Source organism: Tomitella cavernea, from assembly GCF_016599145.1.
GTDB lineage: Bacteria > Actinomycetota > Actinomycetes > Mycobacteriales > Mycobacteriaceae > Tomitella > Tomitella cavernae.
The window spans coordinates 1-56,041 of sequence record NZ_JAENKO010000024.1 but is presented as its reverse complement, the minus strand read 5'-3'; the positions used below and the strand labels follow the sequence as shown (position 1 = coordinate 56,041).

Here is a 56,041-nt window from a genome sequence, read left to right as displayed (position 1 = left end):
CGCGGAACAACCCGCGCGCCCGGCCCAGCGTGGAGAAGATGTGCGCGTCCGGCACCCCCGTCACCAGCGACGCGGTACGGCAGAAGGCCCAGTTGAGCACGCCGAGCTCACGGAACCCGCCGGGGCCGATGCGCGGCGGCTCCGGTACGACGTGCGGGCGGGACGGGCCGTCCACGGTCGACGGGTCGGTGCGGGGGGATTGAGCAGGCATCACAGTCACTCCGGTTGCGGCGTGGTCAGGTCGGGGTGCTCGTCACGGGCGATCTCCAGCGCCTGGGCCAGACCCTTCTGCGAGCGCCGGTCCAGCACGGGCTGCACGGCCATCCGCACCGGCAGCAGGCCCGCCACCCACCAGGGGGCGACGATGCGGCGAGCGCGGCCCGCCACGCCGCGCTCGATCCGGTCGATGGCCGGTTCCAGGGCGGTGGCGCCGGTGAACGAGCCGGCCGCGTTCATCGACGCGGCGGCTTTGGTACTGAATCCGCGCGAGGTCATGTCGGTATCCAGCTCAGCGAAGTAGGCCACCCCCACGCGGGCGCCGGAGCCGCGCAGCTCGGTGCGCAGCGTGTTGCCCAGCGCCTCGACGCCCGCCTTGGACGCGGAGTACGCGCCCATCAGCGGCAGGTGTGCCGCGGCGGCCGCCGATGAGACGGCCAGCGCGTAGCCGGACGGGTGCGCGATGTGCGGGCCGGCGGCGCGCAACGTGTAGAACGAGCCCAGCAGGTTCACCGCGACGGTGCGCTCCATCACCGCCGGATCGCCGCCGATGATCGGCATCTGCGCCGCGATGCCCGCGTTGGCGATCACCACGTCCAGGCCGCCCAGCTCGCCCACGAGGGCCGCCACCGCATCGTCGACCTGCTCGCGGTGCGCCACGTTGCACTCGCGCCACGGCGCATTGCCGGCCTCGGCCGCGGAGGTCGCCAGCAGGTCCGGTTCGAGGCCCGCCAAGGCGACGTGCGCCCCGTGTGCGGCGAACCGCCGGGCCAACGCGGCGCCGATCCCGCGCGCCGCGCCCGTGATGAGGATCCTGCGCCCCGCGATCGACGGCGGTGGCGATCCGAATCGTAAGGCCATGCGCAATGCTCCTGACGTGGCGGTGTCCCGTTTCACGGTACGTTCCGGCGTGCTCATCGGCACGGGTTGAACTCCCGGGTAAGGTACCGGCCCCACGCCCCGTCGTGCGCGATCGTGGCGAGCGTCACAACGAGGCCCGGCCTCACTGCACCGTATACGGGGAGACCGTGCTGCGGTGTTCGTCGATCTCGAGCGGTTTGCCGATCTGCGGGAACGCGCGCTGCGGGCACTCGAGGCGCTCGCACACCCGGCAACCCGAACCGATCGGCGTGGCCGCGGCCCCGGTCAGGTCCAGCCCGTCGCCGTAGACGGTGCGGTGCGCGTGGCGCAGCTCGCAGCCCAGTCCGATCGCGAACGTCTTGCCCGGCTGCCCGTAGCGCGAGGCGCGGCGCGTGGCGGTGCGCGCCACCCACAGGTAGTTGCGCCCGTCGGGCATCTGCGCCACCTGGCGGACGATCTTGCCCGGCTCGGCGAACGTCTCGTACACGCTCCACAACGGGCACGTGCCGCCCGACGCGTTGAAGTGGAAACCCGTGGCCGACTGGCGCTTGGACATGTTTCCCGCGCGGTCCACCCGCACGAACGAGTACGGCACCCCGCGCAGGTTCGGGCGCTGCAGGGTGGACAGCCGGTGGCAGACCGTCTCGAACCCCGCGGAGAAGAACGTGGACAGCCGCTCGATGTCGTACCGGAACTCCTCCGCGGCATCGTGGAACTGGCGATACGGCAGCACCGTGGCGGCGGCGAAATAGTTGGCGAGCCCCTTGATGCCCAGCGAACGGGCCTCCGCGGTGGAGAAGTTTCCCTCGTCGGCGAGGCGCTCGAGCAGATCGCCGAATTCCAGGAACGCCAGCTCGGTGGCCATCCGGAAGGCGCGCTGGCCCGGCAGCAGCTGCGCGGCGAACTCCATGGTGCGGGAGTCCCGGTCGTACCGGTGCAGCACGTTGTCGCCCAGGTCGATGCGCTTGACGATGTGCACGTCATGCTGGTGCTCCAGCCGCTGCGCGATCTCGCGGAGGATGTCCCCTCGGTGCAGCCGCAGCCGCTGCGTCATGTCCTCGGCAGCGGCGTCGAGCTCGTCGAGGTAGTTCTGGCGTTGATAGAAGTAGTCGCGGACCTCCTCATGCGGCATCGAGATGATGCCCGGCGCGTTGGCGTCGCCGCTGCGGCCCTCGGTGAGGGCGCCCAGCTGGTCGGTGGCGTTCCGGTACCGCTGATGCAGCGACACCAGGGCGCGCGCGATCTGCGGGTGCGCGGTGGCCAGCTGCGCGAGCTCCGAGGCGTCGGGTGCGGGGCCGGCGTCGGAGCCCACGTGCTCGTCCAGCAGAACCTCGCGCATCTCTGCGATCAGGCGCGTCGAATCCTGCGGCGAGAAGAAGGTGGCGTCCACCCCGAACACCTCGGTGATCCGGAGCAGCACGGGCACGGTGAGCGGACGGACGTCGTGCTCGATCTGGTTGAGATAGCTCGGCGAGATCTCCAGGGTCTTGGCCAGCGCCACCTGGGACAGGCCCCGCTCGGTGCGGAGCTGCCGCAGCCGCGACCCCACGAACGTTTTCGTCATCACTCCAGGCTACGAGCGCCTGCGAAGGGTCGCAATAGTGGGTTCGCAGAGTTGGCAAGCGGGGTGCGGGTAGTGGTGGCGCTCAGTTCGGGGGCCGGGCCGGGGCGCCGGGGGCCTGCGGGGCGGGGGTCGCGGAATCCTGCTGCGCGGTGCCGGTCGTCGCGCCGATCGAATCGAGCGTGTCGGTGAACACGGACATCGCGTCCGCGAGCGTCGCGTCGTCGCCCTCGACGGTGCAGTACCCGGAGAGCGAGCCCTGGGCGGCCGCGAGCAGCATCGCGGACGGGTTGTCGTTGCCGCCTTCTTTCAGCAGATCCCGTGTGGTGGACTTCTGGTCGTTCGAACTCTTGGCCAGGAAATCGCCGCAAGACATCTCCGACGCACTGGAGCAGCCGGCGAGCAGTGCCGCGGCCGCGACGAGCGACAGCCCGGCCGTCGCGGCCATCCGGGCGCGGCGCGGGGCAGGGGAGTGCCGTGCGGGGGGCGGGGCGGCGGGGATGGGGCCGACTCCGGCGGGGGAGTGGCGGGGCGACGCTGTCATGGCGACAGGCTAGTCGGTGGACGGCGTGCGCCCGGGAGGCGGAACCGGTGACGGTGGGGCGAGCTGTGGCGTGTGGAGTGCTGTGGCGTGTGGAGTGCTGTGGCGCCGGGACTGCGGGGGGCACCGTACCGCCCGGAGCCCCGCCGGAACCGTGTGAAGCCACTCACAATCCCGGAGCGGTGGCGTCAGCACGTGGGCCGGGATTCGCATCCGGGTTGCCGCTGAGTGGGACCCGCGCGATGGTGGGCGCCGTTTCGTCACGCCCGCGCGCTTCCCCCTGGCCAGGGCCCCAATCGGCTTACCCGGCGGTAACTTTTGGTGAAGGTGACTATTGACGGCGTCGCGGCAGGCGCGCAAGCGTAACTTCGCTGGATTTGCAAAGCTGACGTGAAAGCTGGCGAAAGTTGGCAACAGTGAGCCCTGGACCTGCAGGTTTGAAGTGTGCCATTGTCGGTGACGTACAGGTCAGTGCCGGTACGGAATCGCGAGCATCAATGCGAACTCCGTGCTTCCCCGAGCCGCTCGGGGTGGCAACGCCGAGCCGGCCCGGACAGCCGGGGCGCCGCCCCGCGATGCCCCGCCCCGCAGCGGGGGCGTCACGGACGGCAGCGCCGGCGGGGCCGAGCACGGAAGCGCACAACAGTGAAGATTCGAAGAGCAGGAGCCTCGATGTCGAACGTCGGAAAAGCACGTACCGCCGCGGAGATCCAGAAGGACTGGGACGAGAACCCCCGCTGGAAGGGTGTCACGCGCAACTTCACGGCCGAGCAGGTCGCCGAGCTTCAGGGCACCGTCGTCGAGGAGCACACGCTCGCCCGCCGCGGCTCCGAGATCCTGTGGGACCTCATCCACAAGGAGGACTTCGTCAACGCGCTCGGTGCGCTGACCGGCAACCAGGCCGTCCAGCAGATCCGCGCGGGCCTCAAGGCCGTGTACCTGTCCGGCTGGCAGGTCGCCGGCGACGCCAACCTGTCGGGCCACACCTACCCGGACCAGAGCCTCTACCCGGCCAACTCGGTCCCCACCGTGGTGCGCCGCATCAACAACGCCCTGCTGCGCGCCGACGAGGTCGCCCGTGTCGAGGGTGACACCTCCGTCGAGAACTGGCTGGCCCCCATCGTCGCCGACGCCGAGGCCGGCTTCGGCGGTGCGCTCAACGCCTACGAATTGCAGAAGGCCATGATCGGCGCCGGCGCGGCGGGCGTGCACTGGGAGGACCAGTTGGCCTCCGAGAAGAAGTGCGGCCACCTGGGCGGCAAGGTTCTCATCCCCACCCAGCAGCACATCCGCACGCTGACGTCGGCCCGCCTGGCGTCGGACGTCGCGAACGTGCCCAGCGTCATCGTCGCCCGCACGGACGCCGAAGCCGCCACGCTCATCACCTCCGACGTGGACGAGCGCGACCGCCAGTTCATCACCGGCGAGCGCACGGCCGAGGGCTTCTACCACGTCAAGAACGGCATCGAGCCCTGCATCGAGCGTGCCAAGGCGTACGCCCCCTTCGCGGACCTCATCTGGATGGAGACGGGCACGCCGGACCTCGAGTACGCCCGCAAGTTCGCCGAGGGCGTCAAGTCGGAGTTCCCCGACCAGCTGCTGGCGTACAACTGCTCGCCGTCGTTCAACTGGTCGGCCAACCTGGACGACGCCACCATCGCCAAGTTCCAGCGCGAGCTGGGCGCGATGGGCTTCAAGTTCCAGTTCATCACCCTGGCCGGCTTCCACGCGCTCAACTACTCGATGTTCGACCTGGCCTACGGCTACGCCCGCAACCAGATGACGTCGTTCGTCGAACTGCAGAACCGCGAGTTCAAGGCGGCCGAGGAGCGCGGCTTCACCGCCGTCAAGCACCAGCGCGAGGTCGGCGCCGGCTACTTCGACCGCATCGCCACCACCGTCGATCCGACCAGTTCCACCACGGCCCTGAGCGGTTCGACCGAAGAGGCGCAGTTCCACGGGTAAGTTCCCCGTAGGGCCTGAAGAAGAACCACTCACGCTGGGTACCACCTACTCACACTTGAGGAGCTGACGTGACAAGCGAGAAGATCCAGAGGGTCGGCGTCATCGGCGCCGGACAGATGGGTGCGGGCATCGCCGAGGTGTGCGCACGTGCACATGTCGACGTCCTCGTATGCGAGCCTTCCCGCGAGCTGGCGGCGGCCGGCCGCGCGCGGATCCTGCGGTCGCTCGACCGTGGCGTCAGCAGCGGCAAGATCACCGACCGCGAGCGTGAGCAGGCCGCCTGGCGGCTCCGGTTCACCTCGGACCTGGGCGACTTCGCGGACCGCCAGCTGGTGGTCGAGGCCGTCACCGAGGACGAGAAGGTCAAGACCGCGGTCTTCGCCGAACTCGACTCGGTGGTCACCGACCCGCACGCGGTCCTCGCGTCCAACACTTCGTCCATCCCGATCATGAAGCTCGCGATGGCCACGGAGAACGCCTCCCGCGTCGTCGGGATGCACTTCTTCAACCCCGTGCCCGTGCTGCCGCTGGTCGAGCTCGTGACCACGCTGACCACGAGCGCGGAGGTGGGGGCGCGTGCCGAGCACTTCGCCCACGAGGTGCTGGGCAAGGAGGTGGTGCGCTCGGCGGACCGGTCCGGCTTCATCGCCAACGCGCTGCTGGTGCCGTACCTGCTGTCGGCCATCCGCATGGTCGAGTCCGGCTTCGCCACCGTCGAGGACGTCGACAAGACGATCTCGCTGGGCCTCGCCCACCCGATGGGCCCGCTCAAGCTGAGCGACCTCATCGGGCTGGACACGGTCAAGGCGATCGCCGACTCGATGTACGAGGAGTTCAAGGAGCCGCTGTACTCGGCGCCGCCGCTGCTGCTGCGCATGGTCGAGGCCGGCCGGCTGGGCAAGAAGTCCGGCCACGGCTTCTACCAATACGCCGAGAACGGGGCGTCGGCGCAATAGCCGGCCGCCGGGCGGATGCACGGTGCGGACGGAGCGGATCCCCGGAATCCTTCCCGTGGCCGGCACCGGACACCGTCTGGCGCAAGACGCAGTGTGAAAGCCGTCGTCGAGGGGCGTGACCGAGAAAGGTCGCGCCCCTCGGCGCATCCCGTCCGCCACGCGGCCGGGCGGGAATCTTCCAGACCGTAAACAGCGGGTACCCGGTGCGGCTGGTCGGTACATTCGGCACGATGAGAAGTGCCGGCGAGGCCGCCGGGGCAGGACCCACCGCGCAGTGCGGGGCGCACGCCGCCCGGCCCGCCTGCATCAGTGCAGCGACTGTGCGAGCAGACAGGAAAGGTCGACATCGCAATGAGTACCGCAGTTCCGGCAGGAATCGGTTCCAGCGTCCTCGGCTACCCGAGGATCGGGCCGCGTCGAGAGCTCAAGCGTGCCCTGGAGTCGTATTGGCACCGCCACTCCAGCCGCGAAGAGCTGCTGGCCGTGGGCCGCGAGCTCCAGGAGTCCACGTGGCTCGAGCTCGCCGCGACGGGGCTCAGCCAGGTACCCGGCAACACCTTCTCCTTCTACGACCATGTGCTGGACAACGCGCTGCTGTTCGGCGCTGTGCCTGCCCGCTTCCGCGACCTGCAGGAGTCGATGCATCCGCTCGACTTCTACTTCGCGATGGCGCGCGGGGTGCCCGGGCACCCGCCGCTGGAGCTGGCCAAGTTCATCAGCAGCAACTACTACTACCGCGCGCCCGAGCTGGACCAGAACACGGTCTTCGAGCTGAACTCCGAGGCACTGCTCGACGAGGTGCACCGGGCCAAGCAGCACGACGTGGAACTGCGCCCGGTGGTGCTGGGGCCGCTGTCGCTGCTGCTGCTGAGCCGGGTGAGCGCCGACGCGTCCGAGGGTTTCCACCAGCTGGATCTGCTGGAGCCGCTGCTGGCCGCCTACGAGCAGCTGTTCGAGCAGCTCGCCCGCGCGGGGATCACCTGCGTGCAACTCGACGAACCGTGGTTCACCCTGGAACGCTCCGAACGCGAGCTGGAGGCGTTCGGCCACGCCTACCGTGAACTGTCCGAGGCCCCGCTGCGCCCCCGCCTGCTCGTCACCGGGCCCTACGGCGATTTCGGCCCGGCGCTGCCGCTGCTGGCGTCCACCAACGTCGAGGCCATCGGGCTGGACCTCGTCGACGCGCCCAAGACCGCAGAGGAGCTTGCCGCCATCCCGGGGATGAAGCGCAAGCGCCTGTACGCCGGGGTCGTCGACGGCCGCAACGTGTGGCGGCTGCACAAGCAGCAGACTCTCGACTACCTCAAGGAGCTGTACGCGGCGATCCCCGACATCGTCGTGTCCACCTCCTGCTCCCTCATGCACGTCCCGTACGACGTGCTCATGGAGTACGACCTGAACGAGAACGTCGCCGACCACCTGGCCTTCGCCAAGCAGAAGGTGGGCGAGTCGGTGGCGCTGGCCCGCGCGCTGCGCAACGGTCCGCCCGGCAAGTGGGCCGACGAGGCGGAACGCCCGGCCGCCGTCACCAACGACGCCGTGCGCAAGCGTGTCGCCGCCGTCACCGACGCCGACCGCGCGCGCATGCCGTTCGCCGAGCGCCGGAACATCCAGCGCGAAGCCATGCCGCTGCCCGACGTGCCTGCCACCACGCTGGGCTCGTTCCCGCAGACCGAGCACATCCGCAAGGCCCGGTACGACCTGGGCCAGGGCCGGCTCACGTGGGACGAGTACGTGGCCGAGGTGCACGCGGAGATCGAGCGCGTCATCCGGCTGCAGGAGGACATCGGCCTGGACGTGCTCGTCAACGGCGAGGTCGAGCGCAACGACATGGTGCAATTCTTCGCCGAACAGCTCGACGGTTACGCCATCACCCGCAGCGGCTGGGTCCAGGTGTACGGCTCGCGGACGGTGCGCCCGCCCGTGCTCTACGGCGACGTGTCCCGGCCGGGCCCCATGTCGGTGCGCTGGACGGAGTACGCGCAGTCGCTGACCGACAAGCCGGTCAAGGCGGTCCTCACCGGGCCGGTCACGCTGCTCGCGCTGTCGTACGTGCGCGACGACCAGCCCATGGCCGAAACCGCCGAACAACTGGCGCTGGCGGTGCGCGACGAAGTGGCCGACCTGGAAGCCGCGGGGATCCGGATCATCCAGGTGGACGAGCCGGCCATCCGCACCCTGCTGCCCCGCCAGGACGTGGGCCGCGAGGAATACCTCGAATGGGCGGTGGGCGCGTTCCGGCTGGCCACGGCCGGCGCAGCACCGGAGACGCAGATCCACACGCACATCGGGCTCTCCCGGGTGCGGTCGGTGGTCGAGGCCGTCGAGAACCTCGACTGCGACGTCACCTACCTGATCCAGACGCGCACCGTCGACTGGGTGCTCGACGCCCTCGGCGGCGCCGGCTTCACCCGTGGGGTGGGACCCGGCGTGTACGAGACGCGCTCGGCCGTGGTGCCCGACATCGACGAGCTCGACGACCGCCTCACCCGCGCCGCCGAAGCCATCGACGTCGACCGGCTGTGGGCCAACCCCGACGGCGGCCTCAAGACGCGGCACTTCTCGCAGCTCGAGCCGTCACTGCGCAACCTGGTGGCGGCGGCGCGGAGGCTGCGGCGGCGGGCCGACCGGCTCGAAGCGGAATCGGCGGTGGACACCGGGCCGGCGTGAGCCGGCCGGGGCGGTGGGAACGGGGCGGTGAGTGCGCGGCGCTTACCGCCCCGGCGGCGGTCAGGACCCTGCCGGGCCGGCGGCTCCGCAGGCGCCCTCTGGCCTCCTCCCCACGCCGCGCGCCGGTAGTCATGACGAGCGCGCAGTGTCTCGGCGTGTCGCGTCAGGGGGCGCGCGTGGCGTCAGGGGGCGCGCGGGGAGGTGGAGCCGGCCCGGCACCGGTGGGCGCAGGACTCTGTCACATGGTTCGGGGGCGAACCCGTCGCCGGGGAACGTAGGCGTCGCACGGGTCGGCGGCGTCGATGATGGGAGCCGGCCGAGCGGAGGCGCGTGTGCGCGCGCTGCCGAAAAGGCCCTGCAGGCGGCACGGGGCGTCCAAGTCTGCCCAGGTCCAGCGCATCACCTCGAGCCCGGCGTCGCGCAGACGGTCCTCGCGCTTCTTCTCATCCCAGGCGATCTGGCCCGGATCACGTGGATCGTCGATCTGGCGCGAGTACTTGACGCGACCGTCGAACTCGCCCACGATGCCGTGCTCGTCGAAGAAATAGTCCGCCCGGCCCAGCAGGTCGCCGTTCACCCGGATGACCCGTTGCAGCTCGCGGGGTGGAAGCCCGGCACGGTCCATGACGATGCGGCTCCAGCTTTCGCCGATGCTCTCGCTGCGCGGATCCATTGCGAGGACGGCGGCTCGTGCGCGCGTCGCTCCGCTTCTGCCGGGCAGCCGTGTGATCTCTTCCAACAGCTCGTCGACAGTGGTCATCGCGTTGTTCAGCGCCGCATCGCCCACCGCCACCGCACGATCGAACTGCTCCGTCCGGGCCAGGTCGACGATGGTGCGTGCCACGGTGCTCACCGGGAGCCCGTCGACTTCGGTCACCTGGACAGGCGACAGATGGGCCGTATGCTGGTGCCGGCGCCGGGTCGTGTGTCCGCCTGCGGTGCCCGGCTGCGTCAGGTGGACTCGGGCGAGGCTCAAGTCCCACAACGGCAACCCGTGGATCGCGGCCGCGGACGCATGGCTGACCACAGCGGTCGTCCGCTGCTTGGCTATTGCGGCGTGGACGGCGATGACGTGACGCGTGGTGATATCGGTCGCCGCGTCGCCGGGCGTCGCGTAGACACCCGGCCGCACCCGCGCGAGATCCCCCTGTTTGCACATCCGCTGGAGTGCGTGGTCGTCGAATCCATTGCCGACGGCGTTGGTCCTGAACAGAAGCCTATTCCTCCCCATGCGACCCATCATGGCCGTACCGGACGACAGCGGGCGTCATGGTCGGTGGTGAAACCCCAGGATAGCGCCGCGCCTGTGGATAACTTCCGCGGCAGTGTGCGGCGCCGCCCGCCCACGACGCGCGCCGATAGTCCTGGCGCGCGCACATTGCCTCGGCGCGTCGCGGCAGGGGGCGCGCGTGGCGGCAGGGGGCGCGCGTGGCGGCAGGGGGCGCGCGTGGCGGCAGGAGGCGGGCGGCGCGGGGCCTCAGGCCTTGGGCACGGGCAGCTCGTGCCGCTCGGACATGAACACGCGGCGGTCGCCCTGGGCGTTGGCGATCGCGGTGATCCCGCCCCAGGCCAGCATCAACAGGTGCTCGATCAGCTCCTCAACGGGCGTGGAGCGGTCCATCATCCAGCGGTGCGTGGCCAGCTGGACGGCGCCGACCACCCCGTACGACCACGTCAGTGATCCGTCGATGAGGAAGCCCAGCCGCTGGAGCCGGTCGCTGAGCACGCCCGCGAGGAGTTCCGCGACGATCCGCTCGCTGTTCTCGAGCGCCGCGCGCACGCCCGCGCCGCCGGAGGTCATGCCCATGATGAACGGGTAGATCTCCGGTTCGTCGGCCACCGTGCGCACATACACCGAGATGGCGGCCTCGGCCAGGCCGAACTCGTCGAGGTCCTCCTGGCCCAGCGCGGCGGCGAGCGCGGGGGCCAGGCGCGTCTCCATGAACCGCATCGTCGCGGCGCTGGTCAGATCGGCCTTGTCGTCGAAGTAGCGGTAGAGCACCGTTTTGGACACGCCGATCTCCGCGGCGATCTCGTCCATACCGGTGTTGCTGCCGCGGGCCCGGATGGCGGCGAGTGCGCCGTCGGACAGCTCGGCGCGCCGCGCGAGCTTGTGCTCTTGCCAGCGCAGCTTGCGGCCGTCGATCTCGGAGTTGTCCTTGCGCTTTGCCACGTGCGTCCCTCGGTGCTGCGCCCGATCACCCCGTTCGAGGGATCGGGCGCGTCGTCTGTCGTTCGCGTATGCCGTCCGCTGAACGGAGTGTCGCCGCCCGTCCCGCGTGCACCCCACTCTAAGGCGTCCGCCGGTATCGGAGGACGGGACTCCCGGCCATCGTGGGCGCGGAATGCGCAGGACGGCATCGCCCACGGCGGTGGCAGCGCCGCGTCAGGCACGCCCGGCCGGCGCCGAGCGTGAACAATGGCGGTGTGCTGATGACTACCGACGACCCGGCCAAGGTGCGTGACCTGCGGCGGATGAAGTTCGTCGCCACGGGGTTCCTGCTTGCGGCCGTCGTCGTCTACGTGCTCTGCCTGGTGCTGGGCGGCGACGATGCGCCCACCTGGGTCGGCTACGTGCAGACGGCCTCGGAGGCGGGGATGGTCGGCGGACTGGCCGACTGGTTCGCGGTGACGGCCCTGTTCCGGCATCCGCTGGGCATCCCCATCCCGCACACCGCGATCATCCGGCGCAAGAAGGACCAGCTGGGCGAGGGGCTCGGCGAGTTCGTCGGCGAGAACTTCCTGGCGCGCGACGTGGTGCTGGGCAAGCTGGACTCGGCGCAGGTGCCGGCGCGCCTGGGCGAGTGGCTGGCGCAGCCGCGCAACGCCGAGCGGGCGGCTGCGGAGGCGGCGACCCTGGCGGGCGGCGTCCTCACCGTGCTGCGGGATGAGGACGTGCAGCAGATCATCGACGCGACGATCGTGCGCAGGCTCGCCGAGCCCAAATGGGGCCCGCCGATCGGGCGGGTCCTCGAACAGCTCCTGGAGGAGGAGCGGCACCTGCCGGTGATCGAGCTGCTGTGCGAGCGGGCGTACCAGTGGTCGGTGAACTCGCAGCAGACCATCGACCGGATCGTGCTCAAGGACTCGCCGACGTGGTCGCCGCGGTTCGTCGACCTGCTCGTGGGCGAGAAGATCCACAGCGAGCTCGTGGAGTTCGCCCGGAAGGTGCGCGCGGATCCGCAGCACGAAGTGCGTCAGGCGGTCAACCGGTTCCTCGTCGAGTTCGCCCACGACCTGCAGACGGACCCCGAGACGATGGCCAAGGCCGAGCGGGTCAAGACAGAGTTGATGGACCGCGAGGAGATCACCTCGGCGGCGGAGGCGGCCTGGCGGATCGCCAAGAGGCTCATCGAGGAGGCCGTTGCGGACCCTGGCAGCGCGCTGCGGCGCAAGCTGGTCGAATACTTCCGCGACATCGGGGTGCGGCTGCGCGATGACGCCGACGTGCGGGCCACGCTCGACCGCTGGCTGGCCGGCGGCGTCGCCTTCGTGGTCGACAACTACGCGAGTGAGCTCACAGGCGTGATCACCGACACCGTCGCGCGCTGGGACGGCGACGTCGCGAGCCGCAAGATCGAGTTGGCCGCGGGGCGCGATCTCCAATTCATCCGCATCAACGGCACGGTGGTGGGCGCGGTCGCCGGCCTGGTGATCCACGCGGCGTCGCAGCTGATCACGGGGTGACGGTCGGAATGAAACCGAGTGTTGGTGATCCGTGACACGAAGCGCGGCCGTGTGTGATCAAACGCACTATGTCGCGTGTCATCTGCGCAAAAGCAGCGCTTGCAATTGTTAGCAGGTCTGTTAGCGTGGGTGGTGCAGCACGAGGAGGTGCCACATGGTAGATGGCCATGATCCCGCGAAAGGGGAGCGGGGCGAGGGCGGCTCCGGTGCGCCGGAAGGCCACGCCCATCCCGCACAGAGCGGGTCCGGATCTGCTGCACCGTTCGCCGATCAACTCGGCGACGGGGCCGGGGAGATCGCCGAGAAAGTGGTCAACACGGCCCAGGACATCGGGGAGTTCATCCGGTCGCAGCGCGAATCCGCGCAGGTTTCGCTGCGGCAGCTGGCCGAGCGGGCGGGCGTGTCCAACCCGTACCTCAGCCAGATCGAGCGGGGCCTGCGCCGACCGTCGGCCGAGGTTCTGGGACAGATCGCCAAGGGGCTCAGGGTCTCCGCGGAGGCGCTCTACATCCGCGCCGGGATCCTCGAGCAGCGCGACCCCAGCCCGGTGCGCGACGCCGTGCTGTCCGATCCCGCCCTGAACGAACGGCAGAGGCAAGTGATCCTCGAGATCTACGACTCCTTCTGCCGCGAGAACGTCGGGGCCGCCGCACGGGTGGCGGACTCCGCACAATAGGCGCCCCGCGCGGGGCCGGTGCGACGCAACGAGGGGTGTGTCGCATGCACGGTCCGCGCGGACTCCGCCGACACCGACCGAAACGACGGCGCCACGTCGTCACACCGTAAGGAGCACCACATGTCGAACCCCATCGAGAACGTCAAGACCCCGCTGTACGCCGCCGTCGGCGCCGGCGACTATGCGCTGCAGGCCGTGGCCGACGTGGCCGGCAAGCTGCGCGAGCGCGCCGAGGAGCGTCAGAGCGAGTGGCGCACCAAGTCCGACGAGTGGCAGGTGCGCGCCGACGAGACCCGCGAGCGTATCCAGCACCTCCCCGATGAGCTTCCGGCGCAGATCGACGACCTGCGCGAGAAGTTCACCTCGGAGGAGCTGCGCAAGGTGGCCGAGGCCTACATCCAGGTCGCGACCGACCTCTACAACTCGCTGGCCGAGCGCGGCGAGGGCGCCGTCGACCGCCTGCGCAAGCAGCCGCTGGTGGGCGAGAACCTCGATCGCGCCGAGGCCGCCGTCAGTGACGCGCGCGAGCTCACCGAGGAGGCGCTCGGCACCGTCGCCGCCCGCACCCGCGAGGTCGGCGAGCGCGCCGCCAAGCTGACGGGTCGCGCGTCGAGCGGCACCGTGGAGGCCGGCGCCGAGGCCGCCGCCACCACCGAGAAGGCTGCCACCGCGGCCGCGGAGAAGGTCGAGTCGGCCGGCGACGCGGCGGCGAGCAAGGCCACGAGCGCCGCCAAGAAGACCGAGTCGGCCGCCAAGAAGGCTGAGCCCGCCAAGAAGACCGAGCCCGCCAAGCCGGCTGCGGCGAAGAAGGCCCCCGCCAAGAAGGCGCCGGGCAAGAACGCGCAGAGCAAGTGACGGTGCGCTGAGTGCCCCGCCCCGCCCCGCCCCGGGCGCCGGAAACGGCGCCCGGGGCGGGGCGCGTTGCGGGGTCGTCTTTTCGAGGGGCCGGGCCGCCGGGGAGCGGGTGACGCGCAGCGTATCCGTACAATCAACAGCGTGGGAGTAATCGGACTGATCTTCATGGTCACGCGGTGGGCCGCGATCATCTTCGGGGCCGTGGCGTTGATCCATGCGATCCGCCAGCGCTCGGACGCGTTCCCGGCCGTCGGGCGCCTCACCAAGCCGGTGTGGATCGGCATCATCGCCGTCGCGATCGTGCTGTTCTTCATCATGGGCGCCCTGAGCTTCCTGGGCATCATCGGCGTCGTCGCAGTGGGCATTTACATGGCGGACGTGCGGCCCAAAGTGGACGAGATCCAGGGACGCTGAGGCGCGGGGGTGCTGAGTCTCCGGGATTACTGAGTCTCCGGGGGTGCTGAGCCTGCGGGAGTATTGAGGCGCGGGGGCGATGCCGCGCCGCGCGGCGGTTGCCGCGACACGCCGGGGCGACACGCGCGCGGGAGGGAGATCGGCGCGCGCGGCGCGAGAATGCGCGCGGCACGGTCTCCGGTCTACTCCTCGGCTGCGTCCCGACCTTGCCAGGTGCCGTCGGCGACGAGCACAATGGTATGTGTAACCGGAAGTTCCGGGGCGGCGGGCAGGGCCCGGTCACGGGCGGTTCCCTTGCACCAGGCCGCCTGCCGCTACGCAGAGATTGCGGGGTGGATCATGGCGATCACCACCGAACGCACCCGGATACCCGCGGGGATGCGCCCGTCCAAGCACGGCACCCGCGAGCAGACGGCGGCGAGGCTGCTCCGGTCGGCGGAGCGCAAGTCGTACGACCCCACCGTGGACATCGACTGGGACGCGCCACTGGTCCCGGACGCCTACGGGATGACCCCGGAGTGGTGCAGCCTTTACGGCACGGAACTGTGGGAGTCGATGCCGGAGCGTCGGCGCATCGCGCTGACGAACCACGAGGCGGCGTCGATCAGCTCGACGGGCATCTGGTTCGAGATGATCCTCATGCAGATGATCCTCCGCGACGTGTACTGGCAGGACTTTGCCTCCGAGCACGTGCAGTTCGGGCTCACCGAGATCGGCGACGAGTGCCGGCATTCGACCATGTTCGCCCGCGCTGCGCAGCGCATGGGCATCCCCAGTTACAAGCCGAACCGCGTGATCATGTGGCTGGGATCGTTCTTCAAGTCCACGTCCACGGGCTCGCTGGCCTACGGTGGCACGCTGTTCGCCGAGGAGATCCTCGACATGATGCAGCGTGATTTCCGCCGCGACCCGCGCGTGCAGCCGCTCACCCGCCGGGTCAGCGAGATCCATGTGACGGAGGAGTCGCGGCACATCCGCTTCGCCCGTGAGGAGACCATCCGCAAGGCGGCGACGCTGGGCCGGGTGCAGCGCTGGTATGCCCAGTTGCTCATGGGACTGACCGCGTACCAGATCATCACCAACCTGGTGAGCCCCGAGGCGTACCGCGCGGTGGGGCTCGACCCCAGGGAGGCGCGCAGGGCCGCCGCGGCCAACCCGCACTACGCGTCGATGGTGCACGAGGGCTGCGCGAAGACGGTGGAGTTCCTTGACTCCGTGGGCCTCATCGGCGGGCCGTCGACGGTGCTGCTGCGCCGGGCGCACATACTCTGACCTGGGGGCCGTCCGTCGCAGGGCGATAGGATCGGCGGCGATGAACGAGTACCGGATCGACGGGCTCGCCCAGGCCGCCGGCGTCAGCGCCCGCAACGTGCGCGTGTATCAGGAGCGCGGACTGTTGCCGGCGCCGCGGCGTGAGGGGCGTGCCGCCTGGTACGACGACGGCCACCTGGCCCGGTTGAAGCCCACCGCGCGGATGTTCGAGCGCGGTTGCACCTTCGCCACCATCGGCGAGCTGCTCACCGCGGCGCAGGAGGCGCTGCGTGGACCTGGACGCGGCCGGGGTGGCAGAGGTGGCCGACCCGATCAACCGGTTGCGCCCGCGCGCCCATCAGGTGCTGCAGGTGCTGTTGGCGCAGAGCATGGACGTGGAGATCGGCAAAGCACTGCAGCGCGCCGCGGACAAACTGGGCGCCGGTACAGGAAAGCGCGGTGCTGCGGCCCCTGTGGCCGATGATGCACAAGTGTGACCTGTGAAACTTCACGGTTCGGGACTGCCGTGCGCGTAGCTGCGCTGTAATGTACGTAGCCGTGACGAGCGGTGCGGGGTATCCCGGCCTTGCGTGCGGCACCCCGGAAGGTGCGGCACGGTCGTGGCACTCTGCGCGTGAGTGAGAGGACGAGGCGATGGCGCTGCGGAACACGGGGGCGGAAGGGCGGCGCTCCGCCGTGCGCTCGCTTGTCGATGCGTCCGCGCGGCTCGCCCCAGCGCGGTTGTTGCCCGGCGGGGCGCAGACGCAGGGCGGTGGCATCACCCGCACGGACGCCGCACGGCTGGCCGCGCGGCGCGCGGCCATGGATGCGTTGCTCGTGGAACCGGCCGAGGATCCGCGCGTGCTGCCGGTCACCGCCGACGACGGCAACCCCGTGCACGTGGTGGAGCGCGGCCCGGCCGACGGCGTCCCCATCGTCTTCATCCACGGTTGGGCGTGCAGCAACCGCGTGTGGAACGCGCAGGTCAACGAGCTGTCGCGGGAGCACCGCGTGGTCTGTTACGACCAGCGCGGCCATGGCCGCACCCCCAGCGGGACGGCCCCGGCGTCGTTGGACACGCTGGCCGACGACCTCGACGCCGTTCTGCGGGCGACGGTGTCGCCGGACGCGCCGGCCGTCATCGTCGGGCACAGCATGGGCGGGATGACGGTCAACGCCTGGGCGTCGCGGCACCCGGAGCAGGTCCCCGTCCACGGCCGCGCCGCGATGCTCGTCAGCACGGCCGCCGACAGGCTCCTGAACGATTTCGGCGTGCTGCCGTTCCCCGAACGCCTGCCCGGGGCCCTCGCGCTGGGCCGCGCCGCGATGGGCGCGCCGCTCTCGGCCGTCCTGCTGCCGGAATGGGGGTTCCATTACGTCACGATGGGCGGCCATGCCACCGCCGCGCAGGTGGCGTTCTGCCGCGAGATCGTCAACGCCTGTCCGGCACGCAACCGGGGCCGGTGGGGCACCGCGATGAGCGACCTGGACCTGCGCGCCGGGCTGGAGTCGCTCACCGTGCCCACGACAGTGGTCGTGGGCACCGACGACCGCCTGACGCCGCCGGTTCACGCGCGGCGCATGGCCGAGGTGCTGCGCGAGACCGGCCGGCTGGAGCGGCTCGTGGAGCTGGCGGAGGTGGGGCACATGGTGCCGGTGGAGGCGCCGTTCGAGGTCGATGCGGAGATCCGCCGGCTCGCCGCGCTCTGAACCACCCCCGGGCCCGGCCCCGGGGCCATCCGGTCGGCAAGCCAGGCGGTCAGCTGAACACCACCGTCTTGTGGTCGTGCACCAGAACCCTGTCCTCGAGGTGCCAGCGCAGCCCGCGTGCCAGCACGAGCTTCTCGATGTCGCGGCCCTGCCGGACCATGTCGCGGGTGGTGTAGGTGTGGTCGATGCGGGTGACGTCCTGCTCGATGATGGGCCCGGCGTCCAGATCGGCCGTCACGTAGTGGCATGTGGCTCCGATCAGCTTGACGCCGCGGTCGAACGCCTGGTGGTAAGGCCGAGCGCCCGCGAACGACGGCAGGAAGCTGTGGTGGATGTTGATGGCCCGCCCGGCCCAATGCTCGCACAGCTCGGCCGGCAGCACCTGCATGAACCGGGCCAGCACCACCGCGTGCGGGTCGTGGGCGTCGACCAGGTCGCGGACCTCGGCGAAGGCGGCCGCGCGCGCCTCCGGGTCGGTGCCCGCCTGAGGGAACGGCACATGGTGGAAGGCGATGCCGTGCGCGCGCACCACCGGTTCCAGGTTGCGATGATTGCCGATCACCGCGGTGATCTGCGCGGGCAGTTCGCCCTGGGCGGCGCGGCCCAGCAGGTCGTGCAGGCAGTGGCCGTCCTTGCTCACCACCAGCACCACGCGCTTGGGCGTGCCCGAATCGTGCAGCGACCACTCCGTCTCCGGTCCCAGCTCGGCCGCCACCGCGGCGAATCGCTCGCGCAGCTCGTATGCGCTGAGCTCCACCGACGATGCGCGGATGGCCTGGCGGGTGAAGAACCAGCCGGAGTTCGGGTCCGCGTGGTACGCGGCCTCCACGATCCAGCCGCCCAGGCCGGAAAGGAACTCCGAGATCCGCGCGACGATGCCCGTGCGGTCGGGGCAGCCGAGGCTGAGGACGTAGCGGCGGTCGTCGACCGCGGAGGCGGTGTTTCCAGCGGGGATCATGCTCCCATTTTGGCCCAGGGGGTCCGGCCGGGGCGCGGCGGGCGGTGTGCCAGGCTCGCAGGCATGAACGCACAGGCCGGCACCGGATCATTTCGCAGCACCGTCGCGTCGATCGTCGACCACACGCTGCTCAAGCCGGAGGCCACGGCGGCCGACGTGCGCGCATTGATCGCCGAGGGCCGTGAATTGGGCGTCGGGGCGGTGTGCGTGTCGCCGAGCATGCTTCCCGTGCACGCCGACGGACTCGTGGTCGCCGCGGTGGCGGGCTTCCCGTCGGGCAAACACCATTCGCTGGTCAAGTCCGCGGAGTCGGCGTTCGCGGTGGAGTCCGGTGCCCAGGAGATCGACATGGTCATCGACGTGGGCGCCGCCGTGGCCGGGGACTACGGCGCCGTCCTGGCCGACGTCCTGGCCGTGCGCGAGGCGATCGGCCCGGACATCGTGCTCAAGGTGATCCTGGAGACGGCGGTGCTCGGCGACGATGCGATCGTCGAGTGCTGCCGCTCGGCCGAGCGCGCGGGCGCCGACTATGTCAAGACTTCCACCGGGTTCCACCCGGCCGGCGGTGCGAGCACGCACGCCGTAGGCCTGATGGCCGAAACCGTGGGCGACCGGCTGGGCGTCAAGGCCAGCGGCGGGATCCGCACGGCCGAGGCCGCGATGGCGATGATCGACGCGGGCGCCACCCGGCTGGGGCTCTCCGGTACGCGGGCCGTGCTCGACGGGCTCCCGGAGGGCTGACGGCCGGCCCGTTCAGGCCCGGCCCGCCCCGTCGGGCGTTCCCGTCCGGTCAGAAGATGCTGCAGTCGATCTGCGGCCCGTCGGTCGTGGTCAGCGGCGCCTGGACGCCGGTAGTGGTCAGCGGCGCCTGGCCGCCGGTGAGTCGCACCTGCAACCCCTTGTCGGTGACGTCCACCGACTGCGGCGTCATCTCCAGCGGATAGTCGGCCAGGTTGCGGGTGAGCAGGTCGATGATCTGCTGGGCCCCGCCGGTGGGCAGGCCGATGCCGAAGGCGGTGATGTCGGAGGCCTCCATAGTCACCGCGTTGCCGCTGATCCGCGGGGTCAGCGATATCCGGCCCAGCCCGCCGGCCACGGCCACGTCGATGGTCCCCGCGGTGGAATCGCTGGTGACCCCGGTGATGAGCATGCCGAACGGGAGCGTCTGCAGGCTGGCGAGCATGTCGTCGTTGCCCCAGGTCACCGTGGCCTCCGACGAGCCGACCGTGCCGGTGCCGTCGCCCTCCGGCAGACGGATGTCGTGGATGGTCGAGCTCAGCTGCAGCCCGCGCATGGCGGCCTCGCCGGGGCCGGCGAGGTTGATGCCGTCGCTGTTGATGCTGATCGACGACACCGTGCCGGTGACGGCCGTCAGTAGCAGTGGGGTGGCGCCCAGGCTGACGTCGACGTCGCCGTCGACCTGCTGTTCCAGCGCGGTCGCAACGCAGTTCCCGACGCGGTCACGGGCGTAGAACTCGCCGCCCACGGCCACCGCCACCAGCGCGACGACCAAACCGATCGTGACGAAGAGGGCGGTGTGCCGGCGACGGCGCGGGGTGCGGGAAGGCGCTCGAGTACTCATCGGGACAGATTGTCCACGATCAACCTGAAAGAAGTATGAGAAGTGTTCTGGAGCCGTGGCTTAGTTGCGCGAACGCAGCCAGTGGTTGGTGAAGTCCTTCTCGATGCCGAACAGGTTCACTAGGTTCTCCAGGATCACGTCCTCGAGCTTGCCGCCGACGAACGGGATGTTCACCCTGGCCGCGGGGGTGTAGTGCAGCACCGACCCGCCGGCGTCGTCGGTGAGGGTGACGTCGCCGCCCAGGCTGCCCGGCGCGGCGGGGATCGTCGCGGAGAAGCTGCCCGTGGTGACGCCGCCCGGCGTATATCGCCCGAACGTCGCTCTGCGGGTGATGACGAGGTCGGTCTGCAGCACGGTCTGCGCCACGGCGGGCATCATCTCGCGGGCGATCACCTGCGTCATCTCCACCCGGATGCCGCCGTCGCCCGACTCGAAGGACTCGACCACCGACACCGGCGTGAACTCGCGGAGCTGTTCCATCAGTCCGTCCCAATACGCCCTGTCGGACAGAGCGGCGTACGTGCGTGCTGCGTCCCCGGACAGGCGGGCCGAGTACTCGATGCGTCGTGGCATGGGGGCAGGTTACCGTGGACTGCTGTGCACACTCTCGATCTCCCCGGGCTCGCGGCCGACGCCGGTGCCGAGCATGCCGCCGGCGCCGCACTGGCGGGCCTGACCACACTGCGACTCGGCGGCCGCTGCACCCATCTTGTGACCTGTGCAGATACCGGATCGCTGGTGGCCGTGGTGCGCGCGCTCGACGCGGCCGGGGTGCGCACCCTGATCCTCGGCGGCGGATCGAACCTGGTCATCGCCGACGAAGGTTTCGACGGCGCGGTGGTGCGCGTGGCGACGGCGGGCATCGACGTCGACGGGACGCTCGTGCGCGCCGACGCGGGTGCGCTGTGGGACGACGTGGTGGCGCGGACGGTGTCGGCGGGACTCGGCGGCATCGAATGCCTTTCGGGGATTCCCGGCTCCGCGGGGGCCACCCCCGTGCAGAACGTGGGCGCCTACGGGGCCGAGGTGGCCGACGTTCTCGAACGCGTGGAGCTGCTCGACCGTCGCACCGGTGAACGGCACTGGGTGACGCCGGACGCGCTCCGGTTGGGGTACCGGACGTCCGTGCTCAAGCACCGCGATGACGCGCTGGTCCTCGCCGTGGAGATGCGCCTGCGCGGCGACGGGCTCAGCGCGCCGCTGCGCTACGGCGAACTGGCGACTGCGATGGGCGGTGAGCCGGGTGCGCGGCTGCCCGTCGACGAGGTCCGCCGCACGGTCTTGGGCCTGCGCGCCGGCAAGGGCATGGTGGCGGATCTGACGCTCGACGACGATACGCCCGACCACGATTCGTGGAGTGCCGGCTCGTTCTTCACCAACCCGGTGATCGAGCACGCCGACCTGGCCGGCGTGCTCGGCGCGATCGCGGCGCGCGTCGGCGGGGATGCCCGGGTTCCGCAGTACCCGGCCGACGGGGGGCGCGCCAAGCTGTCAGCCGGCTGGCTCATCGAGCGCTCCGGCTTCGGCAAGGGATACCCCGGCGAGGGGTCACCGGCGCGGCTGTCGACCAAACACACGCTGGCGCTCACGAACCGCGGGGCGGCGCGCACCGCCGAGCTGCTGGCATTGGCCAGGGAGGTGCGCGACGGAGTGCACGAGGCTTTCGGGGTGCGGCTGGTGCCGGAGCCGGTGCTGGTCGGGTGCGAGATCTGATCTGTGGCGCGGTCCGCCGCCCGTCGCGTTCGAAGTTCGAACGCGACGTGGCTTTCGCGCCCCAACTTCGAACGCGACGTGGCGTGGCGTTCGAAGTTGTCGCATCTGGTCCGTAACTGGAGACCCAATGGGGCAACTACGGGCGTGACGCGTGTTCGCGTCTGAACTTCGAACGCGACGACGAGGCGACGCCCGAACTTCGGGCGCGACGTGCGGTCGTGCGGTGTGACGCCCGAACTTCGGGCGCGGCACGCCGCCGACCGCGGCTCAGATCCGCCGGTTGACCCGCCCGTCGTGCGCCTGGTCCCGCGGCCGCACCACGATCTGGTCGAGGTCCACGTGCGACGGGCGGGTGGCGGTGAACGCGACGATGTCGGCGATGTCGGCGGCCACCAGCGGGGTGACCCCGGCGTAGACGTTGTCGGCGCGTTCGGCGTCGCCCTTGAACCGGACCAGTGAGAACTCGGTTTCGACCATGCCCGGGCAGATCTCGGTGAACCGCACCGGCTTGCCCAGCAGTTCGCCGCGCATGGTGCGGTGCAGCAGGGCCTGCGCGTGTTTTGCGGAGGTGTACCCGGCGCCGCCGTCGTAGGAGCTCAGCGCGGCCACCGAGGTGACGGTGATGACGAGCCCGTCGCCCGAGTCGATGAGTCCGGGCAGCAGCGCCTTGGTGACGCGCAGGGTGCCCAGGACGTTGGTCTCCCACATCCAGCGCCAATCGTCCAGGTCGGCCTCCGCTACGGGGGCCAGGCCCTTGGCGCCGCCGGCGTTGTTCACCAGCACGTCCACCGGACCGGCGGCCGCGGCGAACGCTTCGACGGAGTCCTGGTCGGTGATGTCGAGCCGGTGCGCGCGGCCGCCGATCTCCGCGGCGATCGTGTCGATGCGGTCCGCGCGGCGGGCGCCGAGGACCACGTCGAACCCCTGTGCGGCGAGGGCGCGGGCGGTGGCTTCGCCGATGCCGGAGCTCGCGCCGGTGACGACCGCGGTCCTGCGGCGCCCGGCCGCCTCGTCCGGCCGCTGCTGCCCGGCTGTCGCGTCGACGCCCCGGGCGAGCTCTTCGTGCGCGGCGGGGCCGCCGGTGCGTGAAGCAGGTTGATCTGATGCCATGCCCCGACCCTAATCGCCGGGCCACCGCTGCGGGGCGGGTGCGATGCCTCACCCGCGGGCGGCCGGGGTTGCCTCGCGGGCATACTCTGGGGGCCATGGCAGAGCACAGTGCTGCGGTCCGGCAGGTGGTTGCGTCGGACGGGACGCGCATCGTCTACAGAGCCGACGGGCGGGTCGGCGCGCGCCCGCTGATCCTGGTGCACGGGTGGGCCCAGTCGTCCGCCTGTTGGGGGCCCAACGTTCTCGCGGCGCTCACCCGCCAGTACCGGGTGATCGCGGTGGATCTGCGCGGCCACGGTTATTCCGACGCCCCCGAGGACGCGTACGACGATCCATCGCTGTGGGCGGGCGATCTGCGTGCCGTCCTGGACGCGGAGGGGATCGGCGCGGGGGCCGGCGCGGTGCTGCTGGGCTGGTCCTACGGAGGGCTGGTGTGCTGCGACTTCCTGGACAACGAGCGCGGAGCCGCTGCGGACGGCACCGTAGGCGGGCTGATCCTGGTGGGCGCGCTCACGGGGATCGGCCGCGGGCAGAAGGGCGGCCGCGTGGGCAAGGCCATGCGCGCCGCGATGCCCTCCGTGCTGGCCACGGACGCCGCGGTGGCCGTTCCCGCGATGATCGAGCTGACGTCCGCCTTCCACGGCGAGGTGCACGGCAAGGGCGAACGCGAACAGGCGCTGCTGGCACTGGCACTGGGCACGCCCCCGCGGGTGCGCACGGCGCTGTTCAACCGCAACTCGGGGCACGACGAGATGCTCGCCTCCCTGGAGATCCCCGTGCTCGTGATGCACGGCACGGACGACCGCATCGTCGATCCGAGCGCGGCCGAGCACGCGCTGGCGACGATCCCGCACGTGCGGCCGTCGTTCTGGGACGGCGGCGGGCATGCGCCGTTCATCGAGAACGAGGGCCGGTTCATCAGCGAGATCGACGAGTTCATCGACGTTCTCGACGGCGACCGGGCCACGGCCGGCTGGGGAGCAGGTTCCGCGGACGGGGGCGGCCGATGACGGGGGGCGGGGTCCTTCCGATCGCCGGCGGCGCGGCGGGGCGCCGGGAGCTGCGCCGGGTGGCCGTGCTCTCGTTGCACACCTCGCCGCTCAACCAGCCGGGCACGGGCGACGCCGGCGGCATGAACGTCTACGTGCTCGAGACGGCCCGCGAGCTGGCACGCCACGGCGTGGAGGTGGAGATCTTCACGCGCGCCACGCGTTCGGACCTCCCTCCGGTGGAGGAGGCCGCGCCGGGCGTCCTGGTGCGCAACGTCGTGGCGGGGCCCTTCGAGGGACTGGACAAGCGCGATCTGCCGACGCAGCTGTGCGCGTTCACCGCCGGGGTGCTGCGGGCGGAGGCCCAGCATGCCCCCGGCTATTACGACCTGGTGCACTCGCACTACTGGCTGTCCGGTCAGGTGGGCTGGCTGGCCCGCGACCGGTGGGCGGTTCCGCTGGTGCACACGGCGCACACCCTCGCCGCGGTGAAGAACGCGGCGCTGGCGGCGGGCGACGTGCCGGAGCCTCTCTCGCGCAGGATCGGCGAGCAGCAGGTGGTGGCCGAGGCCGACCGTCTGGTCGCCAACACTGCGGAGGAACGTCGCCAGCTCATCGCGATCCACGACGCCGACCCGGACCGCGTCGATGTCATCGCGCCCGGCGCGGACCTGCGCCGGTACCGGCCGGGGGGCGCCGTCGCCGCGCGCGCCGAGCTGGGCCTGGACCCGGCTGAGACGCTGGTGACCTTCGTGGGGCGTATACAGCCGCTCAAGGCGCCGGACGTCCTGGTGCGGGCCGCGGCGCGCGTCCTCGCACAGGATCCGGACGCGAATCTGCGCGTGCTGGTCGTCGGTGGGCCGTCGGGCAGTGGGCTGCGCCGGCCGGAGTCGCTGATGGCGCTGGCTGCGGAGCTGGGTATCGCCCATCGGGTCACGTTCATGCCGCCGCAGCCGCCGGACCGGCTCGCCCAGGTGTACCGCGCGTCGGACGTGGTGGCGGTGCCGAGCCACTCGGAGTCGTTCGGGCTGGTGGCGATCGAGGCGCAGGCGTGCGGGGTGCCGGTGGTCGCGGCGCGCGTCGGCGGGCTCGGTGTGGCGGTGCGCGACGGCGAGACCGGCGTCCTGGTCGACGGCCATGGCATCGACCGGTGGGCGTCGGCGCTGGGAATGCTGATCCGGCAGCCGGCCCTGCGTGCGCGGATGGCGGCCGCGGCGCCCCGGCATGCGGCGGCGTTCTCCTGGAGTCACACCGCGGAGGGGCTGCGCAGCACTTACCGGCGTGCCATGCTCGACTGGGACGCGCAGATCGCCGGTCAGGTGGTGGGACAGGTCGGCCGGGGATCTGACGGCCGGGGATCTGACGGACGGGGACCTGACGGCCATGTTCACGACGGCCGGGAACGGCCCGCCCGCGCGGGCGGGCGGCGATTGCGGGAGGCGACGGCATGAGCAGGCACGGTATGGACGGCGAGGCCGGGGCGCGGACGGTCGACGACGCCATCGCGCTGATCGGCGGGGCGCTCGACGCTTCCGGCATCGACTACACCTGCCCGGAGGGGCCGCATTTCGTCCTCACCCTGCCCGGCGAGCGCAAGCTGAAGACCACCTGTCTGCTCACCGTCGGGGTGCACGGGGTGCGGGTGGAGGCGTTCGTAGCCCGGCATCCGGACGAGGACCATGGGGCCGTGTACAAGTGGCTGCTGCGGCGCAACCGGCACCTGTTCGGCGTGCACTACACGATCGACAAGATCGGCGACATCTACCTGGTGGGCCGCATCTCGATGGACGCATTGGGCAGCGACGAGCTCGACCGCGTGCTGGGCCAGGTGCTCGAGGCGGCGGACGGCGACTTCAACACCATCCTCGAGCTCGGGTTCCACACGTCGATCCGGCGTGAATGGCGCTGGCGCACGGTGCGCGGCGAGTCGCTGCGCAACCTTGCCGCGTTCGAGCATCTGGTCACCGACGACGACCGGGCGGCGGCGGCGCGCGGCGAGATCGGCCGGGCCGGCGAACCGCCGCGGAGCGTGGTGACCGAAGCCGGGTCCGCGCCGGCGTCGGGTCCTGGTGCGGGCGACGGGCAGGACCTGGGATAATCGTCGCCATGACTATGGGAACCCTGGTGCTGCTCCGCCACGGCGAGAGCGATTGGAACGCAAAGAACCTGTTCACCGGCTGGGTGGACGTCGCGCTCACCGACAAGGGCACCGCCGAGGCGCGCCGCGGTGGTGCGCTGCTGGTGGAGCACGACCTGCTCCCGGATGTGCTCTACACATCGCTGCTGCGCCGCGCCATCACCACCGCCAACCTGGCGCTGGACGCCGCGGACCGGCATTGGATCCCCGTCAAGCGCGACTGGCGCCTGAACGAGCGGCACTACGGCGCGCTGCAGGGCAAGAACAAGGCGGAGACCAAAGCGGAGTTCGGCGAGGACCAGTTCATGCTGTGGCGCCGCAGCTACGACACCCCGCCGCCGCAGATCGCCGTCGGCAGCGAGTTCAGCCAGGACGTCGACCCCCGCTACGCCGACCTGGACTCCGTCCCCATGACCGAGTGCCTCAAGGACGTCGTCGAGCGGCTGATCCCCTACTTCGAAACGGAGATCGCAGCGGACCTGCGCGCCGGCCGTACGGTGCTGGTCGCGGCGCACGGCAACTCGATCCGCGCGCTGGTCAAGCATCTCGACGGGATCTCCGACGAGGCCATCGCGGGCGTGAACATCCCCACCGGCATCCCGCTGCGCTACGACCTGACCGATGACGGCGGCGTACTGCGCCCGGTCACCGTCGGCGGCGAGTACCTGGACCCGGAGGCGGCCGCGGCGGGTGCCGCCGCCGTGGCCGGCCAGGGCAAGTAGGGCGCGGCCGTGACGCGGGAACAGCCGGTGCGCACGGCGCACGTGCGCCGCGCGGGGAACCGGGGGTGACGGCGCCGATGCTGGTGGCCGGGATCGCGATCGGCGCCGCGGCCGGGGTGGCGGCGGGGCCGCGCGTGCGCGAGTGGATCGACCGCCGCCGCTACCTCACCCACGGGCCGTCGCCGTCGAAGCTGCTTGAGCTGGTGGTGGACGATTCACCCACGGGCATCGCAGTGGTCGACGGCAAGCGCGACATCGTCCTGTTCAACCGGCGGGCCACCGAGCTGGGCCTGGTGGAGGACGACGAGCTCGACGACCGAGCCTGGGCGGCGGCGCGCAAAGTGCTCTCCGAGCGGCACCCGGTGGACTTCGACCTGATGGGCGACCAGCGCAGCCAGGGCAGGTCCATGTCGGTGCGCGGGCAGGCGCGCGTGCTCGACGACAGAGTGGGCCGCTACGCGCTGCTGTTCGCGGACGACGACTCCGAGATCGTCCGCATGGAGTCCGCTCGCAGGGACTTCGTCGCCAACGTCAGCCACGAACTCAAGACGCCCGTCGGCGCCATGGGGCTACTGGCGGAGGCGCTGCTCGAGTCGGCGGACGACCCGGAGACGGTCCGGCACTTCGGGCAGAAGGTGCAGGGCGAGGCGACCCGCCTGGGCGCGATGGTCTCCGAGCTGATCGCGCTCTCGCGGCTGCAGGGCGCCGAGAAGCTGCCCAACCTCGAAGAGGTCGACGTCGACTCGATCATCGCGGCCGCGATGGACAACGCGGCGCTCACCGCGGATGCCGCGGAGATCGAGATCACCACGGACGCGCCGAGCGGCCTGCGGGTGCTCGGCGACGAGATGCTGTTGACGACGGCGCTGACCAACCTCATCTCCAACGCGGTCAACTACTCGCCCAAGGGCTCCCCGGTGGCCGTGAGCCGCGCCCTGCGGCGGGGCCAGGTGCAGATCAGCGTCACCGACCACGGCATCGGCATCGCCCCCAAGTACCAGGAGCGCGTGTTCGAGCGGTTCTTCCGCGTCGACAAGGCGCGCTCGCGTGAGACGGGCGGCACAGGCCTGGGCTTGGCCATCGTCAAGCATGTGGCCATCAATCACAATGGCCGCATCCGGTTGTGGAGCAAACCCGGCACGGGGTCCACCTTCACGCTGGAGCTGCCCGCCCACATCCCGGACCGCACGGGCGAGCCGTCCGCGCTGCAGACTCCGCCGGGGCCGTCACGGCCCGACCCCGACCATAGAGAGGACATCCGTCGGTGAACCGAGTGCTGATCGTGGAGGACGAGCCATCGCTTGCCGAGCCGCTCGCCTTCCTCCTCCGCAAGGAGGGCTTCGAGGTTACCGTGTCCGTGGACGGGCCGTCCGCGCTGGAATCGTTCGACCGTGAGGGCGCGGACATCGTCCTGCTGGACCTGATGCTGCCGGGCATGAGCGGCAACGACGTGTGCAAGCAGCTGCGGGCGAAGTCGTCGGTGCCGGTGATCATGGTGACGGCGCGCGACAGCGAAATCGACAAGGTGGTGGGCCTGGAGATCGGGGCCGACGACTACGTCACCAAGCCGTACTCGGCGCGCGAGCTGATCGCACGCATCCGCGCCGTCCTGCGCCGCGGCACCGAGCCTGCGGTGGAGGACGACGGCTACGACGACGCGATGCTCACGTGCGGGCCGGTGGCCATGGACGTGGAGCGGCACGTGGTGACGGTGAGCGGCGAGGAGATCGCGCCGCCGCTCAAGGAGTTCGAGCTGCTCGAGTTCCTGCTGCGCAACTCCGGCCGTGTGCTCACCCGCCAGCAGCTCATCGAGCGTGTGTGGGGCGCGGACTACGTGGGCGACACCAAGACGCTCGACGTGCACGTCAAGCGGCTGCGCGCCAAGATCGAGCAGGACCCGGGCAAGCCCCGGCACCTGGTGACGGTGCGGGGGCTGGGCTACAAGCTGGAGGAGTGAGCACTCGGGCCCGGACGCCCGGGTCGGCACGGCACAGGTGCACACGGTGAAAGAGGACCCCGCAGCCGTACCGCTGCGGGGTCCACTCTCGTGCAGGGAGGCGGCCTAGGAGCTGCCGAGCCCGCCCTGCAGGCCGATGCCGATGTTGCCGAGGCTGCCGCCGATGTCGACGTTCAGGCCGCCCTGAGCGCCGCCGCCGCCCGAGCCGGTGGAACCGGCGCCGAGGCCGCCCATGATGTTGACGAGGCTGCCCGAAACGCTTCCGGCCGGCAGTTCAATGACCGGGAGCTGCGGAACGCTGGAGCCCTGCGGGAGGTCGACAGTAGCCCACGTGGCGTGGCCGTTCACGTTGGCAATGTAGTGGACCTGGTGCGGCTCGTGATTCCGGCCCTCCTGGTAGCAGTTGCGCCATGCGCCATTGTCGATCTGGCAGAAGATGGGCGTCTGAGTACCGAAGGCAGGGCTGATGAGAACGTTCGAAGTGCCAGGGTTGAACGCGCCGGGCGCGTCGTACGGAATGAACGTGTCGCTGACGTTCGTGTACTCCGGCGCGGCGCTGGCGGCGGGCGCAATGGCCAGGGCCATTCCGCCTGCGGCGGCGGTGGCTGCTGCGGCCGTCACGACCTTCTTCATTGTCTTCTTCATAGTCAGTGGCCCTTCTGTCCGAGGAACGGTCACTCGCGTGCAATCGGTGATTCGCTGCTGGCGCAAAGTGCGCGGAGAGCCGTTCAAGCTGTCACTCATACGGGTCATCGCGGCCATTCGCTTGAGTGTTAACAAACTTTGAGAACTCGCTGAAATCCGCCGACCGGACGGGCGCTGTGACCCATTCCTTCGAGGCGGAATCAAAGAAACCATGACGGTCAGTCAATATAATTAAGACGTTCGTCCATATCGACTGCTTTCAGTCATCCCGGCCACTGTCCGCTGCTGCGGCCGTCGCAGGGTGGACGGCCACCAGGCCCAGCTCGGCCCGCCGAGCGCACAGCCGCGCCAGCTCCGTGTAGGCGGCCGCGCCGAGCAGCTCCGTCAGCTCCGGCGCGTACGACTGCCACACCGCTCGCGAGCCGACGTGTGCCGCGGGGTCGCCGGTGCAGTACCAGTCGAGGTCGGCGCCGCCGGGGCCCCAGCCGCGGCGGTCGTATTCGCCGATCGTCGAGACCAGCACCTGTTCGCCGTCGGCGCGCTCCGTCCAGTCCTGGGTGCGGCGGACGGGCAGCTGCCAGCACACGTCCGGCTTGACCTCCATGGGCAGCCGCCCGGTACGCAGCGCCATCCGGTGAAGTGCGCACCCGGTGCCGCCCGCGAAGCCGGGCCGGTTCAGGAAGATGCAGGCGCCGTCGTGCCGCCGCGTGCGTAGGGCGGGCTCGTCGTCCACCTCGTCCTCCACCAGGTATCCGTCCGGCCCCAGGCCGCGCTCGCGCAACTGCCAGTCCTCGGCGGTGAGATCCGCGACCCCGGCGTCGAGGCGGGCGCGGTCGTCGTCGTCGCTGAGGAACGCGCCGTGCGAGCAGCAGCCGTCGTCCGGCCGGTCCGCGAGGATGCCGCGGCAGGCGGGAGTGCCGAACACGCACGTCCACCGCGACAACAGCCAGGTCATGTCGGCACGCACCAGGTGGTCCGGGTCTGCCGGGTCGACGAACTCGACCCACTCGCGCGGGAAGTCCGGCTCCACTTCCACCGCGGGCGGCAGGTGGTCACTGCGGGATAGGGGTCCGTGCGTCACAGGTCCCCACCGTAGACCCGCTAGGTTGGTCGGTGTGCGACTCGGAGTGCTCGACGTAGGAAGCAACACCGTCCACCTGGTGGTGGTGGACGCGCATCGCGGTGGGCACCCCACGCCGATGAGCTCGTCCAAGGTGGCGCTGCGTCTGTCCGAGCGGATGACCGGGGACGGCCGCCTGCAGCCGGACGTCACCGACGACCTGATCGCCGCGGTCTCGGAGTTCTCCGCCATCGCCCGCTCGTCGGGGTGCGGCGAGATGATGGCCTTCGCCACCTCCGCCGTCCGCGACGCGGTCAACTCGGAGGATGTCCTGGGCCGCGTCCTCGCGGAGACCGGCGTGGAGCTGAGCGTCCTCGGCGGCGTCGACGAGGCCCGCCTCACGTTCCTGGCGGTGCGCCGCTGGTACGGGTGGAGCGCCGGGCGGATCATGAACTTCGACATCGGCGGGGGATCGCTGGAACTGTGCAACGGCGTCGACGAGGACCCGGACCTGGCGTACTCGCTGCAGTTGGGTGCGGGACGTCTCACCCGCGACTGGTTCGAGTCCGATCCGCCCGGGAAACGGCGCGTCGCGGCGCTGCGCGACTGGCTCGACGCGGAGATGTCGGACCCGGCGAAACAGCTGCGCAAGGCGGGTGCGCCGGACCTGTGCGTGGGCACCTCCAAGACCTTCCGGACGCTGGCGCGGCTCACCGGCGCCGCGCCGTCGAGCGCCGGCCCGCGTGCGACACGGACGCTGACGGCCAGCGGTCTTCGGCAACTGATCGCGTTTATTTCTAGGATGACTGCAGCGGACCGTGCGGAGCTCGAAGGCGTCAGCGCCGACCGGTCGCCGCAACTGGTTGCCGGGGCGCTCGTCGCGGAGGCGAGCATGCGTGCCCTGTCGGTGGACCAGCTGCAGATATGTCCGTGGGCGTTGCGTGAGGGGCTGATCTTGCGCCGGCTCGATACCGAGATGGGTGGCGAACTGTTGGTGGGTGCACGATGAGCGAACAGCCGGGGCCGAGCAGCCGGCCGGTGACCGTTGCCGAACTGCTCGCCCGTAACGCCTCCGACAGCGGGGGCTCCAGCAACGGCGGACGGACACGCAGGCATCACCGCGGCGAGCGTGCGGGCGGCATCTCGGTCGCCGAGCTGACCGGGGAGATTCCGGTGATCCGCGAACCCGTCGCCGAGGACCGCGTCGACCGCGAACGCCAGGAAGCGCGCGACGACGCCGAGCGCGCCACGGAGGACTCGGGCGGCCCTGAAGCGGATCCAGGCGCCGCCGAAGCGGCCCCGGACGCCGTCGACGACGGCGTGGACGGCGCAGAGCTGGAGGCCAACCCTGAGGCTGAGGCTGAGGCGGACCCTGAGGCTGAGGCGGAGGCGGGAAGCGGCGCAGATCCGGATGCCGACGCGGACGCGGAGTACGACGCGGACGCGGATGCCGACGCGGAGCCGGACGTCGGCGAGGAGTCCGTCGGAGGCGCGTCCGATCAGGAAGCCGAGCCGGAATCGGGGCAGGACGCCGGGCCGGACCAGGAACCGGAGGCGGGCGCCGCGCCGGCACCCACCGGCGGCACGCCGACAGTCGGGGAGATGCTCGCGCGTAGCGACGCTCCGGTCGCATCGATCAGCGGCGATCCCGGGGCGACGGCCACTGCGGTGATCCCGGTGGCCGAGCCCGCCCCGGAGGACGCCGAGGCGGAACCGGCGGCGGCGCAGACCACCGTCTTCGAATCGGGCGTCGCCGATCCCGCCGTCACCGAAGACGCAGGCGCTGACGCCGAAGACGCAGGCGCTGGCCCCGAAGATGCGGACGCTGCGGAACAGGGCGGGAACCGCGGCGCAGTGCGCCAGTGGGCCGGCCTGGCGCTGCAGGTCATCGTCGGCGTCGCGGTGGGCGCCGCGGTGTTCAAGGGGTTCGAGAAACTGTGGGACTCGCTGCCGTACGTGGCACTGGTCCTGTCGGTGCTCGTGATCCTGGGCCTGGTGGCGGTGGTCCGCATCCTGCGCAAGACCGACGACATCATCAGCCTGCTGCTCGCGATGGTGGTGGGCGTGGTGGTGACGTTGGGGCCGCTCGCGTTCGTGTTGAGCACGCAATGACCCGCGCCGCCGGGCCGCGCCCCCGCGTCGGGTGGGCATGTGGTCGCTCTTCCGGCGGAATCCGGCCGGACGTCCACCGAACGGGGCGGCCCGGCGCGAAGCCGGTGGGGGAGGCGCGGTGGTGAAGGGCCGTGGAATTCCGGTGGGATTGTCGACCGCGTCGGTATACCCGCAGACCAGCGAGAGCGCGTTCCAATACGCCGCGCAGCTGGGTTTCGACGGCATCGAGCTCATGGTGTGGGCAGAGGCCGCCAGCCAGGACCCGTACGCGGTGTCGGCGCTGATCGACCGCCACCAGGTCCCGGTGCTGGCACTGCACGCGCCGTGCCTGCTCATCTCGCAGCGGGTGTGGGGCTCGGACCCCATCCCGCGGCTCGACCGGGCGGTGCAGGTGGCGCGCCAGGTGGGGGCGACGACGGTGGTGGTGCATCCGCCGTTCCGCTGGCAGCGCGCCTACGCGCGTGGCTTCGCCGCACAGGTGGCCAGGCTGGAGGACACGCACGGCATCGTCGTCGCAGTGGAGAACATGTACCCGTTCCGGGCGGACCGGTTCATGAGCAACAAGGAGGGTTCGGTCCAGCGGCTGCGCAAGCGAGGGGGCGCGGGCGCCGCGGTCTCGGCGTTCGCGCCCGGGCACGATCCGACGGCGGTGGACCACCGGCACTTCACGCTGGACCTGTCGCACACTGCCACCGCGGGCATGGATGCGCTGGAGCTGGCGGACCGGATGGGCGACGGACTGGCGCACGTGCACCTGGCCGACGGCCGCGGCGCCTACACGGACGAGCACCTGCCGCCGGGCGCGGGCGACCAGCCCTGCGCGGAACTGTGCCGGAGGCTGGCGGCACGGCGTTTCGCCGGCCAAGTGGTGCTGGAGATCACGACGCAGAATGTGCGCACGCGCGACGAGCGGGCGGCCGTGCTGGCGGAGTCGCTGGCGTTCGCCCGCACGCACCTGGCGCGCCCGCGCCCGCGGCGCGCCGACTGATTCCGCGGCACGCGTACCGGCGGCGGGCCGGCCCGCCGCGCGTCCACCGGCCACGGGCGGATTCCGGTGCCCGACACGGCATGGACCGGTCACGCGGGCGGCCGCACGGATCCGCCGTCCGCGTGGCAGGCTGAGTGGCATGACGAGAATTGCTGTGGTCGGCGGCGGCCGGATCGGTGAAGCGCTGGTGTCGGGTCTGTTGGCCGGCGGAAGGCTGGCGCGTGACCTGGTGATCACGGAACGGTTCGAGGACCGCGGCCGTGAGCTGGCCTCGGAGTACGGCATCCGGGTCACTCAGAGCATCGCGGACGCCGCGGAGGGCGCCGACGTGCTCGTCGTGGCAGTCAAGCCCAACGACGTGGACTCGGTCCTCGCGGAGGTGGCCGAGTACCAGGAGACCAGCGACGACGACCAGCTCATCGTGTCGCTGGCCGCCGGCATCACCACGGCACGCTTCGAGCAGCTGCTGCCCGCCGGCACCGCGGTGGTGCGCGTGATGCCCAACACTCCGATGCTCGTCGGGCAGGGCGCCAGCGCGATCACGCCGGGCCGGCGTGCCACCGCCGTGCACATGGACCTGGTCGAGGAGCTGATGGGCGCCGTCGGCATGGTCCGCCGGGTCAAGGAGTCGTCGATGGACGCGGTGACAGCGGTCTCCGGCTCGGGGCCCGCGTACTTCTTCCTGGCGATCGAGGCGATGGTCGATTCGGGGGTCGCGCTGGGGCTCGCCCGGCCCGTCGCCCGCGACCTGGCCATCCAGACACTCGTGGGCGCGGGCGCGATGCTCGCCGAGTCCGGGGAGACCGCGACCGAGTTGCGCGCCGCCGTCATGTCGCCCGGCGGCACCACCGCGGCGGCGATCCGGCAGTTCGAGAAGGACGGCTTGCGTTCGGCGTTCTTCGAGGCGATGGCGGTGGTGCGCGACCGCTCCGCAGCGCTGGGCGCGGTGCAGGAGGACGGCTCCTGATCCGACGCGGTGAGGCCCGCTCCGGGCGCCGTGCAGTGCTCGCCGTGATCTCGCCGTGACCGCGCCGAACAGGGCATTCGACGCGGATTCGTCACACGCGTCGCAGCGACACCACGATTACCGTTAGGCTGCGGGGTAGCACGTGCGTGTCAGGTCCGCCGGAGGGGAAGCCGGCGGCGCGACGCGTGCCGGAGGAAGTGAACCAATGGCGTCATCTGACAAGCCGCCCGCCGGAGGGGCGAAGCCTGCCTCGCAGGGCTCCTCGGACGCCGGAGAACCGGCGTCGCTGGCGGGCACCAATTTCCTGACCGTCGCAGAGGTGGCGACGATGATGCGCGTGTCGAAGATGACCGTGTATCGGCTCCTGCACGGCGGCGAACTGCCGTCGGTGCGGGTGGGGCGCTCGTTCAGGGTGCCCGCCAAGGCGGTGCACGAGTATCTTCAATCGTCGTACTTCGACGTCGGCTAGATCGGCAGGGGCGGGTCCTCGAGGTCCGGGAGCAGGGTCGGCACAGGCGCGAACCGGTGCCCGTCGGCACCTCGGTTCGAGGGCCGGCCCGTGCGGCGGTAGCATTGTCGATTGTCGTGCCGTGGAGAGGTTTCCTCGGCTGCTGTCGGCGGGCGTCGCGTGGGGCCGGGTGCCCCGCGGGCCGGTGCGCCACCGAGTGATCGGTGCACTGGAGAGGGCGCCGGATTACGTGCTTGCCGCGCTCTGCGCCCGGCGCTGTGCGCGGCCACGGCAGCACGGGGTCCGATCGATGGATTCGTGCACGAGGGTCGCCGCACCGGTGCGGGTCCCCAGGTACTAGGCAGTGAGGATTCCCGGTATGGGTTCAGTGATCAAGAAGCGCCGCAAGCGCATGTCGAAGAAGAAGCACCGCAAGCTGCTTCGCCGCACCCGGGTGCAGCGTCGCAAACTCGGCAAGTGATCCGCGCGCACCGGCGGTAGAGCGTCCGGTCGCGCATCGACAGCCGCGCGCTGCTCCGGCGGCCCGGTCCACCATCGTGGACCGGGCCGCCGGTCGTTTCGGCCCCGCCGCCCGGGCCTGCTGCGCGGCGGCGAGGCGGTGTGATGCACGCCGGGCGGCGGGCGGAGTATGGCCGCCGTCGCGTCGTGGCCGCTATTCTGTACGTGATGAGTGAAACCGACGCGCCGCGCGAGCCCAGGGTGGTACTCGTGACGGGAGCCAGCCGCTTTCTCGGCGGTTCCCTCGCGGCGATGCTGGCCGCCCGCCCGACGATCGAGCGCGTCATCGCCGTCGACTGCCTGGCGCCCAGCAAGAACATGCTGCGTCGGCTGGGGCGCGCGGAGTTCGTGCGGGCGGACATCCGCAATCCGATGATCGGCAAGATCATCCGCGGTGCGGAGGTGGATACGGTCGTCCACACCGACGTCCACTCACGGCCGGGGGAGGCCGGCGGACGCGCGGTGATGAAGGACATGAACGTCATCGGCGCCCTGCACCTGTTCGCCGCCTGCCAGAAGGCGCCCACGGTGCGCAGGCTCGTGGTGCGGTCCACGTCGGCCGTCTACGGTTACAGCCCGCGCAACCCGGCACGCTTCGGCGAGGAGATGGCGCCGAAGAATCCGCCGCGCGGCGGATTCTCCAGGGACAGCGTGGAGATCGAGTCGTACGCGCGCGGCGCGGGCCGGCGCCGCGTGGACCTGCAGGTGAGCATTCTGCGTTTCGCGCCGCTCATCGGCGTGCGGATGGACACCGAGCTCACCCGGTACTTCGGGGCGGTGCTCGTGCCCAATGTGCTCGGCTACGACCCGCGCATCCAGCTGCTGCACGAGGACGACGCGCTGGGGGTGCTGGAGTGCGCGGTCACTGCGGCCGCGTACGGCACGTTCAACGTCGCGGGCGACGGCACGATGTCCGGCGCCCAGGCCACGCGGCGGGCCGGCAGGCTGGGGATTCCACTGCCGTCGCCGATGCTGGCCATGGTGGGTTCGGCGCTGCGGGCCGCGCGGGTGGTGGACTATTCGCAGGAGGAGCTGGGCTTCCTGAGTCAGGGCGTGGTGCTCGACACGACGCGGATGCGCACCGAGCTCGGATTCACGCCTCGCTGGTCCACGGTGGACGCGCTCGACGACTTCGTCCGCGGGAGGTCGCTGGACCCGGTGATCGACCCGGCGATGGTGCGTGGATGGGAGGAGCGGCTGACGGCGCTGGCGCGACGGCTGCCGGTGTGATCGGAACGGTCCGCGTCCGGCGGGGGACGACGGGCCGCCGAAAGGTGTTGTGCGCCGCAGGGTGCGGGGGAGCGGTGTGGCAGCGTGGACGTGGTGCGCGGGGGCGCGCGCGAAGGGAGCGCGACCGGTCGGGAGGCCGGGAGCGGAGACGATGGGAGTCGAGGTGGAAGATTCGGCGGTGGCCAAGGTCATTCCGCTGCGCGGCGAGGGGCGCGGCGGTGTGGCACGGGGCGCGTCGACGGACGGATCGCGCGGCGCGCGGGACCCCGGCGTCCCGCCGGTGGTGCATCAGCTGCGCACGGGCGGGCCGCCCGATGAGGCGGATCACACGGCGTTGGCCGATCACGTCGCCGAGGTCCTCACGTTCCTGCGCCGGCGGGTGACCGGCGACTACGAGGTGGACGACTACGGTTTCGACCCGCACCTGAACTCGTCGGTGATCCTGCCCGCCCTGCGCCCCGTTTTCGAGAAGTGGTTCCGGGTCGAGGTGTCCGGGGTGGAGAACCTGCCGGCGGACGGTGCGGCGCTGCTGGTGGCCAACCATGCCGGCACCGTCCCCGTGGACGGCCTCATGCTCTCAGTGGCCGTCCACGACCATCACCCGCAGCACCGGCCCACGCGCATGCTCGCAGCCGACCTGGTATTCCAGACGCCGCTGCTGGGCTCGTTCTCCCGCAAAGCCGGGCACACGCTCGCATGCCACCCGGACGCGGACAGCCTGCTGCGCGAGGGCGCGCTGGTCACGGTGTTCCCGGAGGGGTTCAAGGGCGTGGGCAAGCCGTTCGCGGACCGTTACAAGCTCCAGCGCTTCGGCCGCGGAGGTTTCGTCACCTCGGCGCTGCGCACGGGTACGCCCATCATCCCGGTGTCCATCGTCGGTTCCGAGGAGATCTACCCGAAGCTCGCCGACATCAAGCCCCTCGCCCGGCTGCTGGGGCTGCCGTACTTCCCCATCACTCCGCTGTTCCCGCTGCTCGGACCGCTGGGCGCCGTCCCGCTGCCGTCCAAGTGGCACATCGCCTTCGGCGAGCCCATCGCCACCGACGGCTACGACGAGCAGGCCGCCGACGACCCGATGATCACCTTCGACCTCACCGACCAGGTGCGCGAGCGCATCCAGCAGACGCTGTACACGCTTCTCGCCACGCGGCGGAACGTCTTCTTCGGCTGACGGCGGAGGCGGCCCGGCTGTGAGCCCTCCGGCTCACGCCGACTGTTCGCGGCGCCCCAGCACGGTCGCGGCGGCGCCGCCGATCGCCCCGAGCGCGAGCGCCGTGGGCACGCCGATCTTCGCCGCCTTGCGTCCGGTGCGGAAGTCGTGGATCTCCCAGCCGCGGTTGCGGGCCAGTTCGCGCAGGTCGGCGTCCGGGTTGACGGCGACGGCCGTGCCCACCGCGGTGAGCATGGGCACGTCATTGTGGCTGTCCGAATACGCGGTGCACCGTTTGAGGTCGAGCCCCTCGCGCACGGCCAGCGCCCGCACCGCGTGCGCCTTGCCCGGTCCGTGCAGGATGTCGCCCACGAGACGGCCGGTGAACACGCCGTCCTCGCTCTCCACCACGGTGCCCAGAGCGCCGGTGAGGCCAAGACGCTTGGCGATGACCTGCGCCAGGTCCTGCGGCGTCGCGGTGACCAGCCACACCTGCTGGCCGGCGTCGATGTGCCGCCGGGCCAATTCCAGGGTGCCCGTCCAGACCTTGTCGGCGAGGATCTCGTCGTAGATCTCCTCGCCGAGGCGGGTGAACTCCGCGGTCTCGCGGCCCGCGATGAACGAGAGGGCCTTCTCCTTGCCGCTGGCCACGTCGTCGCTGTTCTCTTTGCCGCTGACCCGGAATTTGAGTTGCTGCCATCCGAACTGCGCCATGTCGGACAGCTCGATGTAGTTGCGGGAGGCGAGGCCGCGCGCGAAGTGGATGATCGAGGCGCCCTGGACCATGGTGTTGTCCACATCGAAGAAGGCGGCGGCGGTGAGATCGCGCGGCGGTGGGGTCCGTGCCGGCGCGCGCTCCGGCCACGCGCCGGGCAGACCCGGCGCGCCCTCGTCGGTGGATTCGGCCTCCAACTGGGCGTGGGCGGCGTCGGCGCTGGCCTCGCCCGCGAGGTTCTGCAGAAGCTCGCCCAGGCTGGGCCCCAGCGGGTTGCGGGTACTGAGGCGGGCGATGCGGCGCCGCACCGAGGAATCCTGCGGGTCCGGCTGCTCCCGGTGGTCTGGCACCGCATCCTCCTGATCCGCCTGAATCCTGGTGGCCGCTCCCGGCGGTCGCGGCCCGCATCCCCGGCGGGCCGTGGACCTGAACGGTCACCCCAACAGTAACCGTCGGCCCGGGGGTGCGGGGGCGCGGCACACGCGCGGCGCGGCCCTGTGCGGAAGTCCGAGCCCGGCACCGCTCGCAGGGCACGGACACTGTGACAATGATCTCTGCGGACAATGATCTCTGCGCCGGCGGCGCGATCCGGTGCGGTGGCGGCCGGGCGTGCCGTCGCCGGGGCGGCGAGGAGGGACGGAGGTCGGCGGGAGGCGGTTGACGGGGGTGGTTGACTGGGCTGGTCGATTGGGGCCCGCCGGGCGCGGCGGCGGGCCCGGAGACTCGGGAGGAAGGTGCACGACGGTGGCCACTGCGGACAGGGGATCGGGTTCGAGCGGCGGCGCGGCCGCGGGAGGCCGGGAGGTCACGCTGCTCACCCGGGAGGGCTGCGGGGGTTGCGACGCGGCGCGGGAGCGGCTTGACCTGGTGTGCAAGGAGTTCGGGATCGCCGTGTCGTCGGTGGACGTGGATGCTGCGGCGGCGGAGCGGCCGGAGCTGCGCGCGGAGTTCGGCGACAGGCTCCCGGTGGTGTTGCTCGACGGGCGGGAGCACAGTTATTGGGAGGTCGACGAGGAACGGCTGCGCGCCGACCTGGCCGGCTGAGCCCGGGCGCCGGAGCCGCGGAGTCCGTCGCGGCGGGCGCCGGCCGTCCGCGCCCAGCGACGGACCGGGCGCATGCTAGGCGGTGGTGGTCGGCGGGCGGTAGTGGACCCGGGTGCGGCGGCCGTCGCCGTAGCGTGTAAGGGCATGCCGCGTCAACTTTGTGCCGGGGGTGACGAACGGTTACCGTGGTGTGAACCAAGCACCGGGGTGCTGGGTCAGAGCTGCGTTGATGCGGCTGTGTCCGGGCAACGCCGTCCCGCATGCACGATGATGCCGACGGCGGTGCCGCGTCCAGGCCCGCCGCGGTTGCGTCACGGCCCTCGGGCCGCGCGCAAGCGTGCCAGGCGGACGCTCCCGTCCCGGACGCTCATTCACTTCGGCTGCACGAGGAGCCCGCGACGTGACAGATCGACGCCCAGCGTCCGCCCGCCCGACGCTGGTCCGCCCCGGTGGCCGGCGCGTCACCGCCGATGGCATCCGATCCGGCGGGCGGCCCGTCAGGACCTGCGCCGGATGCTGTGATCACGGCGTCCCCAATAGTCGCATACGTCCGCCCGGCGCCGTCGTCCGGCACGCCGCTGTCCGGGAACGGGCGGGCGTATGGATGGAGGTGGCCGCGGCATGAGCATTCTGCTGGTCGGGATGTCGCACCGCAGCGCGCCGGTGTCCACGCTCGAGCGCGCCGCGGTGTCGGAGGCGGACCGTCCCAAGCTGCTGGACGCGCTGGTGCGGCGCCCGCACGTCGCCGAGGCCATGGTGGTCTCCACCTGCAACCGCATCGAGATCTACGCCGTCGTCGACGCGTTCCACGGCGGTCTCGCGGAGGTCAGCGGGCTGTTCGCGGAGCAATCGGGGATGAGCGTGCAGGAGCTCACCTCGCATCTGTACGTGCGCTACAGCGAGTCCGCGGTGGAGCACCTGTTCACCGTGGCCGCGGGCCTGGACTCGATGGTGGTGGGCGAGCAGCAGATCCTCGGGCAGATCCGCACCGCCTACGCGGCCTCGGACTCGCAGCAGGTGGCCGGCCGTGCGGTGCACGAGCTGGCGCAGCAGGCGCTGCGTGTGGGCAAGCGCGTGCACAGTGAGACCGGCATCGACTCTGCCGGTGCGTCGGTGGTGTCGGTGGCGCTGGAGCGCGCCGCGGCGCTGCTCGGCGGGCCGCGCGCCCTGGAGGGGCTGGCGGGCAGGCGGGCGGTGGTGCTCGGCGCGGGCGCGATGGGCGGGCTGGCCGTGGCCAATCTGGTCCGTGCCGGTATCGGAGAGGTGACGGTGGTCAACCGCACCGCCGAGCGCGCAGCCCGGCTGGCCGAGACCGCGGCGGAGGCCGGCGTGTCCTCGCGGGCGGCCGGCTTCGACGGACTCGCGGCGGCCGTGCGTACCGCCGACGTGGTAGTGACCTGCACAGGCTCCGTCGGGGCGGTGCTGACCGTCGCCGACGTGCACACCGCGCTCGCGCGCCGCACGGTGGATTCGCCGCTGGTGATCTGCGACCTGGGCTTGCCGCGTGACGTCGACCCGGCGGTGGCGGGCTTGCCCGGCGTGGATCTGCTGGACATCGAGACGCTGCGGCGGGATCCGGGCGCCGGTGCGGCCGAGACGGATGCGGCCGCGGCCCGTGAGCTGGTGGCCGCGGAGCTGGCCGCCTACCTGGAGCAGCAGCGGGCCTCGGAGGTGGCGCCCACGGTGACCGCTCTGCGGCGGCGCGCCGCCGAGGTGGTCCAAGGCGAGCTGATGCGGCTCGAATCGAAGGCCCCGGGCCTCACCGAGGCCGAGAAGACCGAGGTGGAGCGCACGGTGCGGCGCGTCGTCGACAAGCTGCTGCACGCGCCCACGGTGCGGGTCAAGCAGCTCGCGGCGGCCCCCGGCGGGGGGTCCTATGCGGAGGCGCTGCGCGAGCTGTTCGAACTGGCGCCGGGCGTGACGGCCGCGGTGGCGCGCTCCTCGGAGTCCGCCACCGACGTCGAACCCGCCGATCAGAGCCTGGCAGAGGAGGGCACACTGTGACCGATCACCCGGCGGCCGCCGGAGCGGCGGGCATCCCCGATCCCATCCGCGTGGGCACGCGAGGCAGCGTGCTGGCCCGTACCCAGGCCGGCACAGTGCGCGACGCCCTCATCGCGGCCGGACACCCCGCGGAGCTCGTCATCATCAGCACCTCCGGCGACAAGTCCATGTCCCCGGTGGAGAAGATCGGCGTGGGCGTGTTCACCGCGGAGCTGCGCGAGGCCATCCGCGACGACCGGGTCGACATCGCCGTGCATTCGTTCAAGGATCTGCCCACCACCGCCGAGCAGGGGCTCACCATCGCCGCCGTGCCGGCGCGCGCGGACGCCCGCGACGCCCTGGTGGCGCGCGACGCCATGACACTCGGCGAACTGCCGCCCGGGGCCCGTGTGGGCACGTCCGCGCCGCGCCGCGTGGCGCAGCTGCGGGCGCTGGGCCTGGGGCTCGACGTGCAGCCGCTGCGGGGCAATCTCGAGCGTCGCCTGGGCCGCGTCGACGCAGGCGAACTCGACGCGGTGATCCTCGCGCGGGCCGGCCTGGACCGCACCGATCGCACGGGGATCATCACCGAGACGATCGATCCGCTGCAGATGCTGCCTGCGCCGGCGCAGGGCGCCCTGGCCGTCGAGTGCCGCAGCGGCGACGCTGCGCTGGTGGAGCTCGTCCGGCGGCTCGACGACCCGGACACCCGTGCCGCCGTCGTCGCCGAGCGCGCGGTGCTGGCACGTCTCGAGGCCGGCTGCACCGCCCCGGTCGGCGCGCTCGCCGAGGTCGTCGACTCGACCGGGCCGGACGGCACGCCCATGCTGGAGCTGTCGCTGCGCGCCGCCGCGGCCGCGGAGGACGGCACCGTGGTGCTGCGCGCTTCCCGGGTGGGGCCGGTCGCCGACGCCGAGTCGCTGGGGCTCGGCGTGGCGGACGAGCTCCTGGAGATGGGCGCCGCCGACCTCATGGCCGACAGGCCGGGCGGGGCACCGGGGGCGGGAGTGCCCGGATGACCGCCCACGGAGCGCGGGGGCCCACGCCACCGGCCGCGCCGCGCAGACTGCGGCCCTGCACCGCACCAGACCACGTAATGACCCTCGCACTCACTCTGGAGATCGAACGATGAGCCGCGCACGCAAGACCACCCCCGGACGGATTCTGATCGTGGGGGCCGGTCCGAGCGATCCGGCCCTGCTGACGCTGCGGGCCCGCGAGGTCCTCGCCGTCGCCACCGTCGCGTACACCGATGCCGACGTCGAAGAGGGCGTCGTGTCCTTCATCGGCAGCGGGCTCCCGGTGGACGAGGAGACGGGCGAGGGCGGCCCCGACGTGCGTCCCGCCCTGGGCGACCCCGCGGACGTGGCCAAGTCGCTCGTCGCCGAGGCCAAGCAGGGCCACGACGTGGTCCGCCTGGTCTCCGGCGACCCGATGACCACCGACTCGGTGATCGCCGAGATCACCGCGATCGCCCGTACTCAGGTGCACTTCGAGGTGGTGCCGGGCGTGCCCGTCGGCAGCGCGGTGCCCGCCTACGCCGGCATGCCCATCGGCTCCGCGCACACCGAGTTCGACGTGCGCGGCGAGGTGGACTGGGCGGCGCTGGCCGCCGCGCCCGGCCCGCTGGTGCTGCACGCCACTTCCGGTCGCCTGGCCGAGACGGCCGGCGCCCTGGTGGAGCACGGCATGAGCGGTTCGACGCCCGCCGCCATCACCGTGAGCGGCACCACGCGCCGACAGCGCACGGTGGAGGCCACTCTCGGCACGCTGGATGAGGTCGGCTCCGAAATGGTGGGCCCCCTGGTCGTCACCATCGGCAAGGTGGTCTCGCAGCGGCACAAGATGTCGTGGTGGGAGTCGCGCGCGCTGTACGGGTGGACCGTGCTGGTGCCGCGCACCAAGGACCAGGCCGCGGCGATGAGCCGCCGGCTGGTCGACCACGGCGCCATCCCCAAGGAGGTGCCCACCATCTCCGTGGAACCGCCCCGGAGCCCCGCCCAGATGGAGCGGTCGATCAAGGGTCTCGTCGACGGCCGCTACCAGTGGGTGGTGTTCACCTCCACCAACGCGGTCAAGGCCGTGTGGGAGAAGTTCCAGGAATTCGGGCTGGACGCGCGCGCGTTCTCCGGTGTGAAGATCGCGTGCGTGGGCCAGGCGACGGCGGACAGGGTGCGCGCTTTCGGTATCGAACCGGAGATGATCCCGCCTGCCACCGAGCAGACCAGCGAGGGGTTGCTGGCCGAGTTCCCGCCGTTCGACGAGATCCTCGACCCGGTCAACCGGGTGCTGCTGCCGCGCGCGGACATCGCTACCGAGACCATCGCCGAGGGGCTGCGCGAGCGCGGCTGGGAGATCGACGACGTCACCGCCTACCGGACGGTGCGCGCCTCGCCGCCGCCGGCGGAGACCCGCGAGATGATCAAGACCGGTGGCTTCGACGCGGTGTGCTTCACCTCGTCGTCGACGGTGCGCAACCTCGTCGGCATCGCCGGCAAGCCGCACGCCCGGACCATCGTCGCGTGCATCGGGCCGAAGACGGCGGAGACCGCCCGCGAGTTCGGGCTGCGCGTGGATGTGCAGCCGGAAGTCTCGCAGGTGATCCCGCTGGTGGAGGCGCTGGCCGAGCACGCTGCTCGACTGCGGGCCGAGGGCGCGCTGCCGCCGCCGCGGAAGAAGTCGCGCCGCCGCTGAGGGCGTCCGGCTTCCCGCCCCGCCGGTCCGACGCGGCGGGGTATCGTCCGCGGTGCGGCCCCGTCCGACGGGGTCCTAAGGAGGAGAGCGTGTACCCAGACCACCGTCCCCGGCGCCTGCGCACCACGCCGGCGATGCGCCGGCTCGTGGCCGAGACCACCACGACGCCCCGCAACCTGGTGCTGCCGATGTTCGTGGCCGAGGGGCTCTCGGACCCGCGGCCCATCGCATCGCTGCCCGGCGTCGTGCAGCACACGCAGGACACGCTGGTGCGGGCGGCCCACGACGCGGTCGCCGCCGGTGTGGGCGGGCTCATGCTCTTCGGCGTGCCCGCGCACCGGGACGCCGCAGGCAGCGGCGCCGTCGACCCGGACGGCGTGCTCAACAGGGCACTGGGGGCGCTGCGGTCCGAGTTCGGCGACGACACCGTCCTCATGGCCGACACCTGCCTGGACGAGTTCACCGACCACGGGCACTGCGGCGTGCTCAGCCGCGACGCCAACGGCCGCGAACGCATCGACAACGACCTCACCGTGCAGCGCTACGTGGACACCGCACTGGCGCAGGCCGAGGCCGGCGCGCACGTGGTGAGCCCCAGCGGCATGATGGACGGCCAGGTGGGCGCCATCCGTGCGGCGTTGGACGCGGCGAACTTCCGCCACACCTCCATCCTCGCCTACTCCGCCAAGTACGCGTCGGCGCTGTACGGGCCGTTCCGCGAGGCGGTCGGATCCACCCTGATCGGCGACCGCAAGACCTACCAGCAGGACCCGGCCAACATCCGCGAGGCGCTGCGTGAGACCCGCCTGGACCTGGGCGAGGGCGCGGACATGGTCATGGTCAAGCCGGCGATGCTCTATCTGGACGTGCTGCGCGAGGTCGCGGCCGAGTCGACGGTCCCCGTCGCCGCCTACCAGGTGTCCGGCGAGTACGCGATGATCAGCGCGGCGGCCGTGAACGGATGGATCGACCGCGACGCGGTGATCCTCGAGTCGCTCACCTCGATCCGCCGCGCCGGCGCGGACATCGTGCTCACCTACTGGGCGGCCGAAGCGGCCGCGATGCTGCGGTGACCCGGTGGTGATCCACGAGTGAAGGCCGATGAACGGCTGTCGGGCGCCCCGCCGCCCCGGTACCCGGGGACGGGGCAGGGCAGCGGCGGCACCGGCGGCACCGGCGAGGGTCCCCCCGAGGCGCCGTCGGCGGTGCGCATCGCCTACGAGTTGTGGTGCCTGGTGGCGGTGCTCGGCATCGGCACCACAGTCGGGGTGATCCTGGTGATGTCCGGGCTGCAGGACACCGTCGTCGACGAGATGCTCGAACGGTTCTCCGGCGGGGTGAACGGCCAGCCCGTCACCCGTGCCGACGTGGTCTCCAGCTTCCACCTGTCGCTGGGCGTGATCGGCGTGCTCGGCGCGGTCGTCATCGGCTTGACGTGGCTGGTGGCCCGCCGGATGCTGCGCGGCAAGGCATGGGCGCGGGCGGTGCTCGTGGGATTCACTGCGATCATCACGGTGATCGGATTCGAGGGGCTGCTGGGCTTCAACAGCAACGGCTCCGTGGTGCTGGAGGTCTGCGCCATCCTGCAGGCCGTGCTCGCCATAGGGGCGTCGGTGATCGTGCACCGCGGTGAGGCGCACCGGTTCTTCTACGGGGGGCGGCCGCGGTGAGCGCCCCGCTGTTCTCCGAGCCCGGCGCGCGCTGGTGGCCCATCGTGCTGGCGCCCGCGTTCGCACTCGTCGGGATCGTGATGGACGCGGTCATGGGCGGCGGCATGCCGGTGCCCGTGTGGCTGGTGTCCGGCGCGGTGCTGGCGGCGGTGGGGGCGCTCATCATCCACGCCGCCCGCACGCACACCGCCGTCGAGCTGACAGGGAGCACGCTGCGCCTGGGCACCGACGACATCGCCATCGCCGACATCGTCCACGTGTTCCCCCCGGCCCCCAAGGGCCGCCGGCGCCAGGATCCGCGTGAACCGTGGGAATCGGCGCGCTCGCTGGGCGGGCTGTCCGTGGTGCCGCGGGGACGGCGGGGGATCGGCGTGCAGCTGCGCTCCGGTGCGCTGCGGCAGGCGTGGGCGCGCGACGATGCGGCACTGCGCGCCGTCCTGGAGCCGCTGGTGGCCCGACGCCGCCCGCGCAAGGGCGCGACCGGCGTCAAGGGCCGGGGGCCGCAATGACCCGGACCCGGTGGATCGCCGCCGCCGAAGCCGTGGTGGCGCTGGTGGCGATCGCGATGTCGGTGTGGTTCTGGAACCAGGGGGTGCAGCCGGCGCGCACACCGGTGCTCGTCGAGGGGCAGCCCCCCATCGAGGTGACGATGTACGACGGAGCGCGGGTGACCACGTCGATCGTGATGATGGCCGCGGCCGGGCTCGCGGTCGTGGACGCGCTGCGCAGGGTCCTCACCCGGCGGCCGTGAACACCACCCGGTCCCCGGGGCGCAACTGGGCCGCCGCGTCGAGAGCGGCGCGGCGCACCACCGCGATCACCGGATAGCCCCCGGTCACGGGATGGTCCGCCAAGAACAGCACCGGAAGCCCGTCGGCGGGCACCTGCAGTGCCCCGGTGACCATCGGCTCCGAGGCCGGCTCGCCGCGGCGCGCGCGGCGCAGCCCCTCCGGGCCGTGCAGCCGGGCCCCCACCCGGTCGGTGTCGGGCATTACCGTCCATTCGCGGGCCGCCAGCAGCCGCCGGGCGCCGGCGGTGAACCAGTCGTCGCGCGGACCCCACACGATGGGCAGCCGGACGGGGGCGGTGTGCGCGGCGGAGTCCGGCGGGACCAGGTCGGTCGCGGGCAGGGCCGCGGCGGGGCGCCCGGTGACGAGCGCGTCGCCCGCGCGCAGTACGGGCGGACCCAGCCCGGAGAGCAGGTCCGTGGCGAGGCTCCCCAACTCGGCCCGGTGCACGGCGCCGTCGGTCCCGTGGATTTCCACCACCGCGCCGCGCACCGCGAGGTAGTTCCGCAGGCCATGCGGAGGTGCGGCGACGGACAGCACCTGGCCCGCGTGCAGGAGGACGCGGCAATGCGAGCCGGCCGGGGAGCCGTCGACGTCGACGGTGGTGACCGGGCCGGTCACCGCGACGATCGCCGCCCGGCGGGCGCGCACGGCCAGGCCGCCCAGCGTCGTCTCGAGGACCGCGGCCCCCTCGTCGTTGCCCACCAGTCGGTTCGCCGCGGCCATGGCGCCCCGGTCCGCGGCGCCCGATAGACCCACGCCCAGCGCGCCGCGGCCCGGGCGTCCGCCGTCCTGCACAGTGGTCATGGGGCCGGGGTCCAGCACCTCCAGGCGCCCCGGGAGGGCGGTGCCGCTCATACCTCCGCCCCCGCGCGTGCGAAGCGCACGCGGGTTCCCGGCGCGAGCAGCGCGGGCGGGTCGCGGAGCGGCTGCCACAGCTCCGCCGCCGTGGTGCCGATGAGCTGCCATCCGCCCGGGGACGGCCGCGGGTAGACGCCGCTGAACTGCCCGGCGAGACCCACGCTCCCGGCGGGCACACGCGTGCGCGGGGTGGGCCTGCGCGGCACCTCGAGCCGCGGATCCCCGCCGACGAGGTAGCCGAAGCCGGGCGCGAACCCGGTGAAGGCGACCGTCCACTCGGTTCCGGTGTGCGCGCCGACCACCTCGTCGCGGGCGAGTCCGGTGGCGGCGGCAACCGCGTCGAGGTCGGGGCCGTCGTAGACGACCGGGATCACCAGAGCGTCGCCGGGCGGTTCCGCGGAACCTCCGGCGCCCACAGGATCCGCGCACTCAGACTCCGCGACGGCGCGGGCGGCGAGATCCGCGCACCACTCGTGGACGACGTGGGCGGCTATCATCGCAGGGGAGAACGTGACGGCCGCGGTCCGGGCGGCCGGGATCACGTCGACAATGCCGGCCAGGCGCCCGCGGGCAGCGGCAGCGGTGAACGGGAGTACGGCCGGCGACACCGGCCCGCCGACCCCCGGGAACTCGACGAGCACGGCCGCATCGCCGGCGGCCATGATGCGCACCCGATCGTCGTCGGGAGTGCGCCCGGCCTTCCAGCGCCCGCCGTTCATCGCCCGTCCGCCGTTCGGGGGCATCCGCGGCGCGTCCTCACGTGAACGGGCGCAGGTGGATTCCGGCGCCGTCGAGTGCTGCGCGCACCGTCCTGGCCATGGCGACGGCGCCGGGTGTGTCCCCGTGCACGCACACCGTCTCGGCGCGGACCGGGAGCCGGGTGCCGTCGACTGCCGGGATCACGCCGTCCTCGACCATGGCCACCACCCGCGCGGCGATGGCGTCGGGATCGGTGAGCTGCGCGCCGGGCTCGCCGCGCGGCACCAGCGTGCCGGTGGGGGTGTAGCCGCGGTCGGCGAACGCCTCGGCGACGGTGCGCAGGCCCGCCCGGTCCGCCGCGTCGAGGAACACCGACCCCGGAAGTCCCAGGACGGGGAGCGCGGGGTCGTAGGCGCGGACCGCGTCGACGACGGCGTCCGCCTGTCCCTCGTGATGCACGATGGTGTTGTAGAGCGCCCCGTGCGGCTTCACGTAGCGCACGCGGCCCCCGCGGGCCCGGGCCAGGCCGTCGAGCGCGCCGATCTGGTAGATGACGTCCGCGGTGAGGTCCCGCGGCGTCATATCGATGAATCTGCGGCCGAACCCGGCCAGGTCCCGATAGCCCACCTGGGCGCCCACCCGCACGCCGCGTTCGACGGCCCCGGCCGTGGTGTCGAGGAGCGTGGCGGGGTCGCCGGCGTGGAAACCGCAGGCGATGTTGGCGGAGGTGACGAGCGCGAGCATCGCGGCGTCGTCGCCCAGCGGCCAGGTGCCGAAACCCTCGCCGAGGTCGCTGTTGAGGTCGATGGCCGTCACACCACCATGGTGTCACGGCGCGGGCCGGACTACACCTGCACCGGTGCCGACTCCGCCCGGGGCGTCACGTCCACGGGCCGCCGGTGCATGCGGGCGCGGCGGCCGCGCACGGCGGCCACGGCCCGGCAGACCACGTAGATCGCGAACGAGATCGTCGTGACGAACACGGACACGGGCACCCCCGGCGCCAGCGACGCGATGATGCCGCCCATCACGGAGACCTCCGCGAACACCACCGACAGCACCGTGGCCCTCAGCGGGCTGGAGGTGATGCGGGCGGCGGCCGCGGCGGGCGTGATCAGCAGCGACAGCACCAGCAGCGCGCCCACGATCTGCACGCCCATGGCCGCGGTGATGCCGATGAGTACCGCGAACACCATCGACAGCATCCGCATGGGCACCCCGCGGGCAGCGGCCACGTCGGGGTCGACGCTGGCGAACCACAGCGGCCGGTAGACGATGGCGAGCACCGCCAGCACCACGACGGCGGACCACACGAGCAGCGAGATCCCCGCGGTGTCGACGCTCACCACCTGGCCGACCAGCAGGGAGAACTTGTTGGACGTGCGGTCCGGGTTGAGCCAGATGAACAGCACCGACAGCCCCAGGCCGAACGCCAGGATCGCGCCGATCACCGAGTCTCGTTCGCGGATGCGGGTGCCGAGCAGGCCGAAAGCCACCGCCGCGACCACCGCGCCCACCAGGCCGCCCACGCCCACGTCGATGCCGAACAGCAGACCGAACGCGGCGCCGGCCATGGACAGCTCGGAGGTGCCGTGCACGGCGAACGACATCTGCCGGGTGACGATCAGCGGTCCGATCATGCCGGAGACGAGCCCGATGACGGCAGCGGCGATGAGTGCATTGCGCACGAAGTCCATCTGCAGCAAGGCGCCGGTGGTCTGGAATGCGAAGAGGTTGTCGATCAGCTGCGTCAGCTTGTCGTTCATCGGGGGACCGCCGTTCCGCCCGTGACGGTCCGGCCGGCGGACCCGTCCGGCGCCAGCGGTGAGGCTTGGCAGTGCGGGTCCAGAGGTGCGCCGGCGGCGCCGACGACGACCACCCGGCCGTGCACCCGCAGCACATCGACAGGAGTGCGGTACAGGTCGGTGAGGGCCTCGGAGGTGAGCACCTCGTCGGGCGTGCCGACGGCGAACCGCCCGTCGACGATGTACAGGACGCGGTCGACCATCGGCAGGATCGGGTTGACCTCGTGTGTGACGAACAGGACTGCGGTGCCGGCGTCGTGGCGCCGACGGTCGATGAGCCGTGCCACGGTCTGCTGGTTGGCGAGGTCCAGGCTGAGTAGCGGCTCGTCGCACAGCAGGACCGCCGGGTCGCCGCACAGCGCCTGCGCCACGCGGAGGCGCTGCTGCTCACCGCCGGAGAGCACGCCCATCGGCCGGTCTGCGTACGCGCCCGCGCCGACCTCGGCGAGCGCGGCGTAGACCCGCTCCCGGCGCCTGCGCCTGCCGCGCAGCCCGACGCCGAACCTATGACCATCGAGTCCGAAGCCCACCATGTCCCGCCCGCGCACGGTGGTGTCGGGATCGATCAACTTCTGCTGGGGGATGTAGCCGACCCGGTCGTTTCCGGTGCGTACGGCCCGGCCCGCGACCTCTGCCTCGCCGTGGCTGAGCGGCTGCAGCCCCAGCAGCACCTTGAGCAGGCTGGACTTGCCGGACCCGTTGGGCCCGAGCACGGCGATGAACTCGCCGGGCCGCACCGTGAGGTCCAGCCCGGACCACAGCGTGCGGTCGCCGAACCCCAGCGCGGCGCCACGCAGTGCAAGGGCGGGCGCGGGCTGCGGCGCGGTCCGGCCGTCGGTCGCGGGGAGTGCGGTCATCGGGCCGTCGCCTTTCCCAGTGCGGTGAGGATCGTATCCACCCATGCGGTGTAGGGCACCCCGTCGGGCGGGGACTCCGCGACCTCGACGACGGGAAGGCCGGCGCGGCCGGCGGCGCGGAGCATCGCCTCGGTGGTGGGGCTTTCGGTCTGCGTGTTGTAGACCAGCGCGGACACCTCGCCGCCGGACAGCAGCGACGTGAGCTGCGCGATCACCGCGGGCGCCGGGTCGGAGCCGTGTTCGATCGCCTCGCCGAACTCGGGCGGGGTCAGGTCCTCGATCCCGGCGCCGGTCAGCAGGTAGTGGGCCACCGGCTCGGTGGCGACGACGGGCCGGGGGCGGCCCGCGGCGATGGCGGCGGACCTGTTCTGGAGCGAGCGCAGCTCCGCGTGCAGCGAGTCCGCGCGGGCGTGGAACGCGTCGGCCTCGGCGGGGGCGATCGTCGCCAGCTGCCCGGCGAGGTCGTCGGCGACCGCTTCGACGGTGTCGAGGTCGAACCACAGGTGCTCGTTGATCGCCCCGTGCGTGTGATCATGATCGTCGGTTTCCGGCTGGTCGGCGTGCAGCGCTGCGGCGTCGATCACGGGAGCGGAGGCGGAGACGCCGCGGATGAGCGAGGTGAAGAACGCGTCGTACCCGCCGCCGTTGGCCAGCAGCACGTCGGCGCGGTCCACCGTCAGCGCATCGGCGGGGGTGACCTGGAACTCGTGCGGGTCCTGGCCCTGCGGCACGATCGTCTGCACGTCCACCGAGGAACCGCCGATCTGTTCGGCGATCCCCGCCCACACCGCGGTGGAGGCCACGACGGAGGTGCGGCCGTCGGCGGCGGGAGAGGCCGTGGAGGATGCGCATCCTGCCGCCGCGAGCGCGACGAGCGCCGCCGCGGCCAGGCGCAGCCCGCGGACGCGTGCGCCGGAGGCGCGGCGGTGCAGCTGCATGCGCACGGCCTCCCTTCCCTGCCTGCGGGGGCTGTCCCCGGCGCGGCCTGCTCCTGGTGGGAGCGCGCGGCAACTCTCCCGTACGGATCGCTTGATGAAAACGATTGTCATTACAGAGTAACGCAGGGATGCGCCCGGGCATGCGGCGGTGAGGCGAGGATTACTGCGCGGACAGCAGTTGCGCGCAGCGGAGGAGTCCGATGTGGCTGTACGCCTGCGGGTGGTTGCCCAGCGCACGCTCGGCCACCGGGTCGTGCTCCTCAGGCAGCAGGCCGGTGGGGCCCGCGGCGGCGGCGAGCTGGTTGAACAACGCCTCCGCCTGGCTGCGCTGGCCCACCAGCAGATACGCCTCCACCAGCCATGCCGCGCACAGGTGGAAGCCGCCCTCGGTGCCGGGAAGCCCGTCGTCCGAGCGGTACCGGTACACCGTCGACCCGCTGCGCAGCACGGCCTCGGTGGCCGAGACGGTGGCGGCGAAGCGCGGGTCGGCCGGGTCCAGGAGGCCCGAGAGCCCGATGAACAGCGACGCGGCGTCCAGGTCGACCCCGTCGTAGGCGGCGGTGTACGAATGTGCCTGCGCGCTCCAGCCGTTCTCGATCACGTCGTCGGCGATTTTGGCGCGGAGCGACTCCCAGTCGGCTTCGGCCTCGCGTTCGAAGTCCGCGGCGAGCGCCAGCGCACGGTCGATCGTCACCCAGCACATGACCTTGGAGTACACGTGGTGCCGCGGGGCCCCGCGGATCTCCCAGATGCCGTTGTCCGGCTCGGTCCAACGTTGCGCGACGGCCGAGGTCATCGCCCGCACCAGCGACCAGTCGCGGTCGTTCAGCGCCGCACCGGCATCGGCGCCGGCGGTGCGCCGGGCGCGGGCCAGGTCGGCGACGAGCTCGGTAATGGGGCCGAACACGTCGAGCTGCACCTGCTGGTTGGCGGCGTTGCCGACGCGCACCGGCCGGGAACCCGCGTACCCCGGCAGGGTGTCGAGCACCGCCTCGGGTGGAAGGCCGGCCCCGTCGAGGGTGTAGAGGGGGTTGAGGCGCTCCGGACCGGAGAGGGTGTCCAGGACGCCGTGCAGCCAGTCGAGCAGCGCGGCGGCCTCGCCGAGCGATCCGACCGAGATCAGCGCGGACGCCGTCATCGAGGCGTCGCGCAGCCAGCAGTAGCGGTAGTCCCAATTGCGGACCCCGCCGATCTCCTCGGGCAGTGAGGTGGTGGCCGCGGCCATGATCGACCCGGTGTCCGCGTGCACGAGGCCGCGCAGCGTGAGCGCGCTGCGCTTCATCAGCGACGGCTTGAGCGGCGGCAGCGTGAGAGACTGCGCCCACGTGCGCCAGTAGTCCTCCGCCTCGGCCCGGACTTCGGCCTCGGGGCGCGGCGCGGCGGACAGGTCGTCGGTGCCGCAACGCAGCTCGAGCACCACCGGCGCGTCGGAAGGGTCCACGACGGCCTCCGCGGACTGCTGGAGACCGTCGCCGACGATGCGCCACCGGACGCCCGGCGAGCGCAGCACGATCGGATCGTTGGTGCCCTGGACGTGCAGGCCCTCGCCGGCCGCCTCGATCTGGACCCGCACCTGACCGAACTCCGGGCGCGGTGCGAAGACCACGCGGCATACGGCCGTCCCACTGATCACGCGCGTGAGATTGACCCGGCCGCGCGGGACGTCGTGCGGCAGGTAGTCGGTCACCAGGAGGGAGGCCCACCGGGTCTCCACGGTCATCGTGCCGTCGACGTACTCCTGGCTCAGCGGCAGACCGCCGTGCTCGGGGACCACGGTGAAGTGGCCGGCGGAGTCGCTGCCCAGCAGCGCCGAGAACAGCCCGGCGGAGTCGGGGTCCGGATGGCAGAGCCAGTTGATCGACCCGGCGGGGGTGACGAGCGCCTTCGCGTCCGGCGAGGCCAGCATGGTGTGGCGCTCGATGGGCGTGGCGTGCGCCCCCAGCAGCCACGCGCGACGCTGTTCGAGGAGGAACGCCAGCACCCGGGCCACGTCCTCGGTGTCGTCGACGCGGAAGTGCGCGCCGGTGGGGCCGGGTCCCACCTTGATGCCCGCGTCGGGGCCGTGCAGGCGGCGGAACGCCCTCTCGTCCGTGACGTCGTCGCCGAAAAACACGGTGGCCGACGCGCCCTCCCGGTGGCGCAGGATGTCGAGAGCATCGCCCTTGTCGGTGGTCACCACCGACAGCTCGATCACGGCCTTGCCCTCGGTGCTCTGCACGCCGGACCACTCGGCCGGCCCGGTGCGCGCGGAATGCACGGCGGTGTCCGCGGCCGCGGCGTCGGCCACGTTGCGCACGTGCAACGCGGCGCTGGCCGGTTTGGTCTCCACGGTGGCGCCGGGGGTCTCGTCGGCGATCTCCTGGAGTGCGTCCACGACGCGGCCCAGCAGGGCGCGCGCCGACGCGTCGATCTCCTCGATGAAGCCGATATCGAACTCGGAGCCGTGGCTGCCCACCAGGTGCACCTCGGACGGCAGCCGCGACAGCGTGGCCAGATCACGTAGCGCGCGGCCCGAGATCACCGCCGCGACGGTGCCGGGGAGTGCGGCGAGATTGCGCAGAGCGGTCACCGACTCCGGACGCGGATGCGCGTCGACGGGGTTGTTGACGATGGGCGCGATCGTGCCGTCGTAGTCGGACGCGACGAGCAGCCTGGGCGCGCGCGCCAGCGAGGTCAGCGTGCGTCGGAGATCGTCGGGCAGGGATGACACAGCGGCGGTCCTGGGCTTTCGGGAGCGGGATGACCGCGTGCGCCCGCCGGGATCGGCCCTCCGGTGGACGGACGCGTGCGGTCCGTGCAGCCGAAGTCTAGTGCCACCGCGTGCGCGGTCGTCGGTGCCGCGGACGCGGAGCGTGCCAGATCACCGCCTGCGGACCATACGGGTGCGGATCAGGCGGTGCCCTGCACCCCGGCATCGTCCGCAATGACGGGGGCATCGTCCGCAATGACGGGGGCGCCGCCGGTAGCGGGGTCCACCGCATCGGCGCGGTCGCCCATGAGCAGCCGGATGGTGAGCTTGAGCCGGTCGGCCACGTCCACCGCCGTGGCGCGCCGGGTGAGCCAGGCGACCAGGTTCGACATCCACACGTCGGAGATCACGCGGGAGACGTTGAGCTGATACTCCGTGGGGTGCTCGGAGTTGGTGAGCGCGCGGGCGAAAATGCGGTCGATAAGTTCGCCGACGCGCGCCACCTCCGCCGACGCCGAGGCATCGGCGAACATGAACGCGCGCGTCATGGCCTCGGTCAGCAGCGGATCGCGCTGCATCACTGTGGTGATCTGGCCGATCATCAACTCCAGGCGCTCCTGGGTGGACAGGTCGGCCGGCATGCGGCGGTCCGTCTTCGTGTCTATGCGCTCGAACTCGCGGGCCAGCGCCGAGACCAGCAGGTGCACCTTGGACGGGAAGTAGCGGTACAGGGTGCCCACCGCGACGTCCGCCCGGTCGGCCACGGCGCGCATCTGCACGGCGTCGTATCCGCCCCGTGATGCGAGCGCCAGCGTGGAATCGAGGATGCGGCGGCGCCGGTCCCGTTGCGCGTTGGAGTTCAGGTCGTCGTCGCGCAGGGTCGGGATGACTCCGTCGCGGGCGGTGGTGCGGGAACTGCTTGCCATGGGACTACCTCGAATATCCGTGTGGCCGTGTGGAACGTCGGCGCTTTGTATCGACCCGGTGCGCCGCAGGGAGCCTGCGTACGGCAGCCGCGCCGTCGAGGCCGCGGGTGTCCGGCGCGCCGGGTTGTCAACCGGTGTACCACTCTCCGGGAGGTCGAGAGGCGATCTCGACCCTACTGGCACCACATATTAGAACACGTTCTAAGGTTGGGCGAGGATTTGTCTCGATCCGTGGGGCGGCCGGGTGTTGCGTGATCCACCGACCGCCGAGGACCGCTGACCGAGCCTGCCGCGCCGTTCCCGGAGGGGTTGCACCCAGAATGGGGCGGATCTCGACGAATGACCGGCCAGGAGGAACCGTGACCATCGCGACCACCGCGGAACAACAGGCGGTACAGGACTCCATCGGCGCGTGGGCGCGTTCGGCCTCGCCGCTGGAGACCGTGCGGCGATCCGAGGGCGATCCGCGCCTGTGGCGCGCGCAGTATTCCGCCATGGCCGACCTGGGGGTGCTGTCGGTGGCGCTGCCCGAGGAACTCGACGGCGCGGGCGGTACCGTGGCCGATCTCGCCGCGATGCTCGAGTCGGCCGCGGCGGCGCTGGCCCCCGGGCCGGTTCTGACCGGGGCGCTCGCCGGCCTGGTGCTCGCGCGCGCGGGCGGACCGGCCGCGGACGAGCTGGTGCCCGCCCTGGCCGCCGGCGAGCGCACCTGCGGGCTCGCG

Annotated in this window: 55 protein-coding genes and 2 pseudogenes (1 of these 57 cut by a window edge); 36 read left to right on the top strand and 21 right to left on the bottom strand. The window is 71.8% G+C overall.

Going from position 1 to position 56,041, the window contains the following annotated elements:
• The 4 genes from JJ683_RS10045 to JJ683_RS10030 form a co-directional block, all read right to left on the bottom strand.
• Positions 1-211: the beginning of a carboxymuconolactone decarboxylase family protein gene (locus tag JJ683_RS10045; RefSeq protein ID WP_200173703.1), read on the bottom strand. Its footprint begins 395 nt before the window's first position; the window shows 211 of its 606 coding nt (coding positions 1-211); it begins with the start codon at positions 209-211; the stop codon falls past the left edge of the window.
• Positions 212-216: 5 nt separating this feature from the next.
• Positions 217-1,077 (bottom strand): SDR family NAD(P)-dependent oxidoreductase, encoded by an 861-nt coding sequence (locus JJ683_RS10040; protein WP_200173701.1) that lies wholly within the window; start codon positions 1,075-1,077, stop codon positions 217-219.
• A 142-nt stretch (positions 1,078-1,219) separates the two neighbouring features.
• Entirely contained in the window at positions 1,220-2,641 is a 1,422-nt protein-coding gene (ramB, locus tag JJ683_RS10035; protein ID WP_200173699.1) for an acetate metabolism transcriptional regulator RamB, read from the bottom strand.
• Positions 2,642-2,723: 82 nt separating this feature from the next.
• Positions 2,724-3,182 carry a hypothetical protein gene (locus JJ683_RS10030; RefSeq protein ID WP_200173697.1) on the bottom strand — a complete coding sequence of 153 codons (459 nt, stop codon included), beginning with the start codon at positions 3,180-3,182 and terminating at the stop codon, positions 2,724-2,726.
• A gap of 669 nt (positions 3,183-3,851) precedes the next feature.
• On the opposite strand from JJ683_RS10030, the gene aceA reads away from it, so the two are divergent.
• The 3 genes from aceA to metE all read left to right on the top strand — a co-directional run bounded on the left by aceA (position 3,852) and on the right by metE (position 8,770).
• Complete coding sequence (gene aceA, locus JJ683_RS10025; RefSeq protein ID WP_200173696.1) at positions 3,852-5,144, top strand: isocitrate lyase; 1,293 nt, start codon at positions 3,852-3,854, stop codon at positions 5,142-5,144.
• A 68-nt stretch (positions 5,145-5,212) separates the two neighbouring features.
• Complete coding sequence (locus tag JJ683_RS10020) at positions 5,213-6,100, top strand: 3-hydroxybutyryl-CoA dehydrogenase (protein ID WP_182348025.1); 888 nt, start codon at positions 5,213-5,215, stop codon at positions 6,098-6,100.
• A gap of 351 nt (positions 6,101-6,451) precedes the next feature.
• Entirely contained in the window at positions 6,452-8,770 is a 2,319-nt protein-coding gene (metE, locus tag JJ683_RS10015; RefSeq protein ID WP_200173694.1) for a 5-methyltetrahydropteroyltriglutamate--homocysteine S-methyltransferase, read from the top strand.
• A gap of 238 nt (positions 8,771-9,008) precedes the next feature.
• Here metE and JJ683_RS10010 read toward each other — a convergent pair whose 3' ends face one another.
• Both JJ683_RS10010 and JJ683_RS10005 read right to left on the bottom strand, forming a co-directional pair.
• Complete coding sequence (locus JJ683_RS10010; RefSeq protein ID WP_200173692.1) at positions 9,009-10,001, bottom strand: type IV toxin-antitoxin system AbiEi family antitoxin; 993 nt, start codon at positions 9,999-10,001, stop codon at positions 9,009-9,011.
• A gap of 246 nt (positions 10,002-10,247) precedes the next feature.
• Positions 10,248-10,943 carry a TetR/AcrR family transcriptional regulator gene (locus tag JJ683_RS10005; RefSeq protein ID WP_200173690.1) on the bottom strand — a complete coding sequence of 232 codons (696 nt, stop codon included), beginning with the start codon at positions 10,941-10,943 and terminating at the stop codon, positions 10,248-10,250.
• Positions 10,944-11,203: 260 nt separating this feature from the next.
• Here JJ683_RS10005 and JJ683_RS10000 point away from each other — a divergent pair, with 260 nt between their 5' ends.
• From JJ683_RS10000 to JJ683_RS09970, 8 genes and pseudogenes are all read left to right on the top strand, one after another.
• Positions 11,204-12,457, top strand: coding sequence for a DUF445 domain-containing protein (locus JJ683_RS10000; RefSeq protein ID WP_200173688.1), 1,254 nt, complete (start codon positions 11,204-11,206; stop codon positions 12,455-12,457).
• A gap of 154 nt (positions 12,458-12,611) precedes the next feature.
• Positions 12,612-13,133 carry a helix-turn-helix domain-containing protein gene (locus JJ683_RS09995; RefSeq protein WP_200173686.1) on the top strand — a complete coding sequence of 174 codons (522 nt, stop codon included), beginning with the start codon at positions 12,612-12,614 and terminating at the stop codon, positions 13,131-13,133.
• Positions 13,134-13,253: 120 nt separating this feature from the next.
• Entirely contained in the window at positions 13,254-13,988 is a 735-nt protein-coding gene (locus tag JJ683_RS09990; RefSeq protein ID WP_200173685.1) for a heparin-binding hemagglutinin, read from the top strand.
• A gap of 141 nt (positions 13,989-14,129) precedes the next feature.
• Positions 14,130-14,402, top strand: a complete 273-nt coding sequence (locus tag JJ683_RS09985; RefSeq protein ID WP_307810822.1) for a DUF2516 family protein — start codon at positions 14,130-14,132, stop codon at positions 14,400-14,402.
• A gap of 378 nt (positions 14,403-14,780) precedes the next feature.
• On the top strand, positions 14,781-15,674 hold the full coding sequence (locus JJ683_RS09980; RefSeq protein ID WP_200173725.1) for an AurF N-oxygenase family protein: 894 nt from the start codon (positions 14,781-14,783) through the stop codon (positions 15,672-15,674).
• Between the two features lie 40 nt (positions 15,675-15,714).
• A pseudogene (locus JJ683_RS19070) lies at positions 15,715-15,945 on the top strand (MerR family transcriptional regulator); the annotation flags it as partial.
• Positions 15,944-16,150 carry a hypothetical protein gene (locus tag JJ683_RS19065; RefSeq protein WP_242474592.1) on the top strand — a complete coding sequence of 69 codons (207 nt, stop codon included), beginning with the start codon at positions 15,944-15,946 and terminating at the stop codon, positions 16,148-16,150. The pseudogene JJ683_RS19070 and the gene JJ683_RS19065, both read left to right, overlap by 2 nt.
• 157 nt (positions 16,151-16,307) lie before the next feature.
• Positions 16,308-17,363 (top strand): alpha/beta fold hydrolase, encoded by a 1,056-nt coding sequence (locus JJ683_RS09970; RefSeq protein ID WP_242474583.1) that lies wholly within the window; start codon positions 16,308-16,310, stop codon positions 17,361-17,363.
• A 49-nt stretch (positions 17,364-17,412) separates the two neighbouring features.
• Here the strand turns inward: JJ683_RS09970 and purU are convergent, their stop codons facing one another.
• The gene (gene purU, locus JJ683_RS09965) at positions 17,413-18,321 is read right to left on the bottom strand and encodes a formyltetrahydrofolate deformylase (RefSeq protein WP_200173680.1); all 909 of its coding nucleotides are present in this window, start codon (positions 18,319-18,321) and stop codon (positions 17,413-17,415) included.
• Between the two features lie 63 nt (positions 18,322-18,384).
• Between purU and deoC the strand changes: the two genes are divergently transcribed.
• Positions 18,385-19,062 carry a deoxyribose-phosphate aldolase gene (gene deoC / locus JJ683_RS09960; RefSeq protein WP_200173678.1) on the top strand — a complete coding sequence of 226 codons (678 nt, stop codon included), beginning with the start codon at positions 18,385-18,387 and terminating at the stop codon, positions 19,060-19,062.
• Positions 19,063-19,111: 49 nt separating this feature from the next.
• Here deoC and JJ683_RS09955 read toward each other — a convergent pair whose 3' ends face one another.
• Positions 19,112-19,903 carry an LmeA family phospholipid-binding protein gene (locus JJ683_RS09955; RefSeq protein WP_200173676.1) on the bottom strand — a complete coding sequence of 264 codons (792 nt, stop codon included), beginning with the start codon at positions 19,901-19,903 and terminating at the stop codon, positions 19,112-19,114.
• 60 nt (positions 19,904-19,963) lie between these two features.
• A complete protein-coding gene (locus tag JJ683_RS09950; RefSeq protein ID WP_200173674.1) occupies positions 19,964-20,476 on the bottom strand; it encodes a DUF2505 domain-containing protein in 513 nt (170 codons plus the stop codon).
• A gap of 24 nt (positions 20,477-20,500) precedes the next feature.
• Here JJ683_RS09950 and JJ683_RS09945 point away from each other — a divergent pair, with 24 nt between their 5' ends.
• Positions 20,501-21,616, top strand: coding sequence for a UDP-N-acetylmuramate dehydrogenase (locus tag JJ683_RS09945; protein WP_200173672.1), 1,116 nt, complete (start codon positions 20,501-20,503; stop codon positions 21,614-21,616).
• A gap of 267 nt (positions 21,617-21,883) precedes the next feature.
• On the opposite strand, the gene JJ683_RS09940 is transcribed toward JJ683_RS09945, so the two are convergent.
• Positions 21,884-22,726, bottom strand: a complete 843-nt coding sequence (locus tag JJ683_RS09940) for an SDR family oxidoreductase (protein WP_200173670.1) — start codon at positions 22,724-22,726, stop codon at positions 21,884-21,886.
• A gap of 95 nt (positions 22,727-22,821) precedes the next feature.
• Between JJ683_RS09940 and JJ683_RS09935 the strand changes: the two genes are divergently transcribed.
• The 6 genes from JJ683_RS09935 (at position 22,822) to JJ683_RS09910 (ending at position 28,531) form a co-directional block, all read left to right on the top strand.
• The gene (locus JJ683_RS09935; protein WP_200173668.1) at positions 22,822-23,736 is read left to right on the top strand and encodes an alpha/beta fold hydrolase; all 915 of its coding nucleotides are present in this window, start codon (positions 22,822-22,824) and stop codon (positions 23,734-23,736) included.
• Complete coding sequence (mshA, locus tag JJ683_RS09930) at positions 23,733-25,166, top strand: D-inositol-3-phosphate glycosyltransferase (protein WP_200173666.1); 1,434 nt, start codon at positions 23,733-23,735, stop codon at positions 25,164-25,166. Before JJ683_RS09935 ends, mshA begins: the two co-directional genes overlap by 4 nt.
• Before the next feature lie 11 nt (positions 25,167-25,177).
• A complete protein-coding gene (locus JJ683_RS09925) occupies positions 25,178-25,813 on the top strand; it encodes a type III secretion system chaperone family protein (protein WP_200173720.1) in 636 nt (211 codons plus the stop codon).
• Between the two features lie 8 nt (positions 25,814-25,821).
• Entirely contained in the window at positions 25,822-26,574 is a 753-nt protein-coding gene (locus tag JJ683_RS09920; protein WP_200173664.1) for a phosphoglyceromutase, read from the top strand.
• A gap of 77 nt (positions 26,575-26,651) precedes the next feature.
• Positions 26,652-27,842: a sensor histidine kinase gene (locus JJ683_RS09915; protein WP_200173718.1), complete on the top strand. Its 1,191-nt coding sequence runs from the start codon at positions 26,652-26,654 to the stop codon at positions 27,840-27,842.
• The gene (locus JJ683_RS09910) at positions 27,839-28,531 is read left to right on the top strand and encodes a response regulator (protein ID WP_200173662.1); all 693 of its coding nucleotides are present in this window, start codon (positions 27,839-27,841) and stop codon (positions 28,529-28,531) included. Before JJ683_RS09915 ends, JJ683_RS09910 begins: the two co-directional genes overlap by 4 nt.
• 105 nt (positions 28,532-28,636) lie before the next feature.
• Here the strand turns inward: JJ683_RS09910 and JJ683_RS09905 are convergent, their stop codons facing one another.
• A complete protein-coding gene (locus JJ683_RS09905; RefSeq protein WP_200173660.1) occupies positions 28,637-29,164 on the bottom strand; it encodes a hypothetical protein in 528 nt (175 codons plus the stop codon).
• A 271-nt stretch (positions 29,165-29,435) separates the two neighbouring features.
• Positions 29,436-30,224 (bottom strand): DUF3109 family protein, encoded by a 789-nt coding sequence (locus JJ683_RS09900; RefSeq protein WP_200173716.1) that lies wholly within the window; start codon positions 30,222-30,224, stop codon positions 29,436-29,438.
• A 67-nt stretch (positions 30,225-30,291) separates the two neighbouring features.
• Between JJ683_RS09900 and JJ683_RS09895 the strand changes: the two genes are divergently transcribed.
• The 8 genes from JJ683_RS09895 to JJ683_RS09860 all read left to right on the top strand — a co-directional run bounded on the left by JJ683_RS09895 (position 30,292) and on the right by JJ683_RS09860 (position 37,671).
• On the top strand, positions 30,292-31,245 hold the full coding sequence (locus JJ683_RS09895; protein WP_200173657.1) for a Ppx/GppA family phosphatase: 954 nt from the start codon (positions 30,292-30,294) through the stop codon (positions 31,243-31,245).
• 29 nt (positions 31,246-31,274) lie between these two features.
• Positions 31,275-32,348: an Rv0497 family membrane protein gene (locus JJ683_RS09890; protein WP_200173655.1), complete on the top strand. Its 1,074-nt coding sequence runs from the start codon at positions 31,275-31,277 to the stop codon at positions 32,346-32,348.
• A 142-nt stretch (positions 32,349-32,490) separates the two neighbouring features.
• Positions 32,491-33,336, top strand: a complete 846-nt coding sequence (locus JJ683_RS09885; RefSeq protein WP_307810819.1) for a sugar phosphate isomerase/epimerase family protein — start codon at positions 32,491-32,493, stop codon at positions 33,334-33,336.
• A gap of 139 nt (positions 33,337-33,475) precedes the next feature.
• Positions 33,476-34,303 (top strand): pyrroline-5-carboxylate reductase, encoded by an 828-nt coding sequence (gene proC / locus JJ683_RS09880; RefSeq protein WP_200173650.1) that lies wholly within the window; start codon positions 33,476-33,478, stop codon positions 34,301-34,303.
• A 205-nt stretch (positions 34,304-34,508) separates the two neighbouring features.
• Positions 34,509-34,772, top strand: coding sequence for a helix-turn-helix domain-containing protein (locus JJ683_RS09875; RefSeq protein WP_182357932.1), 264 nt, complete (start codon positions 34,509-34,511; stop codon positions 34,770-34,772).
• Between the two features lie 358 nt (positions 34,773-35,130).
• The gene (locus JJ683_RS09870) at positions 35,131-35,232 is read left to right on the top strand and encodes a 30S ribosomal protein bS22 (protein ID WP_003402602.1); all 102 of its coding nucleotides are present in this window, start codon (positions 35,131-35,133) and stop codon (positions 35,230-35,232) included.
• 206 nt (positions 35,233-35,438) lie between these two features.
• A complete protein-coding gene (locus JJ683_RS09865; RefSeq protein WP_200173648.1) occupies positions 35,439-36,500 on the top strand; it encodes an NAD-dependent epimerase/dehydratase family protein in 1,062 nt (353 codons plus the stop codon).
• A gap of 151 nt (positions 36,501-36,651) precedes the next feature.
• Entirely contained in the window at positions 36,652-37,671 is a 1,020-nt protein-coding gene (locus tag JJ683_RS09860; protein ID WP_200173645.1) for a lysophospholipid acyltransferase family protein, read from the top strand.
• Positions 37,672-37,704: 33 nt separating this feature from the next.
• Here JJ683_RS09860 and JJ683_RS09855 read toward each other — a convergent pair whose 3' ends face one another.
• The gene (locus tag JJ683_RS09855) at positions 37,705-38,715 is read right to left on the bottom strand and encodes an HAD family hydrolase (protein WP_200173643.1); all 1,011 of its coding nucleotides are present in this window, start codon (positions 38,713-38,715) and stop codon (positions 37,705-37,707) included.
• Positions 38,716-39,109: 394 nt separating this feature from the next.
• On the opposite strand from JJ683_RS09855, the gene JJ683_RS09850 reads away from it, so the two are divergent.
• The 8 genes from JJ683_RS09850 (at position 39,110) to JJ683_RS09815 (ending at position 46,507) form a co-directional block, all read left to right on the top strand.
• Entirely contained in the window at positions 39,110-39,409 is a 300-nt protein-coding gene (locus tag JJ683_RS09850; RefSeq protein WP_200173641.1) for a glutaredoxin family protein, read from the top strand.
• A gap of 621 nt (positions 39,410-40,030) precedes the next feature.
• A complete protein-coding gene (locus JJ683_RS09845) occupies positions 40,031-41,413 on the top strand; it encodes a glutamyl-tRNA reductase (RefSeq protein ID WP_200173639.1) in 1,383 nt (460 codons plus the stop codon).
• Complete coding sequence (gene hemC, locus JJ683_RS09840) at positions 41,410-42,411, top strand: hydroxymethylbilane synthase (RefSeq protein ID WP_307810817.1); 1,002 nt, start codon at positions 41,410-41,412, stop codon at positions 42,409-42,411. Before JJ683_RS09845 ends, hemC begins: the two co-directional genes overlap by 4 nt.
• Before the next feature lie 109 nt (positions 42,412-42,520).
• Positions 42,521-44,086 carry a bifunctional uroporphyrinogen-III C-methyltransferase/uroporphyrinogen-III synthase gene (locus tag JJ683_RS09835; protein ID WP_200173637.1) on the top strand — a complete coding sequence of 522 codons (1,566 nt, stop codon included), beginning with the start codon at positions 42,521-42,523 and terminating at the stop codon, positions 44,084-44,086.
• A gap of 89 nt (positions 44,087-44,175) precedes the next feature.
• Entirely contained in the window at positions 44,176-45,159 is a 984-nt protein-coding gene (hemB, locus tag JJ683_RS09830) for a porphobilinogen synthase (RefSeq protein WP_200173634.1), read from the top strand.
• A gap of 18 nt (positions 45,160-45,177) precedes the next feature.
• Positions 45,178-45,756, top strand: a complete 579-nt coding sequence (locus JJ683_RS09825) for a hypothetical protein (protein ID WP_200173632.1) — start codon at positions 45,178-45,180, stop codon at positions 45,754-45,756.
• Entirely contained in the window at positions 45,753-46,265 is a 513-nt protein-coding gene (gene mce1N / locus JJ683_RS09820; RefSeq protein ID WP_200173630.1) for a transport-regulating membrane protein Mce1N, read from the top strand. Before JJ683_RS09825 ends, mce1N begins: the two co-directional genes overlap by 4 nt.
• The gene (locus JJ683_RS09815) at positions 46,262-46,507 is read left to right on the top strand and encodes a hypothetical protein (RefSeq protein WP_200173628.1); all 246 of its coding nucleotides are present in this window, start codon (positions 46,262-46,264) and stop codon (positions 46,505-46,507) included. The genes mce1N and JJ683_RS09815 overlap by 4 nt, the downstream gene beginning before the upstream one ends.
• On the opposite strand, the gene JJ683_RS09810 is transcribed toward JJ683_RS09815, so the two are convergent.
• The 8 genes and pseudogenes from JJ683_RS09810 to kstR form a co-directional block, all read right to left on the bottom strand.
• Positions 46,491-47,402 (bottom strand): 5-oxoprolinase subunit C family protein, encoded by a 912-nt coding sequence (locus JJ683_RS09810; protein WP_200173625.1) that lies wholly within the window; start codon positions 47,400-47,402, stop codon positions 46,491-46,493. The genes JJ683_RS09815 and JJ683_RS09810 overlap by 17 nt on opposite strands.
• Positions 47,399-48,076, bottom strand: coding sequence for a 5-oxoprolinase subunit B family protein (locus JJ683_RS09805; RefSeq protein WP_200173712.1), 678 nt, complete (start codon positions 48,074-48,076; stop codon positions 47,399-47,401). The genes JJ683_RS09810 and JJ683_RS09805 overlap by 4 nt, the downstream gene beginning before the upstream one ends.
• A gap of 85 nt (positions 48,077-48,161) precedes the next feature.
• On the bottom strand, positions 48,162-48,920 hold the full coding sequence (locus JJ683_RS09800) for a LamB/YcsF family protein (protein ID WP_200173623.1): 759 nt from the start codon (positions 48,918-48,920) through the stop codon (positions 48,162-48,164).
• Positions 48,921-48,949: 29 nt separating this feature from the next.
• The gene (locus JJ683_RS09795; protein WP_200173621.1) at positions 48,950-49,870 is read right to left on the bottom strand and encodes a metal ABC transporter permease; all 921 of its coding nucleotides are present in this window, start codon (positions 49,868-49,870) and stop codon (positions 48,950-48,952) included.
• The gene (locus tag JJ683_RS09790; RefSeq protein WP_200173619.1) at positions 49,867-50,766 is read right to left on the bottom strand and encodes a metal ABC transporter ATP-binding protein; all 900 of its coding nucleotides are present in this window, start codon (positions 50,764-50,766) and stop codon (positions 49,867-49,869) included. Before JJ683_RS09790 ends, JJ683_RS09795 begins: the two co-directional genes overlap by 4 nt.
• Positions 50,763-51,704: a metal ABC transporter solute-binding protein, Zn/Mn family gene (locus tag JJ683_RS09785; protein ID WP_200173617.1), complete on the bottom strand. Its 942-nt coding sequence runs from the start codon at positions 51,702-51,704 to the stop codon at positions 50,763-50,765. Before JJ683_RS09785 ends, JJ683_RS09790 begins: the two co-directional genes overlap by 4 nt.
• Before the next feature lie 160 nt (positions 51,705-51,864).
• A complete protein-coding gene (gene otsB / locus JJ683_RS09780) occupies positions 51,865-54,414 on the bottom strand; it encodes a trehalose-phosphatase (RefSeq protein WP_200173616.1) in 2,550 nt (849 codons plus the stop codon).
• Positions 54,415-54,695: 281 nt separating this feature from the next.
• A pseudogene (gene kstR / locus JJ683_RS09775) lies at positions 54,696-55,319 on the bottom strand (cholesterol catabolism transcriptional regulator KstR); the annotation flags it as partial.
• Between the two features lie 359 nt (positions 55,320-55,678).
• On the opposite strand from kstR, the gene JJ683_RS09770 reads away from it, so the two are divergent.
• Positions 55,679-56,041: acyl-CoA dehydrogenase family protein (locus tag JJ683_RS09770; protein ID WP_200173611.1), on the top strand; the 363-nt coding region annotated here is incomplete at its 3' end.

What these genes read in the sequence shown, in the direction of transcription:
- proC (WP_200173650.1), top strand. Translation starts at nt 33,476, where the DNA reads ATGACGAGAATTGCTGTGGTCGGCGGCGGCCGGATCGGTGAAGCGCTG.
- JJ683_RS10030 (WP_200173697.1), bottom strand. Translation starts at nt 3,182, where the DNA reads ATGACAGCGTCGCCCCGCCACTCCCCCGCCGGAGTCGGCCCCATCCCC.
- JJ683_RS09920 (WP_200173664.1), top strand. Translation starts at nt 25,822, where the DNA reads ATGACTATGGGAACCCTGGTGCTGCTCCGCCACGGCGAGAGCGATTGG.
- JJ683_RS09870 (WP_003402602.1), top strand. Translation starts at nt 35,131, where the DNA reads ATGGGTTCAGTGATCAAGAAGCGCCGCAAGCGCATGTCGAAGAAGAAG.
- JJ683_RS09980 (WP_200173725.1), top strand. Translation starts at nt 14,781, where the DNA reads ATGCGCCCGTCCAAGCACGGCACCCGCGAGCAGACGGCGGCGAGGCTG.
- JJ683_RS09905 (WP_200173660.1), bottom strand. Translation starts at nt 29,164, where the DNA reads ATGAAGAAGGTCGTGACGGCCGCAGCAGCCACCGCCGCCGCAGGCGGA.
- JJ683_RS09935 (WP_200173668.1), top strand. Translation starts at nt 22,822, where the DNA reads ATGGCAGAGCACAGTGCTGCGGTCCGGCAGGTGGTTGCGTCGGACGGG.
- JJ683_RS09950 (WP_200173674.1), bottom strand. Translation starts at nt 20,476, where the DNA reads ATGCCACGACGCATCGAGTACTCGGCCCGCCTGTCCGGGGACGCAGCA.
- JJ683_RS09790 (WP_200173619.1), bottom strand. Translation starts at nt 50,766, where the DNA reads ATGACCGCACTCCCCGCGACCGACGGCCGGACCGCGCCGCAGCCCGCG.
- ramB (WP_200173699.1), bottom strand. Translation starts at nt 2,641, where the DNA reads ATGACGAAAACGTTCGTGGGGTCGCGGCTGCGGCAGCTCCGCACCGAG.
- JJ683_RS09810 (WP_200173625.1), bottom strand. Translation starts at nt 47,402, where the DNA reads ATGAGCGGCACCGCCCTCCCGGGGCGCCTGGAGGTGCTGGACCCCGGC.
- JJ683_RS09785 (WP_200173617.1), bottom strand. Translation starts at nt 51,704, where the DNA reads ATGCAGCTGCACCGCCGCGCCTCCGGCGCACGCGTCCGCGGGCTGCGC.
- JJ683_RS10010 (WP_200173692.1), bottom strand. Translation starts at nt 10,001, where the DNA reads ATGGGGAGGAATAGGCTTCTGTTCAGGACCAACGCCGTCGGCAATGGA.
- purU (WP_200173680.1), bottom strand. Translation starts at nt 18,321, where the DNA reads ATGATCCCCGCTGGAAACACCGCCTCCGCGGTCGACGACCGCCGCTAC.
- JJ683_RS09915 (WP_200173718.1), top strand. Translation starts at nt 26,652, where the DNA reads ATGCTGGTGGCCGGGATCGCGATCGGCGCCGCGGCCGGGGTGGCGGCG.
- JJ683_RS09860 (WP_200173645.1), top strand. Translation starts at nt 36,652, where the DNA reads ATGGGAGTCGAGGTGGAAGATTCGGCGGTGGCCAAGGTCATTCCGCTG.
- JJ683_RS09995 (WP_200173686.1), top strand. Translation starts at nt 12,612, where the DNA reads ATGGTAGATGGCCATGATCCCGCGAAAGGGGAGCGGGGCGAGGGCGGC.
- JJ683_RS09955 (WP_200173676.1), bottom strand. Translation starts at nt 19,903, where the DNA reads ATGAGTACTCGAGCGCCTTCCCGCACCCCGCGCCGTCGCCGGCACACC.
- JJ683_RS09795 (WP_200173621.1), bottom strand. Translation starts at nt 49,870, where the DNA reads ATGAACGACAAGCTGACGCAGCTGATCGACAACCTCTTCGCATTCCAG.
- JJ683_RS10040 (WP_200173701.1), bottom strand. Translation starts at nt 1,077, where the DNA reads ATGGCCTTACGATTCGGATCGCCACCGCCGTCGATCGCGGGGCGCAGG.
- JJ683_RS09815 (WP_200173628.1), top strand. Translation starts at nt 46,262, where the DNA reads ATGACCCGGACCCGGTGGATCGCCGCCGCCGAAGCCGTGGTGGCGCTG.
- JJ683_RS09925 (WP_200173720.1), top strand. Translation starts at nt 25,178, where the DNA reads ATGGACGGCGAGGCCGGGGCGCGGACGGTCGACGACGCCATCGCGCTG.
- JJ683_RS09990 (WP_200173685.1), top strand. Translation starts at nt 13,254, where the DNA reads ATGTCGAACCCCATCGAGAACGTCAAGACCCCGCTGTACGCCGCCGTC.
- JJ683_RS09970 (WP_242474583.1), top strand. Translation starts at nt 16,308, where the DNA reads ATGGCGCTGCGGAACACGGGGGCGGAAGGGCGGCGCTCCGCCGTGCGC.
- JJ683_RS09835 (WP_200173637.1), top strand. Translation starts at nt 42,521, where the DNA reads ATGAGCCGCGCACGCAAGACCACCCCCGGACGGATTCTGATCGTGGGG.
- JJ683_RS09940 (WP_200173670.1), bottom strand. Translation starts at nt 22,726, where the DNA reads ATGGCATCAGATCAACCTGCTTCACGCACCGGCGGCCCCGCCGCGCAC.
- JJ683_RS09865 (WP_200173648.1), top strand. Translation starts at nt 35,439, where the DNA reads ATGAGTGAAACCGACGCGCCGCGCGAGCCCAGGGTGGTACTCGTGACG.
- JJ683_RS10000 (WP_200173688.1), top strand. Translation starts at nt 11,204, where the DNA reads ATGACTACCGACGACCCGGCCAAGGTGCGTGACCTGCGGCGGATGAAG.
- mshA (WP_200173666.1), top strand. Translation starts at nt 23,733, where the DNA reads ATGACGGGGGGCGGGGTCCTTCCGATCGCCGGCGGCGCGGCGGGGCGC.
- aceA (WP_200173696.1), top strand. Translation starts at nt 3,852, where the DNA reads ATGTCGAACGTCGGAAAAGCACGTACCGCCGCGGAGATCCAGAAGGAC.
- deoC (WP_200173678.1), top strand. Translation starts at nt 18,385, where the DNA reads ATGAACGCACAGGCCGGCACCGGATCATTTCGCAGCACCGTCGCGTCG.
- metE (WP_200173694.1), top strand. Translation starts at nt 6,452, where the DNA reads ATGAGTACCGCAGTTCCGGCAGGAATCGGTTCCAGCGTCCTCGGCTAC.
- JJ683_RS09875 (WP_182357932.1), top strand. Translation starts at nt 34,509, where the DNA reads ATGGCGTCATCTGACAAGCCGCCCGCCGGAGGGGCGAAGCCTGCCTCG.
- JJ683_RS09845 (WP_200173639.1), top strand. Translation starts at nt 40,031, where the DNA reads ATGAGCATTCTGCTGGTCGGGATGTCGCACCGCAGCGCGCCGGTGTCC.